Source organism: Candidatus Methanoperedens sp., assembly GCA_027460525.1.
GTDB lineage: Archaea > Halobacteriota > Methanosarcinia > Methanosarcinales > Methanoperedenaceae > Methanoperedens.
Genome location: JAPZAS010000034.1, coordinates 1 through 53755 on the forward strand (window position 1 = coordinate 1; position 53755 = coordinate 53755).

The 53755-nt window shown below is 42.9% G+C and carries 76 protein-coding genes, 2 tRNA genes and 1 pseudogene (1 of these 79 cut by a window edge); 34 read left to right on the forward strand and 45 right to left on the reverse strand.

Translation table 11 applies throughout. The features are described 5' to 3' along the window. The 4 genes from O8C68_11985 to sucC form a co-directional block, all read right to left on the reverse strand. Positions 1 to 980 (reverse strand): S-layer protein domain-containing protein (locus tag O8C68_11985; GenBank protein ID MCZ7396511.1); only part of this gene is annotated, 980 nt, incomplete at its 3' end. A 29-nt stretch (positions 981 to 1009) separates the two neighbouring features. After that, on the reverse strand, positions 1010 to 1183 hold the full coding sequence (locus tag O8C68_11990; protein ID MCZ7396512.1) for a hypothetical protein: 174 nt from the start codon (positions 1181 to 1183) through the stop codon (positions 1010 to 1012). Positions 1184 to 1354: 171 nt separating this feature from the next. Further along, the gene (gene sucD / locus O8C68_11995) at positions 1355 to 2215 is read right to left on the reverse strand and encodes a succinate--CoA ligase subunit alpha (protein ID MCZ7396513.1); all 861 of its coding nucleotides are present in this window, start codon (positions 2213 to 2215) and stop codon (positions 1355 to 1357) included. Beyond that, positions 2196 to 3302: an ADP-forming succinate--CoA ligase subunit beta gene (sucC, locus tag O8C68_12000; protein ID MCZ7396514.1), complete on the reverse strand. Its 1107-nt coding sequence runs from the start codon at positions 3300 to 3302 to the stop codon at positions 2196 to 2198. Before sucC ends, sucD begins: the two co-directional genes overlap by 20 nt. Positions 3303 to 3399: 97 nt before the next feature. On the opposite strand from sucC, the gene argF reads away from it, so the two are divergent. Beyond that, positions 3400 to 4308 carry an ornithine carbamoyltransferase gene (argF, locus tag O8C68_12005; GenBank protein ID MCZ7396515.1) on the forward strand — a complete coding sequence of 303 codons (909 nt, stop codon included), beginning with the start codon at positions 3400 to 3402 and terminating at the stop codon, positions 4306 to 4308. An 8-nt stretch (positions 4309 to 4316) separates the two neighbouring features. Then, positions 4317 to 4401, forward strand: a tRNA-Leu gene (locus tag O8C68_12010). Between the two features lie 684 nt (positions 4402 to 5085). Here O8C68_12010 and O8C68_12015 read toward each other — a convergent pair. The 5 genes from O8C68_12015 to O8C68_12035 form a co-directional block, all read right to left on the reverse strand. Then, positions 5086 to 5520, reverse strand: coding sequence for a type II toxin-antitoxin system VapC family toxin (locus O8C68_12015; protein MCZ7396516.1), 435 nt, complete (start codon positions 5518 to 5520; stop codon positions 5086 to 5088). After that, the gene (locus O8C68_12020; GenBank protein MCZ7396517.1) at positions 5513 to 5686 is read right to left on the reverse strand and encodes a hypothetical protein; all 174 of its coding nucleotides are present in this window, start codon (positions 5684 to 5686) and stop codon (positions 5513 to 5515) included. The genes O8C68_12015 and O8C68_12020 overlap by 8 nt, the downstream gene beginning before the upstream one ends. Positions 5687 to 5892: 206 nt before the next feature. Beyond that, the gene (locus tag O8C68_12025; protein MCZ7396518.1) at positions 5893 to 6156 is read right to left on the reverse strand and encodes a type II toxin-antitoxin system mRNA interferase toxin, RelE/StbE family; all 264 of its coding nucleotides are present in this window, start codon (positions 6154 to 6156) and stop codon (positions 5893 to 5895) included. Between the two features lies 1 nt (position 6157). Then, complete coding sequence (locus O8C68_12030) at positions 6158 to 6391, reverse strand: DUF2683 family protein (GenBank protein MCZ7396519.1); 234 nt, start codon at positions 6389 to 6391, stop codon at positions 6158 to 6160. A gap of 12 nt (positions 6392 to 6403) precedes the next feature. Then, positions 6404 to 6628, reverse strand: coding sequence for a hypothetical protein (locus O8C68_12035; GenBank protein ID MCZ7396520.1), 225 nt, complete (start codon positions 6626 to 6628; stop codon positions 6404 to 6406). A gap of 75 nt (positions 6629 to 6703) precedes the next feature. Between O8C68_12035 and O8C68_12040 the strand changes: the two genes are divergently transcribed. The 8 genes from O8C68_12040 to O8C68_12075 all read left to right on the forward strand — a co-directional run bounded on the left by O8C68_12040 (position 6704) and on the right by O8C68_12075 (position 12912). Continuing rightward, a complete protein-coding gene (locus tag O8C68_12040) occupies positions 6704 to 6829 on the forward strand; it encodes a hypothetical protein (GenBank protein MCZ7396521.1) in 126 nt (41 codons plus the stop codon). 116 nt (positions 6830 to 6945) lie between these two features. Further along, complete coding sequence (locus O8C68_12045) at positions 6946 to 7188, forward strand: hypothetical protein (protein MCZ7396522.1); 243 nt, start codon at positions 6946 to 6948, stop codon at positions 7186 to 7188. Positions 7189 to 7266: 78 nt separating this feature from the next. Then, complete coding sequence (locus O8C68_12050; GenBank protein ID MCZ7396523.1) at positions 7267 to 7740, forward strand: type I restriction enzyme HsdR N-terminal domain-containing protein; 474 nt, start codon at positions 7267 to 7269, stop codon at positions 7738 to 7740. A 17-nt stretch (positions 7741 to 7757) separates the two neighbouring features. Next, positions 7758 to 9392: a DEAD/DEAH box helicase family protein gene (locus O8C68_12055; GenBank protein ID MCZ7396524.1), complete on the forward strand. Its 1635-nt coding sequence runs from the start codon at positions 7758 to 7760 to the stop codon at positions 9390 to 9392. After that, complete coding sequence (locus tag O8C68_12060; GenBank protein ID MCZ7396525.1) at positions 9393 to 9716, forward strand: hypothetical protein; 324 nt, start codon at positions 9393 to 9395, stop codon at positions 9714 to 9716. Then, the gene (locus tag O8C68_12065) at positions 9638 to 10537 is read left to right on the forward strand and encodes a restriction endonuclease subunit S (protein MCZ7396526.1); all 900 of its coding nucleotides are present in this window, start codon (positions 9638 to 9640) and stop codon (positions 10535 to 10537) included. The genes O8C68_12060 and O8C68_12065 overlap by 79 nt, the downstream gene beginning before the upstream one ends. Next, positions 10534 to 11367, forward strand: coding sequence for a hypothetical protein (locus tag O8C68_12070; GenBank protein MCZ7396527.1), 834 nt, complete (start codon positions 10534 to 10536; stop codon positions 11365 to 11367). Before O8C68_12065 ends, O8C68_12070 begins: the two co-directional genes overlap by 4 nt. 54 nt (positions 11368 to 11421) lie before the next feature. Beyond that, entirely contained in the window at positions 11422 to 12912 is a 1491-nt protein-coding gene (locus O8C68_12075) for an N-6 DNA methylase (GenBank protein MCZ7396528.1), read from the forward strand. Positions 12913 to 12989: 77 nt separating this feature from the next. Here O8C68_12075 and O8C68_12080 read toward each other — a convergent pair whose 3' ends face one another. Continuing rightward, positions 12990 to 13139 (reverse strand): hypothetical protein, encoded by a 150-nt coding sequence (locus O8C68_12080; GenBank protein MCZ7396529.1) that lies wholly within the window; start codon positions 13137 to 13139, stop codon positions 12990 to 12992. Between the two features lie 101 nt (positions 13140 to 13240). On the opposite strand from O8C68_12080, the gene O8C68_12085 reads away from it, so the two are divergent. Next, positions 13241 to 13804, forward strand: coding sequence for a nucleotidyltransferase domain-containing protein (locus tag O8C68_12085; GenBank protein MCZ7396530.1), 564 nt, complete (start codon positions 13241 to 13243; stop codon positions 13802 to 13804). Beyond that, positions 13801 to 14223, forward strand: a complete 423-nt coding sequence (locus O8C68_12090) for a HEPN domain-containing protein (GenBank protein ID MCZ7396531.1) — start codon at positions 13801 to 13803, stop codon at positions 14221 to 14223. The genes O8C68_12085 and O8C68_12090 overlap by 4 nt, the downstream gene beginning before the upstream one ends. A gap of 136 nt (positions 14224 to 14359) precedes the next feature. On the opposite strand, the gene O8C68_12095 is transcribed toward O8C68_12090, so the two are convergent. From O8C68_12095 to O8C68_12110, 4 genes are all read right to left on the reverse strand, one after another. After that, complete coding sequence (locus O8C68_12095) at positions 14360 to 14989, reverse strand: methyltransferase domain-containing protein (GenBank protein ID MCZ7396532.1); 630 nt, start codon at positions 14987 to 14989, stop codon at positions 14360 to 14362. A gap of 191 nt (positions 14990 to 15180) precedes the next feature. Then, positions 15181 to 15588 (reverse strand): HAD-IC family P-type ATPase, encoded by a 408-nt coding sequence (locus tag O8C68_12100; protein ID MCZ7396533.1) that lies wholly within the window; start codon positions 15586 to 15588, stop codon positions 15181 to 15183. Continuing rightward, the gene (locus O8C68_12105; protein ID MCZ7396534.1) at positions 15500 to 16252 is read right to left on the reverse strand and encodes an HAD-IC family P-type ATPase; all 753 of its coding nucleotides are present in this window, start codon (positions 16250 to 16252) and stop codon (positions 15500 to 15502) included. Before O8C68_12105 ends, O8C68_12100 begins: the two co-directional genes overlap by 89 nt. 140 nt (positions 16253 to 16392) lie before the next feature. After that, positions 16393 to 16854 (reverse strand): hypothetical protein, encoded by a 462-nt coding sequence (locus O8C68_12110; GenBank protein MCZ7396535.1) that lies wholly within the window; start codon positions 16852 to 16854, stop codon positions 16393 to 16395. Positions 16855 to 17211: 357 nt separating this feature from the next. On the opposite strand from O8C68_12110, the pseudogene O8C68_12115 reads away from it, so the two are divergent. The 4 genes and pseudogenes from O8C68_12115 (at position 17212) to O8C68_12130 (ending at position 19585) form a co-directional block, all read left to right on the forward strand. Then, positions 17212 to 17906 (forward strand): annotated as a pseudogene (locus O8C68_12115) (cytochrome c biogenesis protein). A gap of 54 nt (positions 17907 to 17960) precedes the next feature. Then, complete coding sequence (locus O8C68_12120) at positions 17961 to 18560, forward strand: AsnC family transcriptional regulator (GenBank protein ID MCZ7396536.1); 600 nt, start codon at positions 17961 to 17963, stop codon at positions 18558 to 18560. A gap of 134 nt (positions 18561 to 18694) precedes the next feature. Further along, positions 18695 to 18931 (forward strand): sulfurtransferase TusA family protein, encoded by a 237-nt coding sequence (locus O8C68_12125; GenBank protein ID MCZ7396537.1) that lies wholly within the window; start codon positions 18695 to 18697, stop codon positions 18929 to 18931. A gap of 3 nt (positions 18932 to 18934) precedes the next feature. Then, entirely contained in the window at positions 18935 to 19585 is a 651-nt protein-coding gene (locus O8C68_12130; GenBank protein ID MCZ7396538.1) for a methyltransferase domain-containing protein, read from the forward strand. Positions 19586 to 19700: 115 nt separating this feature from the next. On the opposite strand, the gene O8C68_12135 is transcribed toward O8C68_12130, so the two are convergent. The 17 genes from O8C68_12135 to O8C68_12215 all read right to left on the reverse strand — a co-directional run bounded on the left by O8C68_12135 (position 19701) and on the right by O8C68_12215 (position 29537). Beyond that, positions 19701 to 20540 (reverse strand): DUF63 family protein, encoded by an 840-nt coding sequence (locus tag O8C68_12135; protein MCZ7396539.1) that lies wholly within the window; start codon positions 20538 to 20540, stop codon positions 19701 to 19703. Positions 20541 to 20542: 2 nt separating this feature from the next. Next, the gene (locus O8C68_12140; protein MCZ7396540.1) at positions 20543 to 20836 is read right to left on the reverse strand and encodes a MoaD/ThiS family protein; all 294 of its coding nucleotides are present in this window, start codon (positions 20834 to 20836) and stop codon (positions 20543 to 20545) included. Positions 20837 to 20838: 2 nt separating this feature from the next. After that, positions 20839 to 21642 carry an archaeosortase A gene (gene artA, locus O8C68_12145; GenBank protein MCZ7396541.1) on the reverse strand — a complete coding sequence of 268 codons (804 nt, stop codon included), beginning with the start codon at positions 21640 to 21642 and terminating at the stop codon, positions 20839 to 20841. Continuing rightward, positions 21639 to 22418 carry an isoprenylcysteine carboxylmethyltransferase family protein gene (locus O8C68_12150; protein ID MCZ7396542.1) on the reverse strand — a complete coding sequence of 260 codons (780 nt, stop codon included), beginning with the start codon at positions 22416 to 22418 and terminating at the stop codon, positions 21639 to 21641. The genes artA and O8C68_12150 overlap by 4 nt, the downstream gene beginning before the upstream one ends. A gap of 10 nt (positions 22419 to 22428) precedes the next feature. Then, positions 22429 to 22956: a hypothetical protein gene (locus tag O8C68_12155; protein MCZ7396543.1), complete on the reverse strand. Its 528-nt coding sequence runs from the start codon at positions 22954 to 22956 to the stop codon at positions 22429 to 22431. Between the two features lie 8 nt (positions 22957 to 22964). Beyond that, the gene (locus O8C68_12160) at positions 22965 to 23450 is read right to left on the reverse strand and encodes a hypothetical protein (protein MCZ7396544.1); all 486 of its coding nucleotides are present in this window, start codon (positions 23448 to 23450) and stop codon (positions 22965 to 22967) included. Between the two features lie 113 nt (positions 23451 to 23563). Continuing rightward, positions 23564 to 24058 carry a hypothetical protein gene (locus O8C68_12165; GenBank protein MCZ7396545.1) on the reverse strand — a complete coding sequence of 165 codons (495 nt, stop codon included), beginning with the start codon at positions 24056 to 24058 and terminating at the stop codon, positions 23564 to 23566. Positions 24059 to 24062: 4 nt separating this feature from the next. Beyond that, positions 24063 to 24455 carry a hypothetical protein gene (locus O8C68_12170; protein ID MCZ7396546.1) on the reverse strand — a complete coding sequence of 131 codons (393 nt, stop codon included), beginning with the start codon at positions 24453 to 24455 and terminating at the stop codon, positions 24063 to 24065. Next, positions 24452 to 24709 carry a DUF2933 domain-containing protein gene (locus tag O8C68_12175; GenBank protein ID MCZ7396547.1) on the reverse strand — a complete coding sequence of 86 codons (258 nt, stop codon included), beginning with the start codon at positions 24707 to 24709 and terminating at the stop codon, positions 24452 to 24454. The genes O8C68_12170 and O8C68_12175 overlap by 4 nt, the downstream gene beginning before the upstream one ends. A 72-nt stretch (positions 24710 to 24781) precedes the next feature. Further along, on the reverse strand, positions 24782 to 24973 hold the full coding sequence (locus O8C68_12180) for a YHS domain-containing protein (GenBank protein MCZ7396548.1): 192 nt from the start codon (positions 24971 to 24973) through the stop codon (positions 24782 to 24784). A gap of 353 nt (positions 24974 to 25326) precedes the next feature. Continuing rightward, positions 25327 to 26007 (reverse strand): M48 family metalloprotease, encoded by a 681-nt coding sequence (locus tag O8C68_12185; GenBank protein ID MCZ7396549.1) that lies wholly within the window; start codon positions 26005 to 26007, stop codon positions 25327 to 25329. Then, entirely contained in the window at positions 26004 to 26363 is a 360-nt protein-coding gene (locus O8C68_12190) for a BlaI/MecI/CopY family transcriptional regulator (protein ID MCZ7396550.1), read from the reverse strand. Before O8C68_12190 ends, O8C68_12185 begins: the two co-directional genes overlap by 4 nt. A 49-nt stretch (positions 26364 to 26412) precedes the next feature. Next, complete coding sequence (locus O8C68_12195) at positions 26413 to 26910, reverse strand: PCYCGC motif-containing lipoprotein (protein MCZ7396551.1); 498 nt, start codon at positions 26908 to 26910, stop codon at positions 26413 to 26415. Further along, positions 26910 to 27605 carry a hypothetical protein gene (locus O8C68_12200; protein MCZ7396552.1) on the reverse strand — a complete coding sequence of 232 codons (696 nt, stop codon included), beginning with the start codon at positions 27603 to 27605 and terminating at the stop codon, positions 26910 to 26912. Before O8C68_12200 ends, O8C68_12195 begins: the two co-directional genes overlap by 1 nt. Before the next feature lie 10 nt (positions 27606 to 27615). Beyond that, positions 27616 to 28080 (reverse strand): cupredoxin domain-containing protein, encoded by a 465-nt coding sequence (locus O8C68_12205; protein ID MCZ7396553.1) that lies wholly within the window; start codon positions 28078 to 28080, stop codon positions 27616 to 27618. A 21-nt stretch (positions 28081 to 28101) separates the two neighbouring features. Beyond that, on the reverse strand, positions 28102 to 29106 hold the full coding sequence (locus tag O8C68_12210; GenBank protein ID MCZ7396554.1) for a hypothetical protein: 1005 nt from the start codon (positions 29104 to 29106) through the stop codon (positions 28102 to 28104). Further along, entirely contained in the window at positions 29103 to 29537 is a 435-nt protein-coding gene (locus tag O8C68_12215) for a cytochrome c-type biogenesis protein CcmH (GenBank protein ID MCZ7396555.1), read from the reverse strand. Before O8C68_12215 ends, O8C68_12210 begins: the two co-directional genes overlap by 4 nt. 512 nt (positions 29538 to 30049) lie before the next feature. Between O8C68_12215 and O8C68_12220 the strand changes: the two genes are divergently transcribed. The 6 genes from O8C68_12220 to ccsA all read left to right on the forward strand — a co-directional run bounded on the left by O8C68_12220 (position 30050) and on the right by ccsA (position 36589). Further along, entirely contained in the window at positions 30050 to 30193 is a 144-nt protein-coding gene (locus O8C68_12220) for a hypothetical protein (GenBank protein MCZ7396556.1), read from the forward strand. 139 nt (positions 30194 to 30332) lie between these two features. Next, positions 30333 to 30779, forward strand: a complete 447-nt coding sequence (locus O8C68_12225) for a thioredoxin fold domain-containing protein (GenBank protein MCZ7396557.1) — start codon at positions 30333 to 30335, stop codon at positions 30777 to 30779. A gap of 21 nt (positions 30780 to 30800) precedes the next feature. Next, on the forward strand, positions 30801 to 32105 hold the full coding sequence (locus O8C68_12230; GenBank protein MCZ7396558.1) for a PCYCGC motif-containing lipoprotein: 1305 nt from the start codon (positions 30801 to 30803) through the stop codon (positions 32103 to 32105). A 117-nt stretch (positions 32106 to 32222) separates the two neighbouring features. Further along, a complete protein-coding gene (locus O8C68_12235; GenBank protein MCZ7396559.1) occupies positions 32223 to 33593 on the forward strand; it encodes a 4Fe-4S binding protein in 1371 nt (456 codons plus the stop codon). 112 nt (positions 33594 to 33705) lie between these two features. Then, positions 33706 to 34188 carry a thioredoxin family protein gene (locus O8C68_12240; GenBank protein ID MCZ7396560.1) on the forward strand — a complete coding sequence of 161 codons (483 nt, stop codon included), beginning with the start codon at positions 33706 to 33708 and terminating at the stop codon, positions 34186 to 34188. 1 nt (position 34189) lies between these two features. Then, complete coding sequence (gene ccsA / locus O8C68_12245) at positions 34190 to 36589, forward strand: cytochrome c biogenesis protein CcsA (protein MCZ7396561.1); 2400 nt, start codon at positions 34190 to 34192, stop codon at positions 36587 to 36589. Between the two features lie 50 nt (positions 36590 to 36639). On the opposite strand, the gene O8C68_12250 is transcribed toward ccsA, so the two are convergent. Continuing rightward, a complete protein-coding gene (locus O8C68_12250; protein MCZ7396562.1) occupies positions 36640 to 36891 on the reverse strand; it encodes a hypothetical protein in 252 nt (83 codons plus the stop codon). 146 nt (positions 36892 to 37037) lie between these two features. Here O8C68_12250 and O8C68_12255 point away from each other — a divergent pair, with 146 nt between their 5' ends. The 4 genes from O8C68_12255 (at position 37038) to O8C68_12270 (ending at position 39441) form a co-directional block, all read left to right on the forward strand. Continuing rightward, the gene (locus O8C68_12255; GenBank protein ID MCZ7396563.1) at positions 37038 to 38294 is read left to right on the forward strand and encodes an ABC transporter permease; all 1257 of its coding nucleotides are present in this window, start codon (positions 37038 to 37040) and stop codon (positions 38292 to 38294) included. 179 nt (positions 38295 to 38473) lie between these two features. Next, complete coding sequence (locus tag O8C68_12260; GenBank protein MCZ7396564.1) at positions 38474 to 38668, forward strand: SHOCT domain-containing protein; 195 nt, start codon at positions 38474 to 38476, stop codon at positions 38666 to 38668. Positions 38669 to 38691: 23 nt separating this feature from the next. Further along, the gene (locus O8C68_12265; GenBank protein MCZ7396565.1) at positions 38692 to 39081 is read left to right on the forward strand and encodes a DUF302 domain-containing protein; all 390 of its coding nucleotides are present in this window, start codon (positions 38692 to 38694) and stop codon (positions 39079 to 39081) included. A gap of 120 nt (positions 39082 to 39201) precedes the next feature. Next, positions 39202 to 39441 (forward strand): hypothetical protein, encoded by a 240-nt coding sequence (locus O8C68_12270; protein ID MCZ7396566.1) that lies wholly within the window; start codon positions 39202 to 39204, stop codon positions 39439 to 39441. Between the two features lie 135 nt (positions 39442 to 39576). Here the strand turns inward: O8C68_12270 and O8C68_12275 are convergent, their stop codons facing one another. From O8C68_12275 to O8C68_12285, 3 genes are all read right to left on the reverse strand, one after another. After that, positions 39577 to 40038, reverse strand: coding sequence for a YbhB/YbcL family Raf kinase inhibitor-like protein (locus O8C68_12275; protein MCZ7396567.1), 462 nt, complete (start codon positions 40036 to 40038; stop codon positions 39577 to 39579). Between the two features lie 109 nt (positions 40039 to 40147). Beyond that, positions 40148 to 40516, reverse strand: a complete 369-nt coding sequence (locus O8C68_12280) for a roadblock/LC7 domain-containing protein (protein MCZ7396568.1) — start codon at positions 40514 to 40516, stop codon at positions 40148 to 40150. A 79-nt stretch (positions 40517 to 40595) separates the two neighbouring features. Continuing rightward, positions 40596 to 41834 carry a proteasome-activating nucleotidase gene (locus O8C68_12285; GenBank protein MCZ7396569.1) on the reverse strand — a complete coding sequence of 413 codons (1239 nt, stop codon included), beginning with the start codon at positions 41832 to 41834 and terminating at the stop codon, positions 40596 to 40598. Positions 41835 to 41884: 50 nt separating this feature from the next. On the opposite strand from O8C68_12285, the gene O8C68_12290 reads away from it, so the two are divergent. Next, a complete protein-coding gene (locus tag O8C68_12290) occupies positions 41885 to 42370 on the forward strand; it encodes a multiprotein bridging factor aMBF1 (protein MCZ7396570.1) in 486 nt (161 codons plus the stop codon). Positions 42371 to 42395: 25 nt separating this feature from the next. On the opposite strand, the gene O8C68_12295 is transcribed toward O8C68_12290, so the two are convergent. The 4 genes from O8C68_12295 to O8C68_12310 all read right to left on the reverse strand — a co-directional run bounded on the left by O8C68_12295 (position 42396) and on the right by O8C68_12310 (position 44392). Beyond that, the gene (locus tag O8C68_12295) at positions 42396 to 42782 is read right to left on the reverse strand and encodes a PIN domain-containing protein (GenBank protein MCZ7396571.1); all 387 of its coding nucleotides are present in this window, start codon (positions 42780 to 42782) and stop codon (positions 42396 to 42398) included. Next, entirely contained in the window at positions 42779 to 43006 is a 228-nt protein-coding gene (locus tag O8C68_12300; protein ID MCZ7396572.1) for a hypothetical protein, read from the reverse strand. The genes O8C68_12295 and O8C68_12300 overlap by 4 nt, the downstream gene beginning before the upstream one ends. A gap of 72 nt (positions 43007 to 43078) precedes the next feature. Continuing rightward, positions 43079 to 44236 (reverse strand): homocitrate synthase family protein, encoded by a 1158-nt coding sequence (locus O8C68_12305; GenBank protein ID MCZ7396573.1) that lies wholly within the window; start codon positions 44234 to 44236, stop codon positions 43079 to 43081. Positions 44237 to 44318: 82 nt separating this feature from the next. Next, positions 44319 to 44392, reverse strand: a tRNA-Thr gene (locus tag O8C68_12310). A gap of 301 nt (positions 44393 to 44693) precedes the next feature. Between O8C68_12310 and O8C68_12315 the strand changes: the two genes are divergently transcribed. Beyond that, on the forward strand, positions 44694 to 44999 hold the full coding sequence (locus O8C68_12315; GenBank protein MCZ7396574.1) for a DUF2551 domain-containing protein: 306 nt from the start codon (positions 44694 to 44696) through the stop codon (positions 44997 to 44999). Here the strand turns inward: O8C68_12315 and O8C68_12320 are convergent. Genes O8C68_12320 through O8C68_12335 form a run of 4 tightly spaced genes read right to left on the reverse strand, consistent with a single transcriptional unit; the run spans position 44996 to position 47710 of the window. Then, on the reverse strand, positions 44996 to 45523 hold the full coding sequence (locus O8C68_12320) for a TIGR00295 family protein (GenBank protein ID MCZ7396575.1): 528 nt from the start codon (positions 45521 to 45523) through the stop codon (positions 44996 to 44998). The two genes, O8C68_12315 and O8C68_12320, sit on opposite strands and share 4 nt — an antisense overlap. Beyond that, a complete protein-coding gene (locus tag O8C68_12325) occupies positions 45523 to 46035 on the reverse strand; it encodes a transcription factor (GenBank protein ID MCZ7396576.1) in 513 nt (170 codons plus the stop codon). Before O8C68_12325 ends, O8C68_12320 begins: the two co-directional genes overlap by 1 nt. A gap of 35 nt (positions 46036 to 46070) precedes the next feature. Further along, positions 46071 to 47186, reverse strand: a complete 1116-nt coding sequence (locus O8C68_12330; GenBank protein MCZ7396577.1) for an ATP-grasp domain-containing protein — start codon at positions 47184 to 47186, stop codon at positions 46071 to 46073. Next, a complete protein-coding gene (locus O8C68_12335; protein ID MCZ7396578.1) occupies positions 47183 to 47710 on the reverse strand; it encodes a tRNA (cytidine(56)-2'-O)-methyltransferase in 528 nt (175 codons plus the stop codon). The genes O8C68_12330 and O8C68_12335 overlap by 4 nt, the downstream gene beginning before the upstream one ends. 82 nt (positions 47711 to 47792) lie before the next feature. Here O8C68_12335 and cfbA point away from each other — a divergent pair, with 82 nt between their 5' ends. From cfbA to O8C68_12355, 4 genes are read left to right on the forward strand one after another with little or no spacing between them, the layout of a single operon-like run. Continuing rightward, entirely contained in the window at positions 47793 to 48194 is a 402-nt protein-coding gene (gene cfbA, locus O8C68_12340; protein MCZ7396579.1) for a sirohydrochlorin nickelochelatase, read from the forward strand. 23 nt (positions 48195 to 48217) lie between these two features. Further along, on the forward strand, positions 48218 to 49552 hold the full coding sequence (cfbE, locus tag O8C68_12345) for a coenzyme F430 synthase (GenBank protein MCZ7396580.1): 1335 nt from the start codon (positions 48218 to 48220) through the stop codon (positions 49550 to 49552). 1 nt (position 49553) lies between these two features. After that, positions 49554 to 50480, forward strand: a complete 927-nt coding sequence (locus tag O8C68_12350) for a deoxyhypusine synthase (protein ID MCZ7396581.1) — start codon at positions 49554 to 49556, stop codon at positions 50478 to 50480. 22 nt (positions 50481 to 50502) lie between these two features. Further along, positions 50503 to 50937 carry a DUF61 family protein gene (locus O8C68_12355; protein ID MCZ7396582.1) on the forward strand — a complete coding sequence of 145 codons (435 nt, stop codon included), beginning with the start codon at positions 50503 to 50505 and terminating at the stop codon, positions 50935 to 50937. A 209-nt stretch (positions 50938 to 51146) separates the two neighbouring features. Here the strand turns inward: O8C68_12355 and ribC are convergent, their stop codons facing one another. Further along, entirely contained in the window at positions 51147 to 51611 is a 465-nt protein-coding gene (gene ribC, locus O8C68_12360) for a riboflavin synthase (protein MCZ7396583.1), read from the reverse strand. 102 nt (positions 51612 to 51713) lie between these two features. Between ribC and O8C68_12365 the strand changes: the two genes are divergently transcribed. Then, the gene (locus tag O8C68_12365) at positions 51714 to 52859 is read left to right on the forward strand and encodes an alanine--glyoxylate aminotransferase family protein (GenBank protein ID MCZ7396584.1); all 1146 of its coding nucleotides are present in this window, start codon (positions 51714 to 51716) and stop codon (positions 52857 to 52859) included. A gap of 3 nt (positions 52860 to 52862) precedes the next feature. Here the strand turns inward: O8C68_12365 and O8C68_12370 are convergent, their stop codons facing one another. Further along, complete coding sequence (locus tag O8C68_12370) at positions 52863 to 53216, reverse strand: hypothetical protein (GenBank protein ID MCZ7396585.1); 354 nt, start codon at positions 53214 to 53216, stop codon at positions 52863 to 52865. Between the two features lie 139 nt (positions 53217 to 53355). Here O8C68_12370 and O8C68_12375 point away from each other — a divergent pair, with 139 nt between their 5' ends. Beyond that, positions 53356 to 53755, forward strand: partial view of a peroxiredoxin gene (locus O8C68_12375; protein ID MCZ7396586.1) — the 5' portion only. The gene runs 62 nt beyond the window's last position; 400 of the gene's 462 nt are visible here — the first part of the coding sequence; the start codon lies at positions 53356 to 53358; its stop codon lies off the right edge, out of view.

Below are 53755 nucleotides of genomic sequence, written 5' to 3' on the forward strand. Positions count from 1 at the left end.
GTATCGCTGTCTGCTGTAACGAAATTCATGTTGCCCATCAGGTTAACCCTGGTATCCCTGCTCAGGGTCACTGTGTTATCGGTGTTCTGCAAGATAATCGGCTCGGTAGCCTGTACCTTGAATACGCCGTAGACGTCTCCACCCTTAAGCTCTGTGATTGAGGTATCGATTGCCCATGTGTATCTTAGCTGCACCATGTCGCTGGTCGCACCTGCGAATACGCTGTCAACGAATGTTAAGAACAGCGGTACGTCAGATTCTCCGCCGATATTCTTCTCGACGTAGGTGTATATCTGACCCTGCTGGACTACATTATCGTCTTTCTTGACGCCGTCCTTGCTCAAGGTGAGCCAGACCTGTCTCGGTGATGCCTTGGCATCTATGGAGTTGGCTGTCAATGTCCAGCCTCCGCCGATATCCCATGTATCGCCTACTGTCATGGTCTTCTTGTCAGAAGAGGAGTTTTGCTGCTCGATTATGAGCTTTGAAAGCTTGTAGCTGTGGTTCTTTACGCCCACATACGCCATTGCCTGCCAGCCCACGACATTATACGAACCCGCAAGTGCCGACATCTGACCTGCGGCGAACTTCTGAAGTCCATTAGAAAGAGGACCGCCATCAGATCCATCGGATTTGCCATTTTGTACTGCATACAGTCCCTTTGGCTGACCGGCTGTCTGATAAGTGAGGTCTTTCAGTTGAATTGTTCTGCTGTTGCCTGCTAGATCGCCAGGAGCTATTCTAAGGGTCTCTGTTCCTAAATCGTTTTTCAGGTCGTAGTAGAACCCTGCAAAGTTATACGGTGTCCATGTGGCATTTATATCCGAAGCCAGAACGCCTGGCCTGAAGGGCACAGTGGTTGACGGTTCCGCAATTGCACCACGGACCTCCAAGCTTGTAGCCTGTATTGCTGCATTTGCAGGTAATGCTAATGCTAACATCAACACTGCCAATGCAACTGCTGTTATTCTTTTACTCATTATTCTTTTCCTCCATATTTTTATATGGTTTAATTTTTCTCCTTCGAGATGCCGATTTTACGGCTTTTTGACGAACCCAGGATAATATCCTTTTCGTCGGGTTCATCAAAGAGTGATATAGTAATTAAAGACAGAACATTCCGTTCCATCGCCATCGCTAAACCGCCTTTGTCCTGCGCAAGGCAGTTAAAGACGATTTTCATCACCCTCTTATTAATCCCGTTATGGATTACATTGCGTTTATAGTAAGTACCCTTTTAAATCTTTTGTGGTCAAAATATGCATGCACGGGCACAATTGACGAATCTGGGTTCACTTATAGTCGAATTGGGAGAACACTCTATTGTTTTCCAACATGATTGAACCTATCTGACTCACACTAAATTTTTTACTAACCGTACTATATCTCCAGGGCTTTTAGCCACTGTGATGCCCGCGCCCTCAAAGGCAGCTATTTTTTCAATCGCACTACCGCCGCCGTTTATAATCGCACCCGCATGACCCATGGTTTTCCCGGGCGGCGCAGAAACACCCACGACGTAGCCTATGACTGGTTTACTCATTTTCTTAATAAAGGCGATTGAATCCTCTTCCGCAGTTCCGCCGATCTCCCCAACAAGCACAACAGCATGAGTTCTGGGGTCTTTTTCAAAGAGTTCCAGTACTTCCACAAACGATGTTCCATTAACCGGATCCCCGCCGATACCCAAGGAAGTTGACTGCCCCAGCCCGTTCTTTGATAAAAGGGCAACTATCTCATAGGTGAGCGTCCCGCTTCTTGATACCACTCCGATATTCCCTGGTAGATGTATGGGATTCGGCATTATTCCCACTTTTGATTCGCCCGGCACGGTAATGCCAGGACAATTAGGACCCAGAAGCCTTGACGATGAGTTTTTAAGATACGCACAAACCCGCATCATATCATGCACAGGAATCCCTTCTGTTATGCATACAATGAGTTCTATCCTGCTATCTATTGCTTCAAAAATAGCATCCGCTGCGAATGCCGGCGGTACAAAAATAAGGGATGCGCTGGCTTTTGCCTCTCCAACTGCTTCCTTTACAGAATCAAAAACAGGAATGCCGTGCACCTCGTTGCCTCCTTTTCCCGGGGTGACACCAGCCACGATATTGGTTCCGAAATCTATCATCTGTTTTGTCTGGAACGACCCCTCATGCCCCGTAATCCCCTGCACCAAAAGCCGCGTGCCTTTATCTATCAGAATGCCCAAGTTCAACCACCGCCTTTGTTGCTTCTTCAGTCGATGATGCCAGAATTATTCCATGTGTTTCAAGCATCCTCCTTCCCTCTTCCTCATTCGTTCCTGCAAGCCTGATTACAAGCGGAACCTTTATTTCAGGGATCACATCGATAATTCCTCGTGCTACCTCGTCGCACCTTGTAAGACCTCCGAAAATGTTGATGATCAGTGCTTTCAAGTTCCTGTTGGAAGATACTATCCTGAGCGCTGTTTTTACCTGCTCTGCACTTGCTCCCGCCCTTACATCCATGAAATTGGCTGGCTTACCTTCATTAACCTTTATCATGTCAAGCGTCGCCATGGCAAGACCCGCGCCGTTCACTATGCATCCAATATCCCCGTCAAGACCAACATAACTCATCCCGCTTTTCTTTGCAATCTCCTGAAGTGAGCCGGTTTCTTCCACCTTAAAATTCTGCCTGAAAAGGGCGCTGTCATCTATAACCATCTTGGCATCCAGGGCAAATATCCCCTGTGCAGCAAAAGCAAGCGGGTTAATCTCGGCAAGTGTGCAATCATACTCGATAAAAACACTGTAGAGTTTTTTTATCACATCCGCGATTGCCGTTGCATTCTTCCTGTCCAGCGAATATGCAAGTGTTCTTGCTTGATAATCATGAACCCCGGTGAGCAGATTGATATGCTTCCTGACAATCTTCTGAGGGGATTTTTTGGCTGTCTCCTCGATATCGACACCGCCTTCTGAGCTCGCTATTATTACCGGGCATCGTGCTCTTCTGTCGAGCGTAATTCCAAGATACATCTCGATTTGTGGTTTTTTATATTCCTCTACAAGGAGCTTTTTTACAGGCAATCCTTTTATTGACATTCCAAGAATGCGCTGTGCATTCCGGTTTGCCTCCTGCGGGTCTTTTGCTCTGGCTATGCCTCCTGCTTTTCCCCGCCCTCCCACCAGAACCTGGGCTTTGATGACCACATCCCCTAATTTTCTGGTAATTTCCTCTGCCTCATCTGCGCTCACAGCAAGGTTTCCTCGTGGAACCGGGATACCGTATCCAGAAAATATTTCCTTGGCTGCGTATTCATAGAGTTTCATAACCAACTCCCTTCGTGTAAGTACATAGTGAGACTTTATCAAAAGTAATTTAAATAGGTATCTACAATTGTAGCATAACCAATGGAGTGTCCTGATTTTGCCATCTCATCTATTATCTCTTGCAGATTTATCGTACACTGATATTATTAATTTACTCGATACAGCTTCCGATTTGAAGGAAAAAAGGGCGAGAGGGAAAACATCCGGTGCCCTGAAAAATAAGACGCTTGCCATGCTTTTTGAAAAATCTTCCACACGCACCCGCATCTCATTCGAAGTAGCGATGGCAGAGCTCGGAGGGCATGCAATTTTCCTGAATTACAAGGATATTCAGCTCGGGCGCGGGGAATCAATCGCAGATACAGCCAGGGTCATGTCGTGTTATGTTAATGCAATCATGGCAAGGGTGTATAAACATGAAACCCTGGTTGAATTTTCAGAGAACGCAACCGTGCCAGTTATAAACGGTCTGTCCGACCTTGAACATCCATGCCAGCTCCTTGCAGACCTTCTTACGATAAGAGAATACAAAGGCAAATTCAAGGGGCTTAATTTTTCATGGATAGGAGACGGCAATAATGTCTGCAATTCTGCGCTCCTTGCATGTGCCCTGACCGGCATGAAAATGACAGTCGCATGTCCTGAAGGTTATGAGCCAGAGAGTGAGATTGTAGATAGGGCAAAGCAAATTGGGGGAGTGATTAGTATCATTCATGACCCCGCAACAGCTGCAAAACAAGCTGACGTCCTTTATACGGATGTCTGGGTTTCCATGGGCGATGAGGACGAATACGACCAGAGGCTGCGTGACTTCAAGCCCTACCAGATCAACAGCAAGCTTTTAGAACAAGCCAAGCATGATGTGATGGTACTGCACTGTCTTCCTGCCCATCGCGGCGAGGAAATCACTGCGGACGTTGTCGATGGGCCAAACTCAGCGGTTTTTGACCAGGCTGAGAACAGGCTGCATGTCCAGAAGGCATTGCTGCTGAAATTATTGTCGTAACCCTCAATGCGGGGGTCGCCCAGTCCGGTCAAAGGCGTTAGCTTCAGGGGCTAATCTCGAAGGAGTTCGTGGGTTCAAATCCCATCCCCCGCATCTAATTACAGGTTCAATTCGTTCTTTTTTCAGGATTACTTTCACACTTTATTAACTATCGATATAAATCAAAGCGCTTCATCCACTCCAGCAGGTGACGGCGCCGCTCATTCGCCGCGGTGGCTGCTGCTGCCATGTTTTCCTGTCTTGGAGGCTGTATTTTTTCTATCGGGTATTGGTTATGATGTCCTTGAAGGCATATACGGGCAAGAGTATGAATGATACATTGCTGCTCGTGTTCACGGAGCTTGAGCCTTTCTATTAGAAGGCGCGCTACAGGTTCAGGATGGCGACCGTTGGCGAGAGGAACAGGGTGATGAAACTTTTGGACATGAAGGGGTACGACCCTACCTTGATCGAAGACCCTGCGCCTTTCACTGTGAGATAAGCAGGTACCAGAAGTATGGCGAGCTGCTCAAGAACTCGGTAGAGAGCTATACTCTCTGGGATAAGATAGTACTGGTTATGAAGGATCTGGTGTGGGTGGAGCAGGCGGTGGCGATGGGGGGGCGTGCGCCGATACGTTCCCGAAGCAACTACCCCGCCAGCATCCTCCCCACGACCGCCTCCATCAGCTTCTCGCTGTCCGCCTGCGAGCGCAGGAGTCCGGCTTCAAGCTCCTCGCAGAGGGACATGAGCTGGGCTGGCGACGGTGCGGCGCTGAAACAATGATTTATCTGAGGTTTAATTCAAAATTTCTTCTGGCTTTGCGCCGCGCATTTTTGGTCTTATGTTCTTTATGATTTTATCATCCCTTGTAACGAAAATCTCACATCCGGCGGTTTGGGCAATTGCAAAAGCTATTGAATCATAAGGATCTAATTCATATTCCATCTGGTATTCCAGCGCTTTGATCATAACCCAGGAGTCCGGTGCATTAATACTGACATTCAGTCTCTTGACATCTTCTATAGCTTCGTTATAATCCTTGCCCCTTACCCTGAAAACATGGACTATTTCCATTATTGTAGTAATTGAGGTTATTGCCTCAAATTCGTTTCTTTCGATTTTTTCGAGTAGATCCCTGGAACTTCTCCAGAGTTCTTTTCCGCTCTTTGGGTCTATCTCCTCATTCCAGACATTAAAAAAAATATTCGTATCAATGTAAATTTTAGTCATATTGACTTTCACGAACTTTCTTTAAAAAATCTACGCTGCTTGTTCCTTCTGGAATGATTCCTTTGAATTTTCCAACCATTTGCCGAGCTACATGCACGCCGGTTTCTGGTTTTAGCTTCTTCAGAAACTCCATGAGATTATATGCTTCCTTTATGTCAACAACCATTTAATTCACTTAACTGTATTATTTCATTTATTATAGATAAATCAGTCTGTTGCAAAAGTGCTACCCCGCCAGCATCCTCCCCACGACCGCATCCATCAACCTCTCGCTGTTTGCCTGCGAGCGCATGAGTCCGGCTTAAAGCTCGGCGCAGAGGGACATGACCTGGTCAACTCTGGCGACGATGCGGCGCTGTAAAACAAAAATTACTATAAATAAATCTTATCGTGGTGATCATAATCTTCTATTATCACGACTTTATTTTGCTCATTGACTGAATAGGTTAAGACAAAGCTTTTATCAACATGGACTCTTCGCAAATGCTGCATCGGCGCTCTTAAGGGTTTGAAATGCAGAGGTTTTTCACAAATCTGTTTTATCTTTTTCTCGATTATCCGCATCTTTTTCGGATTTTTCTTTGCGAGTTTTGAGAATATCCGGTCAACGCTTTCCCTCACTTCAAGAGAATACATATTAATCTAAGCCGTAATGGCTGCTAAAATTGGATATCTTAACGGTTTTCTCTTTTTGCCTTGCTTTGATTTTTTCGATAAATTCAGGCCGAAGTTCAGGTTCAAGAAGTGATTTTCCATACTCACTTACCACTTTATTAATAGCTTCAGATTTGGTTTTCAAACCATGTTTTGCTTTTACTATATTTAATACCCTGTTGGCTCTTTCGTTTATATTCACTATCGCTTTTACCATATTAATGCAATATTAACAGATTACTAATATCGTATATATGTTTTCTTTATTTTCATTTGATATTCTCATTATGCGATTTTTCCTCAAGCACCCACTCACCACCGCCTCCATCAACCTCTCGCTGTCCGCCTGCGAGCGCATGAGTCCGGCTTCAAGCTTATCGCAGAGGGACATGAGCTGGTCAACTCTATCGACGATGCGGCGCGCTTTCGGTTCAAAATGCCAACTGCGAGTCATATATCACTTCAAAATATATTAATCTCGCGGCGCCGATATGTTACCAGAACAACCTCAGGTCTGTGAGAACGGCGCGTGTACTCAAAATCAACAGCGAACTCGTATGAACTCCGGTTGAGAGCTATCGGATGTGGGATAGTAATGGCGATGAAAGACACTGGAGCAGGCGGCTGGGGGGCAGGGAGAGCGGGGAAACGGTGATCGTTTCTTTTTTATGGTGAGACGAGGTTCGAAGAATAGAACGCGGATGACATGGATTTAACGGATACGCACGGATATTTTGTCATCCGTGTCAATCAGTGTTATCCGTGCGCTCCGTGTTCTACCACATCATATATCACTTCAAAAATATTAAATTCCCGGCGCCGATATGTCCCCGAAACAAGCTCATGGTATGGAAAAACGGTGCATGTACTCGAAATCAACAGCGAACTAATACGAACTCGTACGAACTCCGGTTGAGAACTACACGATGCGGGATAGTACAGCCGATGAAGGACACGGCGCGGGTCGGGCAGGCGGTGGCGATGGGGGCGGTGGTAAAGGGAGAGAAACGATGATCGTTTTATGTGTTGCTATAGCTCATTTAAACGAGTGGTTTTTATACTTAAGACCACATTATACTTCCGAGGCTTGGATTGGTCGAAAAAGATATTTATCCCTGGATATATGAAGAACTCGAAAAGAAAGGGTGGAAAACACACGATAAATCTCAGGTTCGAGAAGAGGTTAGAGTTGGTAAGAAGAGAGCAGACATCCTTCTAAATGACAACAAGGGAGAACCTCTTGGAGTAATAGAGGTTAAAGATGAAGGGACAAAACCTTACTCTGCAAAGATGCAGGCTAAGGAGTATGCCAAAGGTTTGGGAGCTCCGTTCGTTTTCCTTACCGATGGAGATGAACTTTATTTCTGGGAGCTCGATACTGGATTTGACGCTCACCCTGTAAAGACATTTCTGACTCAGGATGACCTCATAAGAAAAAGAGTTCTTCTTGAAAACCGTAAAGACTTAGAAATCATTCCAATAGATTCGTCCTTAGTTGGAGGAATAACCGATGGTAAAGATTGGAGTTTCCAAGTAGATGCATCCATGCCCTATCCGATGGCTTGAAAAAACACAAACGACGAATGCTTGTAGAGATGGCCACAGGGACGGGTAAGACCCGCACTATTGCAGCTTTTATAAAACGCATTCTTCAAGCAGGATGGATTAGCCATGTCCTTTTTGTAGTTGATAGGGAATCGTTAGCTACACAGGCAGAGGGTGTTTTCAAAAACTTCCTTCGAGAATATTCTACCTACATCTTCGCTAAAGGCGAAAAACGACCCGGAGCAGTAATAACCATATCAATAATCAATACTATGGCAAATCACTACCAAGACTTCAGTCCTGGGGAATTCGATCTTATAATCACCGATGAATGCCACCGATCCATCTATAATAAGTGGAGGGAAACCCTCTTATATTTCGATGGTATCCATATTGGCCTAACAGCCACTCCCGCCAATTATATCGATAGAAATACCTACCGCTTCTTTCATTGTGAGGATGAAAAACCTACTTTCTCTTTTCCCTTAAAGTTTGGTATCGAAAAAGGAGTTCTCGTGCCCTATGAAATCTTTAAAGCAACTACGATGATTACCCGAGACGGCCTCCATTGGGATGGTGAGGATTACCTGCCATCAGACTTGGAGAAAAAGGTAACTGTCCCTGAAAGAAATGATAAAATCGTCAAAGAATTTAAAGACAAAGCTAAGCTTGCCAAAACCTTAGTTTTTGCATGTACTAAAAATCATGCTTCACTCCTGGCAGAAATCTTCAACCGCGCCTATTCTGAGATAGGAGATAATGTTGCCATTGATATCACAACCGACACGAGACGACCTGACATGGCAATAAAGGAATTCAAGGAGAATTCTATGCCCTTAATCGCTGTATCCGTTGGGATGCTTGATACTGGTTTCGATTTCGATGAGATTGAAAACCTGGTGTTTGTAAGACCCATACGTTCCCCTATACTCTATCAGCAAATGAGGGGGCGAGGTACCCGTACCTGCGACCGTATAGGTAAAGTTCATTTTACAATCTATGATTTTGGAGGGAACGCAGATTATTTTAATGACCCAGGTTATGACCCTACAGCATACCGTTCAAGCGGTGGTGTAATTAGAGAAAAAAAGGCAAAATATGGTAAGATAAAACCCAAGGTTGCAGATATACCTGATATTATCATTGAACGAGGATGGATATATTTCACTCCCGGTCAAGAAAAGGTCGATATAAAATCTTACCAAATCGATTTCGAGTCACGCATGAAACGCCTCGTTGAATATCATCCTTCCCTCATTAATCTAAAAAAAGGAATTGAACCTAACGAAGAAGAGATAAGGGAACTCATGATAGAACTAAATATGGAGGGTTATACCATCACCGAACAGGCTCTTCAGGATGTCTATAACCAGCCTACTGCACATCTTCTGGATTTTATAAAACACGTTCTTGATATCGAAAAATTACCCGATAGAGAAAAGCGTATAAACAGTTCCTTCCAGAATTATATTATAAGTCATGACTTCACTCCTGAGCAGGTGCGTTTCCTCACTTTAATTAAAAACACCTTACTTACAAAAGGAAAATGCGCCTATGAGGATCTGGCTAAACCACCACTTGCCACAGAAGGTGGCCTGGATCTGGGAGAAAAGCTCTTTCCCAATATTTTCGACCATGTATTCACGGAGTTGACAACGGAGGTTTTGGCGTAGATGGAATTACCAGAAGGTTGGGAATACATACCCTTAACAAAAGCAATAAAAAAACCCAAACAAGATATTAAGAAACTTAAAAAATCTGTGTATAAAAATTCTGGCAAATATCCAGTTGTTGACCAGGGTCAAAAAAAATTGCGGGTTATACAGATGAAAAAAATTATTTATATCAGGGCGAGTTACCAGTTGTCATTTTTGGAGATCATACACGGATTTTCAAATTTATTGATTTTCCTTTTGTTATTGGAGCAGATGGCGTCAAGGTCTTATCGCCTGATACAGATTTGTTCGAACCCAAATTTTTATATTATTTTCTTTTGAATCGACCTATAGAAGCTAAAGGGTACAGTCGGCATTACAGATATTTGAAAGAAGAAAAAATCCTACATCCACCACTCAAAACTCAGAACAAGATCGTCGAAATACTGGACAAGGTTGATATCCTACAAAAGAAGCGATTAGAGGCTGATGAAAAAACTGGGCGGATATTAGAGGCGACCTTTGTCAAGATGTTTGGAGACCCAGTTGCCAACCCCATGGGGTGGGATACAAATATAATTGATAATTATACTTCAAAAAAAGCCACAAAAGGTTCAACTCCAACAACCTATGGATACAAATGGGAAGATGAGGGAATACTTTTTCTTAGAAGTGAATGCATAGAGCAAAATGGAATTTTTCTAAATGGTTCTATGCATATTAGTCAAGAAGCACATAATTCGATGGAGAGGTCTAAGGTAATTCCAGGTGATATTTTAATTAGGATTACTGGAGATGTTGGTATCTCAACAATTTTCCCAGAATATTTGAAAGAGGCAAATATCAACCAACATATTGCAATTGTAAGATTAAAAGAAAATTGTGATATTAACCCACTATTTTTGATAACACAACTGAATACTAAATATTTTAGAAATTATTTTGTTTCGATTACTCGAGGAGTAACACACCCTCATCTGAGCTTACAGCAGATTCGTGAAACAAATATAATTGTCCCGCCCTTCTCTCTTCAAAATAAGTTCGCTGAGATGGTTGAAAAACTCGAAATCATAAGGAAAAAACAAGATAAGTCAAATGAGCACATAGAAGAGATGTTTCAAGGATTGGTACAGAAGGCATTTAGAGGAGAAATTGTGGCATGACTGAAAAATATTCCAGTACAGTTTTATCTCACTGGGAACAGATAAATAGTGAAATATGGACTCCTCTTCAAAAACGAAAAGATGCCCGCGATGATATATATATCGAACTTCTCAGATATTTTTGGAACAAAACCCAAAGGGAATTGGATGATGAAGTTTTATCAGACCCTTTGAAAGCAAAAGAAATATTTAAAGCCATATCTAAAGATGAAATATCCTCTGAATCAAGTTGTATTGGCATTCTTGAAGGTTTCTATGATGTTTTGAAAGAATTTGAAACTGGAATTTCTGATATTTATGTGGATAGACTACGTGATTTTTGTTCTACATACAATCTACGCTATATTATCACTGATGATTGTAAATTCAGACTCACAATCAATGGTATTTTAGCAGGTCAAATCAATCATCTTAAAAAAGCTCTTTCTGGAAATCCGCATAATAATGATATGTTAGTAGAACTCGAGAATACACTTTCAAGATTAAGAGAAACTAACGAGCCACAAAGTTGTATCAGAGTAGCTTGTAATCTTTTGGAACAAATTGTCAAAGATAGGACAAATATTAATGAGACTCTTGGTAGAGCTTTGAACAACAGTAGGGAGTTAAATTTATTTCCACATGATGCTGTTTGTGTATCTCTACAAAAATTGTATAAATTTGCTAGCGATTATCCAAATATTCGCCATGCAGGAAATCCAACAAGTAAAAAAAGAGATCTGGAAAATGAAGATGCGATTTTATTTATTACGTTAACCATCGGGTATGCAACTTTTCTCTGTGAAACTATAAACTGCGAATTACTCATCACGGGAGATGATGAAAATTAGAGAAAGTATTGTGAATAACTCCAGAATGAATTCTATAATTGGGAGATCAATGAAATGCTAAACGGCGAACCAAAATCAACAATCAAAAGGCTTACAAATTATTTTTGGGCTGCAGGGATTACGAACCCAGTGGATTACATAGAGCAGATCAGTTACCTGTTTTTTTTAAAAATGCTGGAAGAGAACGATGATGTCAGGGCTAAGGTGAGTCGACGCTCCGGGACACCCTACAACACTGTTTTTGATGGTGAGAATGCAAAATATAGGTGGTCTGAATGGCATCATAAGACTGGGCCTGAGCTTCTAAAATTTGTAAGGGACGAAGTATTTGATTTTATGAGAAAACTTGGACCAATAAATCCTTTGGGTGGGAGCCTTTTCAAGGATGCAGCCCTGATGATCCAGGACCCCGTAGTTTTGCAGAACGCCATCGGAATAATCAATGATGAAATCAAATTTCGTGAAATGGATACGGATGTAAAAGGTGACTTGTATGAATATTTGCTTTCTGAGGTCAAAACGGCAGGAAAAAACGGACAGTTCCTTACACCGAGACATATCATACGGTTCATCGTAAATATGGTGGATCCGAGAATTGGCGAGACTATATACGACCCAGCTTGCGGAACTGGTGGATTTTTAGTTATGGCCTATGAGCATATAAAAACGAAGAGCAGTTCTCCAGAACTCTTAAGAAGAGAAAATGGTTCCATAAGGGGACCAGGAGACAAACTCAAAGACTCTCAATGGGAGTTTTTACAAACAAGGGCTCTTAACGGCAACGACAACGATGTAAGAATGATTCGGTTTGCCATTATGAACCTGCTATTACACTCTCTAGAGAAATCCAAGGTATGGTATAAGGATAGTCTCGTTAAAGGATTTGAGTCCAGCGATACCAAATATGATGTAATTCTTTCCAATCCTCCTTTTGCTGGTTCCATTGATATACCTAGGATAAAGGACAGCCTTCCTGTTATTTCGACAAAAACAGAGATTCTATTTTTGGGATATATGATCAAATCCCTGAATGATGGCGGCCGGTGTGGAGTAGTGGTTCCAGAAGGTTTGTTGTTTGGAACGACTTCGTCTCACATGGCAATACGAAAGATGCTTCTGGAGAAATGCAGCCTTGAAGCTGTAGTATCTCTGCCATCTGGATGCTTCAAACCATATGCAGGGGTAAAAACATCGGTTTTGGTATTCAGAAAAGGAGATCAGACGGAGAAAGTATGGTTCTATGAGGTGAAAGCTGACGGTTACAGTTTGGATGACAAGAGAAATCCGACAGAACAGAATGATATTCCTGACCTTATAGAGCAGTGGAAAAAATTCAAAAATGGGAATTGGGAGACGACAGAAAAATCATGGAGTGCCTCTATCGAAGATATTAAAAAGAATGATTATAACATTTCAGCGTCGAGATACAAGTCTTCGAAAATCGAAAAGATTGAGTATGAAGACCCGAAAAAGCTCATTGAGGAGGTTCTGGGGCTGGAAGAAGAGATTGTCGAAGATTTAAGTGGATTAAGAGGTTTATTGTAATTTAGGGTTTGTTGGTTGAATCGCGCCCCCAACCAGAAACTACACGTCCTCTCTCCTCACAAAAAAAGCCCATCACATCAATGTGCGCGCGAGGAGTTCGGGTCTAATGGAATGTTGCTGCTACGGGAACATATCGGCGCGCCGATGTGCTTGCAGAACCGCTTCTCCCGCACAGTTCTTCTCCAGTCGCCGCAGTCGTGCAGTATGGTCTCTTTCACAAGCAACATGCTCGGACTTTGTCCGAGACATCCCTATCTCAAAAAACGCAGACAAGCGGAGATAGGTTTTTATACTGAACTTGCGTCTAATATATTGAACGGTGGTTCACTTGATTGAACTCTTCAGAAAATATGTGCAATGGAAAATCCTGGCTCATTTCCTGGCCAATCCAAATACCTCTTTCCACATAAAACAGCTTGCGAGGGTACTTGACGTAAGTCCTGCCAGTGTAAGCAATGCTGTAAAGTCCTTCGAGGAAGACGGAATGCTTTCGAAGGAAGAAAAAGGGCTTGCCCATATTTACAGGCTGGATTCTGACAATAGCGTGGTTGCGCCTCTGAAAAAAGCATACGGCATCACTTTAGTGCTGTCATCGAAGCCGAAAGAAACATTCCTTGAAATTGATCAGAATATAATCTCTCTTGCCCTTTTTGGAAGCTATGCAGACGGGAGCTATGACGAAAAAAGCGACATGGATTTTCTGATAGTGACACCCACCAGGAAAGAAATCCTCATAAAAGCTGCCAAAAGATTGGAGGAAGAACTGCAAAGAGAGGTAAGTATATCGGTATTCAAATTATCAGAATGGAGAGCTATGGCAAAAAAAGGAGATGCATTCTATAAAAGAATTGTCGCGAATCATATCCTGCTTTACGGGAGCGGGTTAAAATGAAGCTTGCAGAATGTTTCCAGAAAGGTCTGCTGAAAAGGACATCGCCAGATACGGAGAATGCCCTCCGTTCCCTTAAGCTTTCCACGAACAATATCGAAGATGCTGTTGCGAATCTTTCCATACATCGTTATAGAGTTGTGGCTATTTCGAGTTATTCAGCCATGTTTCATGCAGCAAGGGCGATCCTTTTCAGGGACGGTATAAAAGAGCGCAGCCACGAATGTATCCCTGTTTATCTCAAGGAAGAGTATCCGGAATTGGAGACTTTAGCTAATATTCTTGACTCATACAGAAGATTCAGGCACGATGCGATTTACGGGCTGGATTTTGCTATGGATGAGGAAGAAGCACGAACTGCGCTGGATTCTTCAAAGGAATTTCTGGAAAAAATAAAAATTTTCATCCAGGCACGCCGGTGAGCCTGACCCGAGTAAATAAGATTCATGCGTCCTTGCCAATCTGCATGGTAACTATAATAAACCCGCACTTAGGTATACCCTAATCCATAACTTCGTTTATTTACGTGATCTGTGATTCTGTTCTCCCTTCTTTAATTTAATGTCGTATTCCTTTTAAGATTCTTCCACCCCCGAGCAATATAGGAAGTTTCTCCGTTATATCGATTCCAGATTTTCTGAGCAATGCTTCAAACTCAGATTTTATAAATTCTATATAGTATTTACCCTCATAAAGTTTAACAAAGTGATAAATCAAGAATCTACCGATCTTGTTCTCAGGCAGGGCATAATCAACGATCACTATCATTCCCCCTGGTTTGGTGACTCTGACCATTTCTTTCAATGCTTTTTCTCTTATAGGAAGAAGCATATCATGCAGGGCAAAGGACACACCGGAAACATCAAGGCTGTTATCCTTAAAAGGCAGATTTGAAGCATCTGCTACTGCAAATTTCACATTTTCATAATTATTTTTCTTATCGGCGACTTTGAGCATGGCTTCTGACAAATCGATACCAGTAACATCATACCCCTTCTTCGCAAATGCAAATGCCTGCTTTCCTGTTCCTGTACCGACATCCAGTATTCTTGAGCCATTTCTTGCATTAGTAAAATCTACTACCGTATCCCTTATTCTTGAGATGGGCATAGTTACAGTATCATAAAAAGGAGCTAATATTTTAAACACATTTTTTACCAGTGAGTAGTACTCTTGTTTCTCGTCCATAATCTTGTGATTTCGATTTTTAATAACTTATAATTTATAAATTTGAACGTAATTAGGTTCTATGATCTCATCAGAAATTACTCTGTCAACTCTCGCCCTTGTAAGCGAACCTCTGATTTTTTTCAAGGTTGAATTCCTCTTTTTTACCGTTTGCTTTTATGACATACATGAACACCTAATCGTGTCAATAATCAGACAGCCCTTTCGAACTTGAATCTTTTAAGGAGCGCGGAGTTCGCTACAACCGAGAGAGAACTTATTGCCATGGCAGCCGCCGCAATTATCGGATTCAATAGCCCGACGGCTGCTATAGGTATGGCGGCTGTATTATATCCAAGCGCCCAGAACATGTTCTGCTTTATTTTCTTCATCGTGGCCTTACTTAACTTGATCCCTGCTACTACGTCCCTGAGGTCGTCTTTAATCAGGACTATCCCGCCTGTCTCCTTTGCTATATCAGAGCCGCTGCCTACTGCTATGCCTATGTCCGATTGCGCAAGAGCCGGAGCATCATTTATGCCATCGCCTACCATTGCAACAACCTTTCCCTCTGCCTGCAATTTCTTTATTACCCCTGCCTTTTCTCCGGGAAGCAACATTTGCAATAACCCGCTCTATTCCGACCTGCAGTGCAATCGCTTTTGCAGTTCTCTCGTTATCGCCTGTGAGCATTATCGTTTCAACCCCGATCTTTTTTAGCTCAGCCACAGCTTCTGCTGAGTTCTCCTTCAGGGTATCTGCAACTGCTATTATGCCCATAACCGTTTTATTTGCAGCAACCAGCATTGCGGTCTTGCCCTGGATCTCAAGGATCTGGATATTCTGCTCAAGATGCGCCGTGTCGAGACCGTTGATCTGCATCAGCCTGCGGTTACCTACAAGCACGTCCTTCCCATCTATAACCACTCTGATGCCATGTCCGGGCACAGCCTCAAAGGATGCGGCATCCTTTATATCCATACCTTTTTCCCTGGCAGCTCTCACTATCTCCTCAGCCGGGTTCCCCTCAACTATCCATCTTTCAGTATGGATACCTTCTCTATTTGCCAATTTCTCGATATATTTTATGGCTGTATCCCCCTGGCATCCCAAAATACTCTTCAACCTTTCAGGGGATGTATCGGCAAGAATGCAGGATTCAGTACCACAACCATATCTTGTGTCCACGACATAAATCGCATGAAGATCTGCTCCGCAAAGCTTTGCGATTTCTATCGCATGTGCTGTCGCCTTTTTGGTATAATCAGACCCATCTGTTGCTATTAAAATTTTTTTATACAGCTTGCTCGTAATCTTCTCTCCGAAGTATGTCTATATAAACCAATTATCTTCTTTTTCATTTAAGCGGTTTTCCCTTTAAGTTTTCATATTCGGCAGGGTATTGTTTTTTAAGAAAATGAAATCTAAACACGCTTTTTTATTATATCTTCACTTTTTATAAACCCGATGTACATTACAGCAACGCCAAACAGTTCAAGTAAGTATAGCGCCCATTCCATGCCGAATCTGGATAGACCGCCTCCAGATGCCACCAGAAGGGCACCTAATGCGATGAATAAGTTATATTTTCTTCGTGAAATGTACCAGGAATATAACGCACCGCCGATTAATGCGATGGAACCGGGAATTGTAAGAAATGGGGATATTGTTCTGACACTGGCGGGCATGGCACTGCCTCCTACCGTTCTTTCTTTCAGTTTTCCGGTATCCACCTGGGCATTCAGGGTTAAGACTATTAAAACGGCTATAACTACAGCAAAATAAAGAGTTAAATATCTTCCAGCGCGCCTGTTGAAAAGATAAACTGTCCCAAGTCCCAGAATAGCAACAAGGGAGGCTATTAGTACATAGTAAGCCCGATACATAGGTATAGTCCATCCATAGATTTCAGAAACGAACTCAAATAGAGTCGTAAATGAAAAAATAAGAAGCCCATTTCCCCAGATATACTGATATATTTTCCTCCTTTGTGAATACTGGCGAAAAACAGAGATGGTAAAAAATAGGCTTATCAGTGTGGTTATTAAAGGGGCAGAAGATTGTATTGCAGACTCTAAATTAAAGATCATCTTAACTATTCTTTATAAAATCTACACATATTAGGCTGCTTAAATGGTTTGTGCTTAAAAAATACAAAAAATTTAAAATATTTATTCATTATTGTAAATGGAAACCAATATAGCAACGAAATTAATTATGCTATAAATCAGAGACGTTTAAACATGTTCAGAAAAACGCTTTTTTCACTAACAGTAGTAGCGCTGGTTGTTTCAATATACCTGATATTCTTCATCGCCCCTATTCCCATCAATCCCATGGATGCTAGTGGTGATCCCATAAATTTCAAGATATTTTATTTTCATGTTCCCATAGCTGTCACAGCATATCTGGCTTTCGCCATTGTATTTGTTTCTAGTATCCTGTATCTCCGAACAAAGCAGCAAAAATGGGACATTAGAGCAATTTCAGCATCAGAGATTGGAGTGATATTTGCACTCCTTACCCTGATTACTGGCTCGCTCTGGGCAAGATCGGCATGGGGCGCGTTCTGGGTAACATGGGATGTAAGGCTTAATACCTCACTTTTCTTTTTTTAAGTTATTTATCTTATCTAATGGTGAGAAAATCCATAGATGAACCTGAGAAACGGGCAAGGCTTTCAGCAGTATTTGGTATTGTCGGTTTTATAGGTGTGCCTTTAAGCTTCCTTTCTATCAGGCTGTGGAATAGAGCCACTGTTCATCCTGTGGTTGTAGGACCCGGGGGAGGAGGGATCAGCGGAGATACTGTGATTGGTACTGTCCTTGTGAACGTTATTACATTTATTCTTCTTCTGACATCTCTGGTCATTTTACGCATGGAAAATGAGAAACTGACCGAGGAGATTGCTTTTATCAAACGCACTAAGAATTTGTGAAATTAACCTTAAACCGTAAAGTACTTATGTTTACACTGCCTGTAAAGTAATATAATGGTAGAACTGGACAATCTCGATGTCAAGATATTGACCCATCTGCAGAGCAACAGCAGGGAGTCATTCCAGGAGATTGCAAAGCGCTGTCTTACAAGTGTGCCTACAGTCAAGAGCCGTGTGGACAGGCTTCTTGAACTCGGAATTATCAGTAAATTCACCATAGACATTGATAACAGCAAACTTGGGATAACCGAAGCCATATTACTTGTAGATGCAAAGCCAGGCGCCATAAGCAGGATAACTGAAGAGCTCCGGGGGCTTGAAGAAGTTAAGGAACTGTATGTAACCTCCGATTCTGAAACAGCCATAGTATCAAGGGTAGCAGGGAATTTGCAGCGAATTCTTGCGATACAGGAGAAGATAAACCTCACAGATGTGAATAACATCCGCATATTATCAGTAAAAAACGCATTCACAAAGGATTCAACTATCCCGCTCGCCTCTTCCAGCATAACCCTGACATGTTCTTATTGCAATAAGAAAATGGCAGGAGATGCGGTAAGAAAGAAATTTGAAGACACAGATTATTTCTTTTGCTGCAGTACGTGCCAGGGCGAGTTTGAAAAGAAATACACTAAACTGCTCGCCAAGGTCTAATGAGAGAATAATAAGATATAAGGATTCACTGGAATTAGCATACATTTTCAAAAAAGCAAATTTAATGCATTTATATCTTAATTTTATAAAGCACAAATCAAATAAAAAATTATCACCTTCAATCTAGTGCAGCGATGGCGGAGAAAATACAAAATACTGTACTGGATGTAAGAGGGGAGACATGCCCTTATCCTTTCATCAGGACAAAATGGCAGATGGAAAAGATGGAAAGTGGCGAGATACTTAAAGTGATAACCGATGATTCTGAGGCGCCTCATAACATCGATGCATGGACGAAAAAATCGGGTGATGAGATTAAGAAACTTGAAAGGGAAGGGAGCTCATTCATTATTTATCTAAAAAGGAATTAATGTATGGACAGGAATTTAAATAAATATATCCCGGCGCTCAGCCATGAGTGGTTAACACCTTTGTATGATCCGATAATGCAGTTGTTCATGCGCGAGTCCATATTCAAGCGTTGCCTTATCGTGCAGGCAAAGATAGAAAAAGCTTATCGTGTCCTTGACATAGGCTGCGGTACTGCTACACTCACTATTCTCATCAAGAAAGTCAATTCCGAAGCTGAAGTGAGGGGGCTTGACGGAGATCCTAAAATCCTCGAGATGGCAAAGACAAAAATAATTCGTGAAGGTCTTGACATTAAACTTGACCTCGGGATGTCATTTGAATTGCCGTATCCTGACAGCTCTTTTGACCGTGTAGTTTCAAGCCTGGTATTTCATCATCTGACTCGGGAAAACAAAGCCCGCACATTTAAAGAAATATTGCGGGTTCTGCGGTCCGGGGGAGAATTGCATGTCGCTGACTTTGGAAAACCTCATAATGCACTGACGTATTTGATATCCCTGATATTCCGGCATCTTGAAGAAACAAGAGATAACATAAGAGGTTTGCTGCCGGAGATGATGCAGAAAGCTGGTTTTGACCATGTCGAAGAGACAGCCAGATATACGACGCTTTTTGGTACGCTATCCCTATTCAGGGCAAGAAAAGCTCTTTAATTTTGTAAACCGAAAACCCTTGAGTCCAGAACAGCAATATCCCTGTACTGATATTTGTTTTAATCTTTTTCCTGTTTAATCTCCGGGTACTCGGGCAGCCGATAATGCACAAACACTAAACTCCAAGTACCATTCCGAGCAAATTCCTGGCACCCATAGAGAAACCAAGAACAATCAATGTCAGCACCCACATATATTTCTCATCCTCAATGTGATCCTTCTTTGAGTCTTTTTCAAGCAACAGGATTATCAATATGACTAAAATCAAGGATAAAGGAATCAATATAATTCCTGTTCCAAAAATCGAGGGAAGGAAGGAACTGAAAGGGTGTTTGTTGGTATAGCCCAGCAGATCCACGCCTATATATGTTGTAAATGAATCGAGTAAAAATGAAAATATCGCAAATGAATAGATTCTGCTGCGAAGATATGCCATTTTAATCACAGGGGATATTCTTTTAACGGACTCGGTCAATGCCACTGTCGGCATCAGACTATATAGTAAAATATCAATTTTCAGATTGATTTTAGAGTAAAGAGCAAGAACGATAATGCCTGCAACAGAAATTATTATTCCAGCAGTTGCATACATGCCAGCGTAACTCTTTATTTTCCGGGTTTTCTCAAGATATTTGGTTAAAAGGAGAATACCAAAACATATCGCAAAGATTACAAAGTAAATAAGCGGCGTAATAAAAAAATATTTGATAGGAGGATTCAGTAGATTTGCATCCTCAATTACTCGAAATACTGAACCCATGAAAATATAAGGAATCGTGGCAATCACAAACTCTTCATCAACCTTGATTTTCAATTTATTCAATAGTTTAAGAACAGCATATATACCTGCAAATAAAATGATGACATATGTGATCATGTCAAAATGATTATAGCTTGTATCGTTGATGATGCCTTCAATATAATTTTGATTTATGAAATCAATCAATCCGCTCATTATTATCCCCCGCAGAATCCATAGACGAATTCAATCTTATCACCGTCATGCAGCAATTGTTCCAGCATGTTTTCCCGCGCAGAACCATTAATAAAAACCACACATCCATTCAATCCTTCATTTACCAGCGTGGTTTTATAAGTGGTCTCTATACCCTTATTTTTTCCAGCTTCCATAATCCTGGTGTCGATTATCCGCAACAAATCTCCAAGTTTAGCTCCTTCTGCAATTTCAAAAACATCCGTTTCGCCAACCAGTTCTTGCTGGGTAAAATCATAATTCACTTTTATTTTCACAGTCATCTCACCGTTAACCTGTGGAATTCTATTCTCATCATCTTCACCGTACCATCGATCATATCCGAGACCTCAGGAAGGGTTTTAAGAACCATATATGAAATAAGAAAGAGCGCCAGCAGAGAGCCTGCCTTGGTAATAATATGCTCCGAAATATGGAAACTCTCATCCGGTGTCCCAAACCAGCTAAATCCATAAGCAGAAGCGGTGAAAGCCAATCTTTGCAGATTGAGGATATAGATTACGGGCACTGATATCATAAACGCCCTGAGTTTCCGTGCAGCAGGCGCACCTGTAGCAGAGGAGATTATACCTGAAAATAGGGCAATGCTTTCGATAGCTGTGCAGGCAAGTATTATTTCAACAACCATCCCGTTGACCGCAAGCTTGTTCCATGCTACCTGCACAACGGAAACACCAAATTTTCCGGTGACCCAGATTGCCTGGTCAGTGACCGTTGAAATTATCTTTGTATTTAAGAAGCCTATTTCTGCAAACAAGAAATACAGGAAACCACCTACGGATGCGGCCCTTGATAATGAAATAAATACATCGTAATCGCTTTCTTTCGTATCCCTTGCCCGGAACATAATATATGCTATGAAAAGGGATACTCCTCCTGCGGCGACTACCAGAAAGGCATTAACATAATCCTGAATATCAATATAAGTTCCCGGCTGCAAAAACCAGTATATGGAAAGGAATACCCAGCCAAGCCCTCCAAAAATGAACCTTGAATTATAGGCTTTTGGGAGGATTGATGATACTCCCAGAAGTATGAGTGAGGTCCAGAGTATTGCAGTCATGATACGGCCTGAGATGGCAAATTTCTTCTTATAGATGGCAAAAACATCGGCGTATTTAGTTTATACTCTTCATATCTCTCGCCAAAAGCCTCACCAGCTTCTTTTTCTTCTTTTTTCGCAAGCCTGTAATACATTAAAACAAGAACAGGCCACATGGCAAGCGTGATTACGGTGGGCCACTGGACGAGCAGTCCGACGGTTATTACAATAAGACCCAGATACTGTGGATGCCTGACATACCTGTAGATGCCATCGGTCACAAGTTCTCCATGAGAAGCATGTATCATGCTCCAGCCCTTTGACATCAGGAATAGACCAAGGAATATGATGGCGCTGCTTGCCACCATCACCAGTGCCCATGCAGTTTCCATGCTCATTACACCTGCTTTTGAAAGGAGCACTCCCAGCAGATGCCCTTCAGCATGTCCAAAAGACAATGTCAGTCCGAAAAGCGAAGAGAGAACATATATCGTAAGCGGGAAGCCATACATCTCCGAGAACAGCGCTATTATGAACGCCTCGTATATCCCCAGGGTCCGCCAGTTCTGCTTCTTCAGTGGGGTAAGGAAGCTGAGCACGAAAACAGAAAAAATCCCGATGCTAAGAAGTGTTGCTGCCCATTTGCCATACGCATATCCTGTCAGGTCATGGTGTCCTCCGCCTTCGATATTTTCAGGTTTTTCGTAACCGAGGAGCACTGAAAGACCTGAGATGAGAACTAAAATCATGAGCGCTATAAATCCAAGCGCAATAAGGTTGCCGAAAAACTTTTTCATCACAAACCACCTAAATCCTTTTTATGGCTTCACTCACGAAGCTCTTCCTGTAAGCTTCATCCGGGTTATCGATCTGTATCCAGAATACCCTTTTATCCTTGGCATAGAAGTAATGGTACAGACCTAATTCTGGATTTAGCCCGTTCACAAAATAAACCGTAATACCTTCTATGTCCAGAGATGTGGACTCGCTGAACATTCCTGTTTTTCCCACCCTGCTGTTCATAGCCGCAAGAAGCGATGTTGCTTCTTCGCTACTTTTAGACTCCGATACCCAGAATTTAGCTTTATTACCTGTTGTGCTCCTGTAATTTGCTATGTATGCATTCTCCGGTACCACAGCTCCACCATGCAGGTTTTTGACTTCCCCTATGGCTGCATCTCCCTCCATATAGAGGGTGAGGTTCATATCACCAAGTTTTTCAGGAAAGATGCCAGAGCTATTTTTTTCCTGTGTCTGGAGATATAGAAACGCCGTTGCTGCTATTACAGCGACTATGAATATTGCAAGGTATATTTCTGATTTATTTTTCCTCATAGCTCCCCCTATATATTCATTACAGCCTGCTTCACAATCGACAATTGATAACCTGTATCCGGAGAATCAAAAATTATCCAGTAAACTCTCCCCAACCTGTAATCCATTTTAAAATAATAGTAATTGATTGCATTGTTCGCTTTCATCATATAAACATCTGGCTTCACAAACTCAATAATGTCCACTTTCACGGGTATGGTTCCATTCATCATGCCAGCATTGCCGTGCCCTTTATGCGAATCTGTCTGTCCCACGTCGCCCGAGTATTCATGCCCTTCATGTCCTGTTGAACCTCCAAGCATGGAGTTCATGGCATTGAAGGCATCGTTTGCAGTATTATGGTCTGGAGCTTCGGCGACCCAGATACGCATGGTGCCATTACTACTCCTGTACACTGCGGAGTAAGCTTTCGCCAGTGGTATTTCCTTCAGCCCGTACATGTTCGATATCTGCTGCGCAGCAGCCTCTCCAGTCTCGTATCTTGTCAACGTCATGTCGCCCAGTCTCTCTGTGAAGATGCTTTTTCTGGAATCTGATATGTATAGAAAGGATACTGCCAGCCAGCAGCCATAACTATTATAATGTAAATTTTTTTCATATCATGCCGTTAGACCATAGATTTTTTTGCATCAGCAATAATCGATTTATCTTTTAAAATTGCTCTTGCAATGTAGGAGCTTCCAGCTATGTTGGCAAGGAGCCCGATGATTATTATGGCATCTTTATACTGAATAAGGAACGACGATGTTGCGAGAATAAAACCTACTGAAGGTAAGAAATCGCTCACATGGTGAAGGCAGCATGCTACCATCGTTAGCGACGAAGTTGCTGAGCCCGCTACGCCGACTTTCTCCGAGCCGCATAATTTTTTCTCGGCTGTGATGTTCCTGTGATATTTGAAAAGCCCCATCTGAACGCCTACTGCCAAGGGAATGAGGTAAACGAATATCCCGTTGGTAAGAAATACCTGAAATCCTTTATGAAGCGAGCCTTCTCCTATGGAAGCGATCGAGATATTGAAGAGTATTACAAGTATCCCGATGCCTGCTCCGAAAATAATGGGATTTTTTAAAAGGCTTTTGATACCCCAGGCTTCTGACATATTCTTACCACTTAAAGATTCTCTCATTTACCCCTGCAACGTCCTTGATCACAAGTTCAAAACTCTTGCTTTCGATCTTTGGAAATCGCAGTGTTCCGCTTGCATGATGCCCGCCTTCACCCTCATAAGATAGAGGTTGATATGTTTTGCCACTGGAATCCCGCAGATAAGAGTTGTTCTTAAAATCATCGTCATAGTCCTTATGGGCAGTCACTTTAATGTCAAACGCGGTGGCATCGGTAATATCCGGAAGATAAGTAACAGTAATTTGTACTCCTGCATCTGAATTCTCTCTCGGTGCAGATAGATCAACAGGTGCCTCGCTGTTTGATAAACACCCGCTAACTGCAATTGCAATCAAGATCAAAAGTGCTATTGTAATACCTGTTATTCTCATGTAAATTCCTCTTTTTTTTCGTTATTATTTATCTTACTTTCAATATTCCCGTGGTTCATATTTTTCATCATCACAAGATGCATTACCGGGCAGAGCAACAGTATCCCGAAAAAAATTATGTTCTGCGAGACTCCTGCAAGCCACAGAATCCCGAGGATTACAAGCGGCACCAGGCAGCCGAGTATCATCAGTAATGTATGCTTGCTCTTGTTATTCCCCGTATTTAAATACGGGGTCTTTGATTCTTCTCCCATTCATATACCTCCACTGTTTATGATTTTATCTCGTGTTTCAGAAAAGTATGATTTGTATTTTGCGAAAACAACCTACCAGAACTTCCACCAGGGCTTCTTCTCACCCATACCTACGGGTCCACTTTTAAGATATTTCTCTGGCTCTGACTCAAACGCTTTCTTACATCCAGGCGCACAGAAATAATAGGTCTTTCCTTTATACTCTGTCTTATATTGTGCTGTATTTTCATCCACTTGCATTCCACAGATAGGGTCTATTTGCATGTTCACTTCTCCTTTTGCTTTGATTTTCTTTATGTATGTATCGATATATGTATTTTACGGTAAATGTAAAGTAATCTATGGTGTGAGCAGCGTATTTTTTTCGCTCCTCAGCGCTTGAATGCTTGTAATTGGAGCTTTTTGTTTTAAGCAGTTTTCGCTTTATAAAAATAAGTAAAAAATGGATAAAACTTTAAAATTTAGAGTACAAATAACCGTAAAAATTAATACGCTGATAGCCCTTTAAACGAGGATAGCCGATGAATGCCCTTCAGCATGTTGGGATGAGTGCTGAGCATTTCGAGTAATAAATCAGCAGTACTTACTTTAACACATGTTTTCGTCACTGTTTTTCTTTAAGTAAATACTTTATCTAACTTGTTGCGCGCCGAAAAAAGCGCTTCACTGCCTGCTATTTCTGCAGCAAAACAATCTGCCATATATTCAAGCTCAGATTCAGAATGAGATGAAAAGGTCATCAGAGCAAGCTGCTTTAGAAACGGCGTCCTTGAATTATTGCGGATATGCCATGCCTCGTGCGCTAATACCGCCTTCAACTCATCGTCATTCAATATCTCAAGAAGCCCTATTGATACAAATATAGACTTGCCAGCAGCAAAAGCTCTTGGCACTGCCGAATCGAAATAATAAAGCTTCGCTAACGCGAGGCTGTCCACAAATTCCTGAGGCCAGTTTATTATATCGCTTGCAGGCTTAGCATCAAGGCGCTTAATCATTATACGGTCATAATATCGGACAACCCCGAATATCAGCACTGTGGAAATTATCACATAAGCAAGGTAGAGATAAAATGTTAGCATATAGCTGCAGTTCATAAGGTAAAACGTCGCAAATATGCCCAGAAGAATAGCAACCTGTGCAGAAACAAATGTAACAAGCCTTTGCTTCGGTCTTTTGAGCATTACGCTAGCTGCTACTAAGGCTATTGAAATAACTACGAATAGCGCTACAAAAGGAGCAAAATAGGATAACTTCAAGCACGTGCCGAAGCAGTTTATTTCACCAAATATATTCATTTCCTACCACTGTACTTTGAGAAATTCTCACGCGCAAGAGGTCCAAAAGCATCCACAAGGCTGTCCAGGATTTTAGTGGTGATTTCAGTTGCAACTTCTTCCTCGGAAAAAACCGGCGCATACACATATTTCACCCTGCCGTTTATGTTTTCCGTGCGCCTTGCTGTATATCCTGCTTTAACAAGCCGATCAAGAGTGCCAGCTACGCTTGTCAATGGAATCTTTGTCTTTCCTGTCAGCTGTGATGTAGTCATTTCACCCCCCTTCCATAAGGTCTTCAGTATTGAAGCCTCGATAGGACTGAAGAATTTGGTGAGACCACCGTTTGAAATATTTATCTGATCTATCTTAACCATGAGTTTACAATACACGTAAAGGATATTAAAGATTTCGATAAGTAATTTCCTACGGCGGCAGCGACGTATTTGTTCCTACGCCTCTGCCTGAATACTCATTATCGATGATTTTTCTTACTTCTTTCAGTGAATATCCTTTCATCAACATGTCCCTTGCTTCAAGTGTTATGTCATTGCACAGCTTGCACTCAGATGCATGCGGCTCATATTCTCCGTTCGGCTTGATGTAACACTCCTTCAGGCTCTTATGCGAAAGGAGTTTGTCAGAGTGCTGCATACCGGCGCAGCCGCAGTAGCAGGCAAGGTACATGAGCTTGTCCTGATTCTGCACTGCAAAGATGTAGGCTTCTGCTACACGCCCGGTCTTATGGACGAATTCCGGAAGCTCAAGTTTCGCCGGTTTATTTGTATCCCAGTTTGCCTGTTTTTCACCACTTGCTTTGCTTAATATAGGCGAGCCACTGGACAGGATGTAAGCGATTATTAAGACCGCCGGAATGGCAACTGCACCAAGAATTAATTTTGACCTTATATCCATCCTTCTCATTATATCATCAACAGTATCACGAAGCCCATGGCCACCATGAACGAGCCCATTAACAGTCGCACCTTTGTTTTGTTTCCGGACTGCCACGCCATAATTTTGTCAATTACAATCCTGTTTGAGGATGCGAGCAATACGGCCGCAAGCGGTACTATGAGCATCAGGATGTAGAGCAACAGGTACAACACTCCCTGGTCAAGTGTGGATTGCAGTGATAAAAGTCCAAGGACAGCAAGATATATGCCTCCGCTGCATGGAACAGTGCACAGCCCGACAAGGACGCCCGCACCAAAGACACCAGGTGCTGTGGTTTTTTTTATCCAACTGTTAATAGATGTATGCATGCTTCTGGGTATTACAAGCCCAAAACCGCCAGGTATGAAGTAATCCTTCATAACAACTACACCGAGCAGCATGGAAATAAGAGCGGCAGCCTTGCCCACTGTATGCGTCATGGAAAAGAACGATATGGAACTGAGGATACCCACCCCAATCAACACGTAGGTTACGAATATTCCGCTAATGTATATCGAGCCAACCTTCATCAGCCCAAACCTGTAGTCTGCATTCATCTGGAGCATGCCCATAGTAAAGGTTATGAACAACAATAGCACAGCAAACGCACATGGATTAAATCCGTCAATTAAGCCTGCAACCATTACAATGGGAAGAGTTAACGTCTGCGGGTCGATTGCCATTTCATTTCCTTCAAGCCACTATAAGTGTTCCATGCATGCTTGGATTCTCCTTACCCCCGCAGCATGAGTCGCAGTACCAGTCATATTGTCCTGGCTGTGTGGGGATAAAGGTAAATACTTTCTGGCTTTCAGGCTGCACGGTGATATTCACGTTCGCTGCTTTAAGCATGAAGTTGTGAATGCCGCCGCCGTCTGTATGCATTGAGTTATCTGGATTTATCAAGTTTATTTTCACAGTCTGCCCTACTTTTGCCCTGATTACATTGGGCTCAAAGCCTGCCATGGTGATGGTCATCTTAATAGCGTCTTTGTCCGCAGGTTCCAAAGACGCTGTTGTGCTCATAATTAAATATAAAGCAGCGCCGAAAATGGCAATAACGATAACCACGAACAAAATGCTCATAAAAGGCAGTTTTTTCGTTTGTTTTTCTTTCAATATTTTTCCTTTATCTTTATGTTTTTTTGATATTGACATTCCAAATCCTTCTAATTAGTCTTAGTTAACTTTTGTTTGCGTTTCATCCATTCTTTTTAATAATTCAGGTTGACCTTTATTGTTTATTTTATCTATTTTAATAAAAATCTGAATTGCTTTCTGTTTATATTCCTCCATTAGTCTCACGTACTCCTCGGATTTTTCAGCCCCTGCATGTTTTTCAAATCCGTGAATCGCATGGAAAATCCTTCTTTTCTCAAGTTCAAGTTCCTCCAATGTGTACTCTTTTCCTCGCTTTCTGAAGATTTTTTCCTTAAAACGATAAACCATACCCATTGAAAATAAGGAGAGCAGACCAATCCCTGCATAAAGATAGTCCTGCTCTTGCGCCAATTTAATTGGAATGCTGATTATTTCTCCGGCGTTAAGATCCTTAAAAGAAATAACATTATATTCATTTCCGTTAAGCTTTAAAGTCTCATACAAGCCATCAAAACCCACTCCACTTTTCTTATCAATGAATATCAAAAGAGAAGTGGTATTGTACATGGCACTTTTATTATATACGTACTCTGAACCTTTGGGAAGAAGTGTATATGATACCTGCATCTCAAAATTATCTCCATGCTTTATGGGCTGCATCGGATCCATATACACCACCCCATCGTCCTGCACAAGGCAGCACTCCATTGCCAGGGTCTTCAGATTTTTCACATCTGAAGGCGTTGATATTGCAAAGAAAGTATGGTTATCCTTGCTGTAGTAAATCTCAGGGCCTTCATTCCTGAACACAACAATTTCGGAAATTTCGAGAGAATTGTTTTTCTTTGAAATGAAAATATGGTCAAGGACTACCTGTATACTGTAGTTCTGATTGCTCAGATTACGTCCATTAATCGAATTATTTCCCACGATTCTGATTATGTTTTCCTGGATGTTTGATGTAATATTTTCAGTACTATTTTTTCCACCTGGAATGGTCTCACTAGTTTGAGCTGAGACAGTACTTATGAAATAAAATAGTATTATGAATACCGGAATTGATTCCTTTAGAGCAATTTTCACATTTCCTCTATCTCGGAGACAAATTTCCGATATTCCTCTTCAAACCGTTTTTCGTACTTCTTATTAGAAACAGGTATAATATCCGGATTCGGTTTTTTGATTAGAATGAATCCAAGAAACACAAATATAAGGGCTAGTGGTACACCTGCTACCCACAGTGGTATTGAATGGACTTTCTCAGGATGTGCCAGAATCTCCATTCCGTATTCTGTTTGAAGCGCTGAAAACATCTGATTTTCTGAAAAACCAGCTTCCTTCATCTGGAGTATCTCTTTTTTAACCTGTATTGCTGTGGAGCAACCGCATGTTGAAATAACCATGGCGCATTCACAGGGGCATATCAGGTGAGAGGTCATATCCTGATCTGCCATTACAGGATTAACCAGAAAAATTCCTGATATTAAAATCAAAAGTATGATTATTTTGAACACTTGATGCCCTCAGGTTTGCTCATAATTTCACGAGACTTTTAAACAGAGGGTGGAGCGGTTTCGCCCCACAATCTCCTGCATGATTACTCATTTTGTTCGATATCCTCGCATGTAAACTCTCACCTTTACAACGCATGTAAAGTACATTTATAGTTTACGATAAGTGTAAAATAGAAAATACCTTTTTAAGCGGTTTTTGGTTTATAAAATGTAAATTAAAACAATGTATAGTTAAAAATTGTGAACCTACATTTAATGCTTGTTTGGAAATCCTTCGTACAACAATACCACCTACGCATTTCACAAGCATATTTTCTTGTGCATTAAAGAGGATTGAATATAGTGGAGGTGGTTGTGACCGGCAATAGGAAAAATGAATTAGGAGTCCGGTCACTGATTGATTATTAGAAACTTCTTTTTTTATGTAGGTTGCGGTTTATAAAAATTAAGTTAAAACCTAATTTGCTTTAAAATTTCTAAATATTCTTGATGTTTTCAGTAGATAAAACACAATGCCAATTAAAACAAGTTACAACAAATGCACGTCCAAACCTGTCAATGTTGTTTTGCACCTGATATTATCAATAAAAGCCAGCCCGACAGCGACGGCAACTACTTCTGGAATGTACGGAGGCGGAGGGTACGGGTACTACTGACGTCACTTAAAAGCCTTTAAATTGTGCAGAGGAGCCATCAGGTTCCTCAATCTTTTTTATTATTCCGAAATGAACTACAGGCATCGGTTCAAACCACAATCCTTATATTACTTTACATGTATTGTAAACTGAGATAGATGTGAAGAAATGGATTTACGTATTGCTTGCCCTGCTTGTGCTATTCGCAGGCTACCTGGCGCAATCAACTGGCTCTGATGCCGGCAAACTGACGTTAAAAGGAGTGAAATTCGATACCAACCTCACTGCGGCGCTCGAAGCTGCAAAAGTACAGGGCAAGCCGGTATTCGTGTATGCATGGTCGCAATACTGCGGCTGGTGCAAGAAATTCGAAGAGGAAAGCTTCACAAACCAGAGCGTAATCAAGACATTAAACGAAAACTTCATATCGGTTTCCATAGATGTGGACAAACAAAAAAATGAGACCAGAAATTTCAGAGTATTTGGAACACCAACCGAGATATTTCTTGACTCAAACGGCACTGAGATAAAAAGAATACCGGGATATACGGATACAGAAACATTTCTGAACATTGTAAAAGACCCCGTATTTAAATACGGGGATTAGCAAAATAAAAGAGGCGGAAAAATGAAGCCCGAAAAGAAAGCGAAAAACGTAAAAGCAAAAAGTGAAAAAATTCCGAAAAAGAAAGGAAGCAGTACATTAATCATCGGCATAGTAGCGCTATTAGTAATTGCTGGAATAGCGTATGCTGTTTTATCAGGTGGACAAACCACGACGAAACCATCAGAAAGCGGAGTAAAACTTCCAAGTTTTGCTTATACCAACCCGATAACATTGAAAGCTTATCAATACGCAACCGAACATCCAGAAATACTTGAGCAAATACCATGCTACTGCGGCTGCGGGTCTCACGGCAGCGAAGCCTCGGATTACAAGCCGCATCGCTTTCTGAGGGACTGCTATATTAATGATAAATGGCAATACGACGAACATGCCTCATTCTGTGATGTCTGCGTAGGAGAAGCCACTAAAGTCCAGGAATATCTAGCCGAAGGCAAGACGCTCATGGAGGCAAGGGCGCTGATAGACCAGGAGTACAGCAAAATAGGGGCAATGATGACAAATACACCCGCTGTAAGAGATGATTATATACCAATCCTGCAACCGAAACTTGCAGGAACGCTGGCAACACCAGCACTGACACCGACAATCGACTTATCCGCACTCTCCCTGCCTGATAATTTCAAATCATTAAGTGACGGTTTGAAACTTATTCCACCCGGGATTACATGGGCATATTTTGCGAATCTGAAACAGGGAATAGGATTTGAGCAGAAATTTATGCATGATACGAATTTTTACGGAACGCAAATTATAGCGATGCTGAATTCAGAATATCCCGACGGCTCATGGGTAGAACTGCATGATGTTGGCAAAGCAAACGCAAATGTTATATCAAATGCCGGAGCAGATGCTGACAATATCGTTTCTACACGGCCATTTATATTTGATTCTAAAGATAAAACCAATAGTGTTCAGGCTCTCTTTATAAATTCTACAACTAATGCGAATGCATATGACCAATTTAAATCCATCCTGGAAAAAGTGGACGATGAAAATGCGGGATTTGCAAAGATAAATACCACAGCACCTTCATTTGCGGATGCGAGTTATATTGGAATAGTAAAATCCGAAACAGGCATACTTGGAGAAGTAAAGGGAGAAATCGCATTTAGAATCAAGGATAACAGCATAGCACCGCTGGCGAAATTCAACGAATTGAAAAAATCAAGCCTATCTCGCGGGTTTAAGTCTTATGAAGTGAGCCAGGAAAATAATATACTGGTTATAAAAACGACCTCTAACCTGAATAATTTTATTGCTGAAGCCACTCAGCAGTACGGATTTGAGATATCGGTCTTCGGTTAATGCCAGCACCTTCCATATTCCTGGTTTTCATAGCAGGCATGGCAACAGTGATAACGCCGTGGCCACCCGTTTCAGTGCTTGATTCTTTTATGTCTTCCACAGCTATATTTGAGGTACATGGATAAAAACGACGAAAAATCCGATCTGCTGGATGTTTACTATTTCAGGAACCTGGTCAAAAACAGGTTTTTCAGACCAGCCATTAATTTAATTTTTCTTATTGCGCTTTTAATCATAATCTATTTCGGTCTTTCGAGCGAGCCTGACCTTCGCTTCCGCGGGGGGATACCCTTTGCAACAACCATGATATGGGATATCTGGCATCCCCTCCTTGTTTTCACTATAATCATTTTCGCCAGGTTCTGGTGCTTCGCATGCCCGATAGGTGCATCGGTTGATTGGACGCAGTCCGTGTTCAGCCTTAAGCGGAAATATCCTGAAAAGTACCGCAATCTCTGGGTTGCAGTCATCTTCTTCCTTTTCATCTTCGCAGGCGAGCGCCATCTTTTTATGTTCACAAGGAATCCACCCAACACTGCCTATCTGCTTTTGTTCTTCACGGGCCTGGCAGTGGTGATGGCGGTAGTATATGAAAAACGAAGTTTCTGCCGCTATATCTGTCCTATCGGATTAGTGCTCGGGGTTTTCTCCATGCTCTCGGCAATAGAGCTTCGCTGCAAGTCAAGGAAAACTTGCGCAGACCATGATATAAAAGAATGCGTTATTGGAAACGAGGCAGGGAAAGCCTGTCCTGTCGGGGAATTCCCGCAGACGATAGAGCGCAACAATTACTGCATCATGTGCATGGAATGTGTGAAATCATGTTCACAGGACAACATACGAATAAGTCCGAGGCTTCCCGGAGCAGATATAATAAAATCGAATAAAAAGCATCTTGATGAAGCCTATTTGGTCCACGGCATTATTGTAATATTTCTCTTTGTAATGGGAATGGAGCGCTTCCAGTTCAGAAATATGATCATCAATTTTGTCAAATCCACACTTCCCTACAATTCTATCACTTTCCTTGACCTCTACTGGAGGAATATGTGGGCTATTATCATATTCGCACTGATAACACTGGGCGCAGCAGGCTTGATGTACCTCTCTACGAGGGCATCCTTCTCAGGTAAGAGTACGAAGCAGAAGTTTATAGAGCTGTCCTATGCCTTCATTCCCCTCAGCCTTACCGTTTATCTCGCAGAAAACATGTTCAGATTGCTCAAAGGGCTGTTTTTCATCGCAGGAAAGATAGGGGGATTTTTCGGGCAAGTATGGGAATTCTCCGTAGACTTTGACACCATAAATCAGGTGCAGATTCTATTACTGGTAGCAGGGTTTCTTTTTACTGTATGGGCAGGCTATCTTATCAGCAAAAAGTTATCAAACAATAAAAAAGAGTTACAGCAGAGCATGATTGCAATAGGTATTGTTTCTGCTGTTTATTTCCTCATAGGATTAAAGATTCTGACAATACCCATAATATGAGTTTACACATATCGTAAAGTATATGATTACAAAGAATATATTGAAAAAAAACGACGAGAAAAACAAAAAGCAGATACACTTATATTAAATTCGACTAATTAGAGGTCAACATATGAAAACCAAGAAACTGCAGACAATACTTGTATTGATATTAATCATATCCATGGCATACGGCTCCTACAATATCGCCCTCAAGGATTTCAGGCTGACCGATAAAAACTATAGTTACCTCGGGGGTCTTACATGGTATCATTCAGCAGCTGGCCTTGACAAAGGATTCCAGAAAGCCCAGCAGGAAAACAAGCCGATTCTGATGTATTTCTGGGCAGTATGGTGCCAGTACTGCGCGAAATTCCAGACAGATACTCTGGGGAATCCGCAGGTAAAAAAAATACTGGAAAATGATTATGTTCTCGTGGCAATGGATCTCGATGTGGATAGGGATATGGCGAACACATACGGCGTGAGCTATCCACCTTATTTAATTTTCATGGACGCAAAAGGTAACGTGCTTCAACGAGTGCCCGGCGCTGTGGATGCAGGATATTTACTCCCCATAGTGACGCAGGTGAGAGATACGATAAGGAGCAAATAACATGATAACCCTCGGTAATGCAATACTCTATATCAGCCTTGTGGTGAGCGCAGTCGCACTTTTAGGGCTGTTATTGAAAGAACGGCTAAATAGCGACATCCTGGCAAGGTTTGCCTCGCCTCTGATATTTTTAACAACTGGGCTTCTCACCTTTGCCTATCTGCTCCTGACGTATTATTTCGTGGCGAGCGATTTTACCTACGATTATGTGTGGACGTATTCCAGCCGTGACCTTCCTTTAATCTATAAAATATCAGGCACATGGGCAGGGCAACAAGGCACGTATCTTTTATGGGTATGGGTGGTATTCCTTTCCGCAGCATGGCTCGCACAAACCACAAAGCATGCAAATGCTCTGGCAAGGAGAACGCAAATAATTACTGTATTGATAGGAATATACTTGATAATACTCACACTGATCCAGACCCCATTTAAGCCCATACTCGAGAGGCCAGAGCTTGTTGATTTAATCGCAAAGGGCACCCTGCCACCTAATTTTGTGCCTCCAGACGGCAACGGTTTGAACACCCTGCTCGTAAACTTCTGGATGATAGTTCATCCGCCGTTGATGTTCATCGGCTATGCAGCCATAACCATACCATTTGCAGCAGCCATCGTATATCTGCTTACAAAAGATGACGGCTGGGAGGAATTAAGCAGGCAGTGGGCAAGGTTCACCTGGCTGTTCCTTGGAATGGGCATAGCGGTGGGCGGCGTCTGGGCGTATTTAGTATTAGGCTGGGGGGGGTTCTGGGCATGGGACCCTGTTGAGACCGCGTCGTTTATCCCATGGCTTACGCTCACGGGCTTTCTTCATGCAGCCGCCGTTCACAGGAAGAATAAAACAACCTTCTCAATAGCTGCACCGATACTGGCTGCGGTTTCATTCATTCTGGTCTTGTATGCAGCCATCGTTGTCAGAAGCGGGCTTTTCAATTCAGTTCACGCCTTCGGTGAGACTTCCACAGGCACACTGCTTCTCGGTTCAATCGTCATCACCTCGGTTGTATCCATTGCCCTTGGCATGAAAAGGTATCTTGGCGAGCCTGAAAAGGTAGAAGAGGACTGGGGATTGTGGAGCAAGAGGAACATCTTCTACATAAGTTTACTCTTATTCGTGATACTTGCTTTCATATCCTTCTGGGGAATCACCTTCCCTGCGTTCATCCAGATAACACAGAACCTGAAGGTAAACGTGGCTTCCGATACCAAGAATTTCTTCAACGTATGGAGCTATCCTTTCACAATAATACTGCTTCTTGCGATGGGATTCTGTTTAAACTACAAGGAATCGCAGAAAGAAAAACAGAAGCAAACGCTGTTTGCAGTGACCGCCATAACACTACTAACCATGTTTGCCAGGACACAGACTTTCTACGTGCTTGACCATACCAGCCCATTCTTTGTAAGGGAGCCTGCTATCTATAAATTGATAGGCTCAATCTCTCTCCTCTCCCTTTTCCCACCCTTAATATACGCAGCCGCATCCACGTACCAGCGATTGGCAGATTACCTGCGTCTGAAAAGCATGCGCCCCAGGATAAAAAGCATAGGCCTGGCAATGGTGCACTTTGGCGTGGTATTCATAATTTTTGGCGCGGTTGTAAGCTCTACATTAGACACAAAAATACAGGGAATCAATATACCGCTTGCAGCGAAAGGACAACTGGTGGACGTTGGCGGTGGTTACGGCATCAGGGTTGTTGATTATTCAACCGGCAGCTTGACTCAAGCGACAACCAATCCCGGTGTAAGGATATCGGATATACTCACTAATCCAGAGAATTATGCTAATAACGTTCAGGTCAGCGGTAAAGTCACCGCAGTCGTGAATACACAGTCCAAGACTCCACCTGTTGCATACACAACATATTTTCAACTCGATGATGGAACGGGAACCCTCTGGGCAGTAACACAGAGCTCAGAGCCCATGACCATTTCTGAGGGTAGCCAGTTAACAATAACAGGCTCTCTGATTCCTGGTTTTACGAGCCCATCTACCAACTATACCTACGACCTCATTATATTCTCCAGTCCTGATGAGATCAGCGAGACACCGGCATCGGGCAGATATAATGTCCAGAGCGTCAAACTTGAGGTTTACCAGAACGACAGGAAAATCGGAAGCGGAACTGCCGAATATCTTGCAGGGAAAGGCGGAAGCGGCACCTTCCCGATGGTGGACAGCAGCATAACAGGCACGGAAGTTTACGTCATTTTCCAGGGACTGGGCGGGAGTATAATCTCTCAGGGCGCCATTGCAAAAACCAATGATATTTATGTTCCCCTGACACTGCAAATAAAACCTGCTATCGACTTTGCGTGGATTGGTATCGTACTCTTTGCAATCGGGATAATCCTGATAATGGCAATGAAAACCAGAAAGATGCAGGACGATTAATAATGTTGGGACTGGAATCACTTCACCATTAGAATTAAGACTTTCTTAATTCATATCCCGTAAACCGTGGTCGGGAAATATGGTGAGAGCGCCTTTATTATCAGCTTATCTATATTGAACAGCAGCATAATTCCAATTACTATGAGCACGAGCCCCGAGAGTTTTTTAAGCATAGGTCCGCGCTTCACGAACCACTGGTATCTGGCTGTAACCTTCTTGCCATAATAGGCTATGGAGAGCATGGGGAGGCTCATGCCCACGGAATAAACAAACAGCATCCAGTGCTTCGATGGATCATGCACAGCGGCGGCACATCAAATACCTCCAAACAGGCAGCCAGCTTTGCTCCCTACCTTGGAATTGCGTTACTCAGTATCATTGGCTTCTCGCAACGTAAGAGCATTTCTGAAATGTACCAGAGGCTGAAATTCCAGAGACAGAGACGAAAATGAGGCTTCTGGATATTTTCCTGCTGTCTCTTTCCCATGTTAGGAAAAGCAGGATGAGAAGCTGGCTTACCATCGTGGGTGTAATTATAGGCGTCGCTTCGGTTGTAGCCATTATATCCATAGGGCAGGGAATGCAGGAGAATGTGCAGCAGAGGCTCGGAGGTTTCGGCGCTGATATAATAACTGTCATCCCTGGATACTTCAGAGCTGCTGGCGTACACAGCGAAATGCATACCGACAGGTCTGTCAGTACGAGTTCTTCGATCAACCTCACAGATAAAGATTACAGGGTAATTAAACAGGTCCCGGGTGTTATGTACGTGAACGGGCTCGTTTCCGGCAAGGCAGACCTCAAATACGATAATGAGAAAACAGTAGTGTCTGTAACTGGAGTTGATACTTCAGTCTGGAGACTGATAGATAATACAGGAATAGATGATGGAAGGTATCTTCAGGCAGGGGATTCAAATTCAATTGTAGTGGGGTACAGTCTTGCCCATGGTACTTTCCTTCAACCCATAACGCTTAACCGCCCGATTACCATAGAAGGTAAAAACTTCAGGGTTGTAGGTATTCTCAAGCAGTCCGGAGGATTCGGGGGCAGCAGCGATACAGGGATTTATATGCCTGCCGAGATGGCAAGAGAAGTTATCACGGAAAAAGTAGCAAATAATCAGTTTACATCTATAGTCATTAAAGCCTCGGACGCATCCCTCGTTGAATACCTTAATGCGGATATCGAACAGAAACTCATGAGCTCAAGACAGGTAAATCCGCGAACAAAGGATTTTACAGTCATTGCATCGGCCCTTATCCGTGAACAGATGAGCAGCGTGACACAGACCCTGTCCCTCTTCCTGAGCGCAATCGCTGCGGTCTCATTACTTGTCGGAGCAATAGGAATAGCCAATACCATGTTCATGTCGGTTATGGAACGCACAAAACAAATAGGACTCCTGAAAGCGATGGGCGCCAGCCAAAGAGAAATCATGAAACTTTTCCTTATCGAGTCAGGAATATTCGGACTTGTAGGAGGAATCATAGGCGTAATATTTGGTTCTGCTATTTCCCTGCTAATCCCTTATCTTGGCATACAGGCGCTTGGCTTTGGAGGGGATTTGAAAGCCACAATCACCACAGGAACTATCTTTTTTGCCCTCGGGTTCTCGGTTGTGATAGGAATAGTATCCGGGATAATCCCTGCCAGGCATGCAGCTAAGATGAGGCCTGTAGATGCTATAAGGTATGATCAGTGAGAAGAATAAATTATGATTTGTGTCCTCATCACCAAACCCACTTTTACCGGCGCTCCCAAAGTGGTCCACAATCTCGTTTATTGCTCGACAATGTTTTTTTATAGTATAAAATCAATTGCTATTTGTGGAGGTCAATATGCAATTTGGAATGATGGACGGTTACGGTTATGGTATGGGCTATGGAATGTTGGATTTTAGGGCTGATATTCTGGATACTGGTAATCATAGGACTTGTGCTGCTTATAAAATATTTATGGGAGGGCGGCAGAGCTAAAAGAGGAGAAGAATCTGCGCTTGAAATCCTGAAGAAAAAGTACGCTATGGGAGAGATAAGTAAAGAAGAATTTGAAGAGAAAAAGAAAGACCTGCTATAAAAAGAGATGGAGATAAATTTAAAATGTACACCTACAAAAAATCCGCTCCGTTGGGTTATGCTGATGCTGTTGCAAAAGTAAAGGATGAATTGAAAAAAGAAGGTTTTGGAGTCCTTACAGAAATAGATGTCAAGCAAACTCTTAAGACTAAACTAAATGTAGACTTCGATGATTACATAATCCTGGGAGCATGTAATCCACCGCTGGCTTACCAGGCACTAACTGCCGAGCGAGATATCGGAGTTCTGCTCCCCTGCAATGTCATTGTTTATGTTCAAGGTGGAAAAACATTTATCAGTGCGGTCTTACCTACTGTGCAGCTTGGAAAAGTTGGCAATCCAAAGCTTTTACCGATTGCAGAACAGGTTGAGAACAAGCTCAAAAAGGTAGTGGATGCTACAGCCAAGAAATAACAGATTTGAGAATTGAAATAGTTCTATTGCAGTGGGTCGGATTTGTCTTTTTGTGAGGAACTTGATGAAGAAACAAAACTATTTTATTCTGGAAGATAGAATCGAACTGGGAGGTAAGTTATGCATAAGAAAACGCTTGGTATATTGGCTGTTATATTGATTATTATCGGCATTGCAGGATTGGTTCTCAGCTCCGGATACTCAGGTCTCACTTATAGGGGATATCCTGCTGGATATTCACCACAATTGGGCGGCTATGGAGGGATTGGTCCTGGAGGTATGATGGGCGGTGGAATGATGGGGTCTGTGATGCAAATGATGGGCGGATACGAGCAGGGCGACATGATAATGTTCGCATAGGCGCATAGCGATAAGTTTATCTCTCATTACTCAGAAATACCTCTTTATGCCCTCAGGGGCAAAAGTGATAGTGGGCGCACTGCCCCTAAAAAAGCGAATTGAACCTGTTATTCAAATCCCATCCCCCGCACATCCCTATCTTTCGTATTTCCCCATCAACTCGCCCTGTGCAAGCACGTGCCCTTTCATAGCGTTTTCCAGCTGTTTCTTGGTTGCTCCAGGCGGCAGGTCAAGCATTGTATCAAGGGCGTATACCTTGAAATAATACCTGTGCGTCCCTCTCGGAGGGCATGGACCGCCGTAACCCGCCCTGCCGAAATCCGTCATTCCCTGGCGGCTCCCGTCGCCGAGGGTTTGGCTTCTCGGCATTCCCTTGGGCAGTTTCTGCGTGCCTGCAGGAATGTTGAACAGCACCCAGTGAACGAATGTTCCCACTGGAGCATCAGGGTCATCCATTATCAGGGCGATGCTCTTTGTATTTTCAGGTATTCCTTTCCATGACAGTGAAGGTGAAACATCTCTACCATCGCAGGTATATTCCGCAGGGATATCCCCACCCTCTTTAAATGCCTCGGTTGAAACAGTAATCTTCTCCATAGTTTTTACCTCCTTTTCCCCCGGCTATGCATCCTGAGACCACCGCAAGTGGCTCATTCAGCTCCAAATAACTTCTGTCGTGTGTTATATTATAGTTTTCGAGCCTGCTTCAAATGAGTTTCTTGACTTTCTCAGCAGCTTTTTTTAACTCATTCAGAATCAAGCCGATATAGCCTTCGTTTCCAACCAGAACCACAATTAATGCATCCGGGCCTGCTGCATATGTTATGAGATGCTTATCCTCTGTTTCTACTATAATAGATTTCGGTTTCTGGTTACTGAGCCGCGTGGTCGTGGATTCTGCAGATATATATAAAGTAGCGGTCAATGCAGCAAGCGCTTCACTGTTAAGCCCTGTGGCTGTTTCTTTATAAACCATCAGTAATCCCTGTTTCGAAACTATGGCAGATAGTTCGATACCCCCGACTGCCTGCAGGTCGTCAAGGATTTTTTCAAGCATAGTTGCTATTGTTTCCATCGATGCCTCGGTACATTTAATGCTTTATACACAACCACCAGGTGATAATTCTTGAAATAGATCGCCTTACACACGCAAATCAGGCAAACATTCCTTCGGAATGAAGATTGGGCTTTGTAGTGGGAATTATTAATTTTTTAATTGCATTCCGGAAATCATTCATTCCGACGCTGTGGCGTTCTTCTCTTACAGCAAACATCCCGGCTTCCATCGCAATTGCTTTAAGATCAGAACCGTTCGCTCCTTCAGTAAAAGAGGCGAGTTCGTCAAAATCAACATCCTCTGAAAGCTTCATCCTTCTTGAATGGATTTTTAGAATTATTGCCCGCACTTCCTTGCTGGGCATTGGGATTGATATGAATCTGTCAAACCTCCCGGGACGAAGTAAGGCTGGGTCAAGGATGTCAGGCCTGTTTGTTGCCGCGATAATCCTGATATTCCCACGTGCATTAAAACCATCCATTTCTGAGAGCAGTTGCATCAAGGTGCGCTGGACTTCCCTGTCTCCAGACGTAGCTGTATCAAGACGTTTTGCTCCGATGGAATCAAGCTCGTCAATAAATATGATGCTCGGGGACTTTTCTTTTGCCATTTTGAACAGGTCACGGACAAGCCTTGCGCCCTCACCAATATACTTCTGCACAAGTTCAGAGCCCACAATCCTGATAAATGTGGCTTTTGTCTGGCTTGCCACCGCCTTGGCAAGGAGGGTTTTTCCTGTCCCGGGGGCGCCGTACAATAATACGCCTTTTGGAGGCTCTATCCCTATTCGTTCGAACACTTCAGGTTTGGTGAGCGGCATTTCCACAGTTTCGCGAAGCTCACGGATCTGTTCATCCAGCCCGCCGATATCCGAATACGACACATTCGGGGACTCTATAACCTCCATGCCGTGCACGAAAGGATCCCGCGAAGAAGGCAGAATTCCTACCACGGCAAGGGTCTGGTAATTCAAAGATACTGCTGCCCCTGGTATAAGCTCGCTACCGTTTATAAACTGGGATGAACCTACCACAAACTGAGGACCTGTGCTGCTCCTTATAATTACTTTACCGCTATCGAGGGCATCAACTACAGTTCCTACCACCAGCGGTGGCGTTTTTAATCTATCAAGTTCGCTTTTTAATTGCCTTAACTCCCTTTCGTACTTGAGGTTCTGGCTCTCGGTAAAACGTTTCTCAAGCTCTATCTTATTAGTCTGTTCCCTGAGAAGATTGTTCCTCTCCTCAAGCGTTTTTATCCTGTCCATGAGATAGCGGGAGAAATCATTATTTCCCATTGCTATCGGGCTTTCCTGGTTTTCCTGGGTTTCAGACATTGTATAGAATGATATTTAAGCGTGGACGGTATATAGAGTTTTCGTCGAAAATGCAATGCGAAATATGCGGCAGTGATATAAAGGGAAACCCGATTCGTGTTATGGTTGAGGGAAGTGTTCTGGACGTATGCGGAAAATGTGCACGCTACGGGAAACCCACAGATAAGTGGTCTCCTGTGTCCAGGAAAATATTGCCGACTGAAAGGGTTATTGTGACTCACAAGCCAAGAAAAGATGCTTTTGATAAACTTCAGGATGAAATCGTCCCGGATTATGCTTCGATGATCAAGAAAGCCAGGGAATCCCAGGGATTGACCATCGAAGCACTTGCCGCGAAGATGATGGAGAAGGCTGCACTTATCAGGAAGATCGAACGCGAGGAGCTTATTCCCGAGGATACTGTCAGGAAAAAACTTGAGACCGCGTTGAATATCAAATTGACCGAGAGGGTATCTTCACAGAATCAGCGGGGGGGCGGGTTCATAAGAGGAACCACGCTCGGGGATGTGGCTGTTATCAGGAAGAAAGTGAAGTAGAGCTTTGAAACCTTATCTCGTATCGCTAATGGAGCCTTTCGATTTCTCTTACTTTATCAAAGTCGCCGTCAAAGGATATTATCCTTTTAATCCTGTTTTCTTTCATTATTTCCACAGAAACCGCATCTGCAAGAGATATCGAACCGTCATACTTTAAGAACGTCTCCATTCCTTTTGCCAGCATCTCACTATCTATGAACTCTATTTTACAGTTGTCTATGAAGTATTCATAAAGAAGCTTTCCAGCTTTTCCACCTTCCAGCGAACCTACGAGCGTAACACTTTCACTGATAATAAGGTCAGAAACAAGAAGTGGATCGTTGATTTTTTCAGCGAGCTTCAGGGCATCCTTATGCCACCTGTCCTTCTCTCTTGCCAGTGCGATAAAATATGAGGAGTCGGCAAAAATCATTTAAGCCCTTTCTGGATTTTTTTCTTCGACTCAACCGCATCTCCTTCTGTCTTTACAATACCGATTATGTCCTTTATAGTTCTTTTTTTCCTCACCTGCACCAGTATCCCTTTTTCATTTTCTGTCCATTCGAGAACATCCCCGGGCAGTATTTTATGGGTTTTTCTTATCCTTGCAGGTACAACAGTTTGATAACCCTTTGAGATTACAGTTTCACTAAGCATTTTGTGTTCACAAAGGATATTGTGGTTTTTAAAGTATTTAATTTTTTGCAAGAAACAGAAAAATCCCGCCCTTCACTCCAGCTCCCTTATGAACCCCTCAAGCCTCTCGCAAGAAACCTGCTTCTTCGCCTCGCTGCACTTCTTTACCTTATCCAGAAGCTCGCACATCTGCTCATGCGTGAGATTATAACCCATCTTCTGGACAACGCCCTTCAATGCCTTTGTTCCCGTATGCTTTCCTATGATTATTTCCCGTTTTGCCCCTACCATCTCAGGAGCAAATAATTCATAGGTCATGGGTTCCTCAAGCACCGCTGCCACATGTATCCCTGATTCATGCGAAAACGCATTGGCGCCTACAATGGGTTTAGTCCTGGGAATCGCAAGTCCTGAATATTGTTCAACGAGCCTTGATAATTCCATCAGCTGGCTCACATCATACCTTTCTATGCCATACTGCACCCGCAGGCTCACAAGCAGCTCCTCAAGTGCGGCATTTCCGCACCTCTCCCCGATGCCGTTGACCGTTGTATGAAGCTGAAAAGCTCCTGCCTCGGCCCCGCTTAGCGTATTTGCCACTGCCATGCCCAGATCGTTGTGGCAGTGGAGGCATACCTTTGTTTTCACGGTCTTCTTAATCTCCTTTACAAGAAAGAACGCTGTGCTTGGATTCAATACCCCCACGGTATCAGCAATGCTGACGTAATCCGCGCCGTGTTCTTCTGCAGACCTGAATATGGATTTGAGCGCATTGAGGTCGGTACGTGTGGCATCCTCGGCAGCAAACCGCACTGTAAGACCATGGTCTTTTGCATAATCAAGCACGTCGAGGGCACACGATTCAGTCTCTGCAAACGTCTTATGATACTTATATTTAAGGTGCAAATCCGATGTTGCAATAAATATGCTCACGAAATCCACATCGCAGCGAAGAGCAACATCCACATCTTTCGCAACAGAACGTGCAAGACAGCATACTCTGGCATCGAGCCCAAGATGTGCAATCTCCCGTACTGTTTCTTCTTCAGCTTTTGACACCACGGGGAATCCTGCCTCAATTATCTCAATACCGATACTGTCGAGTTTTTCTGCGATTGCGATTTTCTCTTCTTTGGTAAAAGCCACTCCCGGCGTCTGCTCCCCATCCCTCAATGTAACATCGCATATCTCTATATCCCCTGGTTTTGGATTGATGAACTGCATCAGGAAGTTTTTGGAGTAAGCTGTCATAATGATCGGATTTCTTTAACCATGTTTAATCATTACTTATATCTTTTCATTTTCTGCTGTGTTGATTGTTTAACCAAAAGAGAGCCCCGGGAGGGATTTGAACCCTCGACCTAGAGATTACAAATCTCTCGCTCTGCCAGGCTGAGCCACCGAGGCTTGGGGAAGCTCTCGCTTTTAAGGTTTGGTTTCCATTTAAAAGCTTCGGTAATTAATTATACTTTTCGCGGTATTGAAATATTTTTTTTGTGGTATAAAGAATTTGAATAATTAATCGCTCATAAAACATCCAGAAAATTTAGAGTGAACATACCTCATCAGAAATTCGCAAACCATGGCTTAATTTTCTTTAACTATAACAAGCATATAAATTATTTATAAATTTATCCATTTAAAAATTAATTGTAGAAAAGTATATATATTATAAAAAAGGATTTTTACATAAATCAGGGGTGATACGATGGAGTCGCTCAGGCTTAGAATAAAAAGGCGCCTTGAGATGTATATTGAGCTTGACATAGATGGCATCAGGAAATCCATAATCGATATATTGCTAAAATTGAAAAAGGTAACCGTAGACATGTTGTACCATGAACTCAACCGCAAATTCAAGGTTTCCTACAGTGCAGTTGCCTCAACCTTGGGATACATCCACTCAAAACTCGGGATTCTACACGCCTACAAGGAATCCTATAAAACGCCCATAGTATACTCATTAAAGGAAGAATACGTGGATATTATAAAAAGCGTTTTAAGTAAAAACTAACACATCATAGCACAAATCTCGTTGTTTAATTCGATAATCCGCCTGATTATCTTTTCATCAAGCTGTTTTTTTCTTAAACTCAAAACCAGTTCATCCAGTGTGCCGACTTTCGAACCGGAAACAAGATTGTCTGCGTGTGCAACTATTTTCTCTTCAAGCGTGATTGGCAGGTAATCCTTTATCGGAAGCCCGAGAAGCTCCGCATCTTCCTTGGTAATCCCTGCCCCAATATGCCTTTCTATAATATTTACAAGTTTATCGCTCAAGCCGTTTTCAATTGCTATCTTTCTACCAACAACCGCATGGTCTATTCCATGAGTCCTTGACCTGCCTATATCATGGAGCAAGCCCCCCAGAAAAACAGCCTCAATATCGATATTTATCGATTGTCTTTTCTTTTCAGCACATTTTTTGATATTGCTTGCTATTTTCCTGGCATATTCCGCCACGGTTTTACAGTGCTCAATTATATCAGGGGAGCATCCGCATTTAACGAGCAGAGCTACTGCATCTTTTTCATTCATCAAACTAAAGCGCTTGATGTCATTTCTTCAAGTTCCAAAATTCTTTGTTTCAGGGCGTTTATCGTTGAGGCATTTTCCTCGTATCTTAATTCCCCGCCGCAAATTGGACATATAAATTCCAATTCAGCCGCCTGTTCAAAAAGAAAACGTCCATCCTGCTTTTCGCATATATAGAATACCTTGTCTTGCTCAAATTCAAGCTTGGTCTTGAGATTTCTCAAAAGTTTTTTCGCTTCAAGCTCAAGCTGGCTGTTTAAATTGTCAATGTCGAGTTTCCATAAATATGTCAGCCAGCCGCTATCTGTATCTCTTTCCCTGCGGTATACTGCAAGCCTGTTCTCATATAATATAAACAGCGTTCTTCGAACAATATTCAGCAAAACTCCCGTTGCCTCTGCGATCTTTTCATCCGTAACCTCGTCTTTGGGCATATTCTTTACAACTTTAAAACCTTCTTCCCCTACAAGGTTTATTAGATAGCCTTTAATAACAGGGTCATTTAAATCAACCAGAAATATCACCGTACCTTTCTTGTTTTTATAAGACATTAAGCTTCCGTAATATTTTTGATATAACGCGAATTCTTCCCTACCTTTTCTAAAACCAATGAGCGGGTTTTAGCAGTTGCGAGCACTGTCGTTATGGGTTCGTCGGGATGTATTACCGACCCTTGTTGTGGAATGTCGGCTGCTCTCCCCATATTCATGCATCCTGTGAGAGCATCCGAGATTTTTTTGTCTATCACGACTTTCTTATTTGTATATACAATGGTCTTTGCAGCAAAACATGATGGTTCTTTCAATATTGGAAGTTCCCCGGCAAAGGATTTTATGTGCGCATCGAAAATGTTTATTCCTGTTGAGAGCTCCACAGTATCCATACTTCCCTGGAAACGCGGATTGACCTCGATAACCGTGATGCCTTTATCAGTCAAAATGAAATCCACCCCGTTTGAACCCAGAAGCCCAAATTCAAGAGTAATTTGCCTTGCATGGCGTATCATTTCATCATGGTACTTTGTATCAAAGGGCGTGATATTGCCGCAGTAAGCAAACGGTAATCTGGTAAGCCATGGAACCCCTATCAGCTGCTCGTTTATTGCAACCACAACTGCATCATCTCCATTGCTTATTATAGATGCGCTGCAGGGAATACCTTCCAGAAATTCCTGGGCTATGAACTCACCAGCATCGCTTCTTTCTTTAAACAGAGTTAGTTCCTCCCCGTTTCTTATGATCATGTTACGCATACCCCCAGAGCCAAACTTCGGTTTTATCAAAAGCGGGAACCCTAAGCCTTCTGCCCTGCCTATTGATTCTGTTTCAGGGTGAGGGATGCCCATTGATTTTAATTTTTTCGGGAGCTTTGACTTATCGCTCACCTTTTCCACAACCTCTGCCGGGTTATTAAAAACATTTTCAAATTTTAAATTCTCAAAGCCCGGTCCGAGAATTACGATATCAACCTCGCCAAATGATTCCGCCTGTTCATGCAGTTTACCCTCTTGACTGCTTTCAATAAGAAAAGCCTTGTCGGCGCATCTTCGCATGTCCACATCCCCAAAACGGTCAAGGGCATAAACCGAGTACCCTGCTTTTTTCGCAGAGCTTACAACACTTCGCACGTTGTTGGCTATAACCAGGACTTTCCTTGGGTTTTTCATCTCCCCTTCACCTCTTTTCCTGCCCTTTTGGGAACGATCTTGAGCTCACCGCCTGTGAATTGCGTTTTCAAAGCATCCTTGCCGCATGCCGCCGCAAGCCTGTCAAGCGCAATTGCAAGTGCACCAACCTCGGAGTGCGGCTGGTTGCCTATTGCTACGTTCCAGTCCGCAAGCCCGTAGAGCTCAGGCGGAACCTTTTCAGCCCCCACGACAATCATAAGCTTGTCGGCTGCTATTTCATGTACCACATCCGGAAGATTGATGCCGTACATGGTGAGATGCAGCACTTTTCCTCCAGCTTCCTTCCATTTCTTAATCTCGCTTTTCCAGCCTGCGATATTTTTGACATAGAATGAACCGCCCCATGCCGATGATGCCTCTTCCAGACTTTTCGCGATGCCCCTGTCTTCAGAATCAAGGAGCATACCCTCGGCACCAAGAGCACGCGCCGTGAGGGCAACATGGGTGGTTATTCTCTGGTCTCTCTGGATGCGGTGACCGAGACGGAGTATTATTATTCGCATATGTTAACGTCTAATCAAAAGTGTTATAAGAGGTAACCTCTATAAAAACTCATTCAATTATCACTATTATACGAGGATTTTCATGAATGAAAAAATTGGAATTCTGGCGCTCGGGCATGGAAGCAAACATCCGCATAATAAAGAAGTGGTTACTGGAGTTGCTGAGCTGATTGCTAAAAAATACAAGAACGTGGTGGTTAGAACAGGTTTTATGAACATGAATAATCCCACGATGAAGGAAGGTCTTGATGACTTCAAGGGCACCGGCGTGACCACAATCGTAGCTGTCCCTATTTTCCTGGCGCACGGCGTTCATACAATGGAAGATATACCCCAGATCCTGGGTGTAAGCAGGCAATCCAGGAAAACCACAATAAAACTCGACGGCAAGGATGTAGCACTTGTTTATTCGGAGCCTCTCGGAGTCGATGAACTAATTGCCGAACTGGCATTCAAGAGGGCTAAAGAAGCTCTCTCAAAATAATGTATTTTAATATATCATCCCGGGTGGCAGTACTTGATTTAACACACGGCGGCAGGGTAATAGCACAAAAACTTAAGAAAATCGTAAGCGAAGTAGTTGGGATAGATGTATATAAGACCCAGAGTGCTGAAGATTTAGATGGTCTGGAAAGCGAAGGCATCAGGACTTCCCAGGATGCCCTGAAAGCAGTGGATTTTGATGTTATTATCGCGCCTGTACATCTTGATAGCAACTATCCCATGCTTGTGGACGCTGTTAAAAGCAACATCCCTGTTTTATCGCACCATGCAGCCGTAGGGGAAATTTTATCTGAGTACAACCTCAAAGATAAAACCCTGATTGAGATAACAGGCACGAAGGCAAAAACAAGCACTTCTATTCTACTGGCAGAGATTTTATCAAAGGAAAAAAAAGTCATCACGCACACAAGCAGAGGTGTTGAAAACTGGAGTACTGGAACAGTAATCAAAAAAGGATTGAGCATAACCCCTGCCAGCATCCTTTCTGCACTGGATTCCATTACTGAGGCGGGAATTGAATTTGACGTATTAATATCTGAAATCTCACTCGGTGGAACAGGGGCTGCCGACATCGGTGTGATAACCACAATAGCCAATGACTATAAAATTGCGAACAACACAAAGCTTGCAAGCGATGCCAAGCGCCAGATGATACTCAATGCAAAACCCAAAAGTACACTTGTGATAAACAATGATGCCTTGAGGTTTTTCGGTGCCTGCAGAAGGGATTTGGAAATTATTTCATTCACAGAGTCTGTCGATGCCTCTTGCAATGTCTATTATGAGGATACTAACACGATAGCATTTTTCCTTGGCAAAAAGCAGGGCAGGATACATATCCCTGAATCACACGGTTATGACATAAGCGCGTATAAAACTGCGTTTGTGTGCGCAACAGCGGCGGCTCTCGCAATGGATGTGGATGCTGATACTATCGAAAGCGCGCTCCTGGGATTTAGCGGCGCTGTGGGGCGCATGATAAAAACATTCCTTTCAGGAAGAACGCTGATAGATAACTCAAACTCGGGACTGGATATCCAGAATGCCAAGAAGGCACTGCTGTTTGCACAGGCACAGGCAGGACGAATCGTCATGGTGCTCGGGGAAGAGGCAAGAGAGGTATGCGAAGGGCTTGACCCCTCAGGTGTTGTCCAGTTTATTCACAAGCATCTGAACGAACTCGGTGCTCTCGTACTTGTAGGTGAGAGGATGAAGCCCCTTGTTAATACTGAAAATAATATTTACTATGCAGACGATCTATCCAGCGGGATTGAACTTGCAAAAAAACTGACGCAAGAAAAGGATACTATTTTATCCTGTGTAAAATGTTTTAGATAATATGGAATTGCAAAGACCTATCAGGCATGCGAAGATAACACAGGACATGACCGTAAGACAGCTTGCGGATTCTTTTTCAGGTTGTGCTTTCGGGGCAGGACGGCTTTCCGAAGCCATCGAGATATACAGGGAAATGGTGAACGATAAGGAGTGTACCAAGTTCTTTGGCTTAGCCGGAGCTATGGTGCCTGCAGGCATGAGGCAGATCGTAAGCGACCTGATACGGGAAAGGGAGATTGATATTCTTGTTACCACAGGCGCCAACCTTGTTCATGACATAATCGAGTCCATGGGGCTTCGCCATTACAAAGGAACTCATGCCGTGGATGACATCCAGTTAAAACATGAAGCTGTTAACCGAATCTATGATGTGTTCCTGCCTGAGCAGCATTTCTCCGAGTTTGAGGATAAGATGCAGTCCATTTTCAGGGAACTTCCTGATAGGCTGTCGATAACGGAGCTTCTCTCACACATAGGCGCGAAGCTTGATGACGACAACTCGATATTGAAAAGCGCGTATGATATGCATATACCTGTGTACTGCCCTGCGCTCCAGGACTCCATAATCGGTCTGCAGGCATGGTTATACAAACAGACTAAGCCGCTCAATGTAGATGTGTTTGATGATATGCGTGGATTGATTGACCGCTGCTACGAGGCAAAACATGCTGGCGCGATGATAGTGGGCGGCGGGGTGCCCAAGAACTTTATCCTCCAGTCCATGCTTGTTACTCCAAGGTCGTTTGATTATGCCATACAGCTTACCATGGACAGACCCGAAACAGGAGGGCTTTCCGGCGCCACGCTCGATGAGGCGCGCTCGTGGGGTAAGGTCGGGGAGAATGCGAGGGCTGTGACCGTGTATTCCGATGCGACAATCACGCTGCCGATAATTGTGGCTGCGGGGAAGAGAACCGCAGATATTTAACAATTGAAAGACTCAAAAATCCATGCTAAGAGAAGACGATTTCGAGAAAAAGATCTCGTTAAGATTTTTGCAGACGCTGAACAGGCACCTCCCTAAAAAAAGGAGAACACTTAAAGAGCTTCTTCTGGAAGACATACCTGACATAAAAAACCTGGATGGCTCAACTCATTCGTTCGATAAAAAGGAGCTTGAAAAACTGGCATCCATAGTACCGGAATGGGAGCACGATAAGCTTCGGCTTCCAATCTATCTTGAAATGAGTTCCTCGATGGAAAGGGGCACGATTAAGATTTCAGGAAGGCTTGAATGCAGGATAATAAATAGAGTTTTACACGAAGATGAAAAGCCAGAAAAAAGAAGCCTGGAAGAACAGGACTCTATGACTATATACTATCCCCATCTTCCAAAGATTAGAAAAGAGCTTTCCACGACAACGCAGTATATGTTTACGATGTAAAAAACGGGCTGCCGACTCGGCATTATTGAAGACCCTGTTCATTGTGGAAATCACAGTGGAAATTATCCGTAAATTTTAAATACAATGATGTATCTATTGGCGCTTACGATGGGCAGGAAAATCTATTTTTAAATACACTAACCCCCACTCCCCAACCTGTCCATCGTAACTATTACAATGTTACTAAATACAATTTTAGTTTGGTTCGATTATTGCCTTATAGCCCCGACATCAGCAAAACCTTGCCTCTGTCCTGTGCCAGCCTCGCGCTGCAATTGTTCCTGACGAAATAAGAGCTTGAGCACGTTCTGCGCATGCTCACGGGTGCGTTTTTCCGCAAGCAAGGCTAGCTCGCTCTCATTTTTTGCCTCGTCCTCGTACACAAAGACCTCGATGATATGCGTGTTGGTCATGAGCTGCGCCTGGATTATGCCCTGCGAGGCTTCGTGAGCGCACATCTTATCTATGGGCTGCGAACCCGGCATGCCGAGAGCAATCACGATATCGCATCCCTTTTCCTCGATTAATATTTTACATGCCACAGGGAGGTCTTTCACTCCCGGAACCGTGTATCGTTCTATTTGCAGCGAAGCGCCTTTCTTTAGCTCGTGGATTGCAATTTTCCCCATGTTAATGCGTGAGAATGTGGTATCTGCGATTCCGACTTTATGCATGTTTTACATAAAAAGCTTTTAACGTATATTATGATTTCTTAACTTGGCAAAAAATATACATGCAAGTTAGTTGTATTAGGCAAAAATATCTGGAGAACAATTATGAACCTTGAAAATACTTTGCTTATGATACCAGGACCTGTACCCGTTGCACCTCGAATACTCCGTGCCATGTCAAAACCCATAATCGGACACCGCGGTAAGGAATTCGGTGACATGTATAACGAATGCAGATCAATCCTGCAGGAGCTTTTTGCAACAAAGAACGAGATGTACATCATAAGCGGTTCAGGCAGCTGCGCCATGGAGGCTGCTGTTGGGAACGTGATAGGGGAAAAAGATACACTTGTGACAATAGAGAACGGCAAGTTCGGGGAGCGGTTTCGAGAAATAGGCGAGCGCTACGGCAATGTAAAACCTGTAAAATTCGACTGGACTGAAGGCGAATCCATCGAACTGGATAAAGTGGAGAGTGCACTGGCAGAAGGGGCAAAAGCTGTAACATTGGTGCATAACGACACATCGGTGGGCATCAAGAACCCTGCAAAAGAGGTAGGAGAACTTGCGAAAAAATACGGCACACTGTTTATAATGGACGGCGTAACCACCATCGGGGGCGACGAGGTGCTGGTGGATAAGTGGGGCGTGGATATCGCTGTTGTGGGCTCGCAGAAGTGCATCGGCGCTCCCCCTGGATTATCCGCGATCTCGGTGAGCAGGAAAGCATGGGAATCCATGGTTGAGAAGCCGCCTTATTATATGGATTTGAAAGCATACAGGAAATCAGCGGGCAAAGAGACAGCACAGACACCCTACACGCCCGCCATTCCCTTGTTTTTTGCGCTGCACGAGGCGTTGAAGATTGTAAAAGAAGAAGGACTTCCGGCGCGCATCAAAAGACATGCCAGTTATGCAGAAGCCCTGCGCGCTGCTGCGGATGCCATGGCGGTTGAGATGTTCCCGAAGTTGAATAAATACAGCAGGTATTCAAACACGGTCACAGCCATGAAAATACCCACGGGTATAGATGATAAGAAACTGCGCGGCGGGATAAAGGAACTTGGAATTCAGATTTCAGGCGGGCAGGGACCCCTTGAAGGCAAGATATTCAGGATAGGGAGCATGGGCAACATAAGTAAACTGGATATTTTGAGCACGGTCCAGGCTGTGGAGATAGTGCTTCACAGGAACGACGTGGTCAGGAAAATGGGACCTGGTGTCGAGGCTGCCAGCAATATATTAAAATAAAAATTACTGTTGGGGTTTGCGCTCAACAGCTTTGATATCTTCCAGCACTTTGGTAATCAGTTTTTTAGCGCTCTCAAGATGCGCCGTTCCGCTTCCTGCAAGCTGGGTAAAGTTATCCTGGATAACAACTTCGTTCTCCTGGATCAGATGAATATAGTAAACAAGTACGCTCCAGTAAACAGCACCCCCTATGAAAACTGCCGCTCCTATAACAGCAAGCTGGTTATAAATCAAATAAGTTGACATACCACGAGGGAGCAGTGTTTGAATAGCAGTCCAGAAGTTGTAAATTATTATTAAACCAAAGATTATCGGCACAATCCATATTATCAAAAGATTATTTTTACTTAGTCTCATCTGTCCACCGACATATACTATGCAAATTCAGTATATAAATCTGTCTCTTGCGCTCACAAAAACTTTAATATAGGGAAAATGCAAATATTATTACATCGGAGGACGGGGGTTTAAACAAAAATCACGAGGTGTATAAATTATGAGCGTTAAAACAGGAGATAAGGCAAAGGATTTTACTTTAAGCGACCAGGACGGAAAAGATATCACCTTATCCGGCTTCAGAGGCAAACGTGTGCTGCTGTCCTTTCATCCTCTCGCATGGACAGGTGTGTGTGCAGAGCAGATGAAGTCGCTGGAGAAGAATCGAAACAGGTTTGAGAAACTGAACACCATTGCTCTTGGTATTAGCGTGGACACAGTACCATCAAAAAAAGCATGGGCAAAGGAGCTGGGCATCAAGAATACTAGGCTGCTTTCCGATTTCTGGCCGCATGGCGAGGTCGCAGCTCTGTACGGCATATTCAGGGAAAAAGAAGGTTTTTCTGAAAGGGCGAATATAATTATAGATGAAAAACAGCAGGTGGTATTTGCGAAGGTTT

What these genes read in the sequence shown, in the direction of transcription:
- O8C68_11990 (MCZ7396512.1), bottom strand. Translation starts at nt 1,183, where the DNA reads ATGAAAATCGTCTTTAACTGCCTTGCGCAGGACAAAGGCGGTTTAGCG.
- sucC (MCZ7396514.1), bottom strand. Translation starts at nt 3,302, where the DNA reads ATGAAACTCTATGAATACGCAGCCAAGGAAATATTTTCTGGATACGGT.
- O8C68_12015 (MCZ7396516.1), bottom strand. Translation starts at nt 5,520, where the DNA reads ATGACTAAAATTTACATTGATACGAATATTTTTTTTAATGTCTGGAAT.
- O8C68_12020 (MCZ7396517.1), bottom strand. Translation starts at nt 5,686, where the DNA reads ATGGTTGTTGACATAAAGGAAGCATATAATCTCATGGAGTTTCTGAAG.
- O8C68_12025 (MCZ7396518.1), bottom strand. Translation starts at nt 6,156, where the DNA reads ATGTATTCTCTTGAAGTGAGGGAAAGCGTTGACCGGATATTCTCAAAA.
- O8C68_12030 (MCZ7396519.1), bottom strand. Translation starts at nt 6,391, where the DNA reads ATGGTAAAAGCGATAGTGAATATAAACGAAAGAGCCAACAGGGTATTA.
- O8C68_12035 (MCZ7396520.1), bottom strand. Translation starts at nt 6,628, where the DNA reads ATGACTCGCAGTTGGCATTTTGAACCGAAAGCGCGCCGCATCGTCGAT.
- O8C68_12055 (MCZ7396524.1), top strand. Translation starts at nt 7,758, where the DNA reads ATGCTTGTAGAGATGGCCACAGGGACGGGTAAGACCCGCACTATTGCA.
- O8C68_12060 (MCZ7396525.1), top strand. Translation starts at nt 9,393, where the DNA reads ATGGAATTACCAGAAGGTTGGGAATACATACCCTTAACAAAAGCAATA.
- O8C68_12070 (MCZ7396527.1), top strand. Translation starts at nt 10,534, where the DNA reads ATGACTGAAAAATATTCCAGTACAGTTTTATCTCACTGGGAACAGATA.
- O8C68_12075 (MCZ7396528.1), top strand. Translation starts at nt 11,422, where the DNA reads ATGCTAAACGGCGAACCAAAATCAACAATCAAAAGGCTTACAAATTAT.
- O8C68_12080 (MCZ7396529.1), bottom strand. Translation starts at nt 13,139, where the DNA reads ATGTTGCTTGTGAAAGAGACCATACTGCACGACTGCGGCGACTGGAGA.
- O8C68_12090 (MCZ7396531.1), top strand. Translation starts at nt 13,801, where the DNA reads ATGAAGCTTGCAGAATGTTTCCAGAAAGGTCTGCTGAAAAGGACATCG.
- O8C68_12095 (MCZ7396532.1), bottom strand. Translation starts at nt 14,989, where the DNA reads ATGGACGAGAAACAAGAGTACTACTCACTGGTAAAAAATGTGTTTAAA.
- O8C68_12100 (MCZ7396533.1), bottom strand. Translation starts at nt 15,588, where the DNA reads ATGTTGCTTCCCGGAGAAAAGGCAGGGGTAATAAAGAAATTGCAGGCA.
- O8C68_12110 (MCZ7396535.1), bottom strand. Translation starts at nt 16,854, where the DNA reads ATGTATCGGGCTTACTATGTACTAATAGCCTCCCTTGTTGCTATTCTG.
- O8C68_12120 (MCZ7396536.1), top strand. Translation starts at nt 17,961, where the DNA reads ATGGTAGAACTGGACAATCTCGATGTCAAGATATTGACCCATCTGCAG.
- O8C68_12125 (MCZ7396537.1), top strand. Translation starts at nt 18,695, where the DNA reads ATGGCGGAGAAAATACAAAATACTGTACTGGATGTAAGAGGGGAGACA.
- O8C68_12130 (MCZ7396538.1), top strand. Translation starts at nt 18,935, where the DNA reads ATGGACAGGAATTTAAATAAATATATCCCGGCGCTCAGCCATGAGTGG.
- O8C68_12135 (MCZ7396539.1), bottom strand. Translation starts at nt 20,540, where the DNA reads ATGAGCGGATTGATTGATTTCATAAATCAAAATTATATTGAAGGCATC.
- artA (MCZ7396541.1), bottom strand. Translation starts at nt 21,642, where the DNA reads ATGACTGCAATACTCTGGACCTCACTCATACTTCTGGGAGTATCATCA.
- O8C68_12150 (MCZ7396542.1), bottom strand. Translation starts at nt 22,418, where the DNA reads ATGAAAAAGTTTTTCGGCAACCTTATTGCGCTTGGATTTATAGCGCTC.
- O8C68_12155 (MCZ7396543.1), bottom strand. Translation starts at nt 22,956, where the DNA reads ATGAGGAAAAATAAATCAGAAATATACCTTGCAATATTCATAGTCGCT.
- O8C68_12160 (MCZ7396544.1), bottom strand. Translation starts at nt 23,450, where the DNA reads ATGACGTTGACAAGATACGAGACTGGAGAGGCTGCTGCGCAGCAGATA.
- O8C68_12165 (MCZ7396545.1), bottom strand. Translation starts at nt 24,058, where the DNA reads ATGTCAGAAGCCTGGGGTATCAAAAGCCTTTTAAAAAATCCCATTATT.
- O8C68_12170 (MCZ7396546.1), bottom strand. Translation starts at nt 24,455, where the DNA reads ATGAGAATAACAGGTATTACAATAGCACTTTTGATCTTGATTGCAATT.
- O8C68_12175 (MCZ7396547.1), bottom strand. Translation starts at nt 24,709, where the DNA reads ATGGGAGAAGAATCAAAGACCCCGTATTTAAATACGGGGAATAACAAG.
- O8C68_12180 (MCZ7396548.1), bottom strand. Translation starts at nt 24,973, where the DNA reads ATGCAAATAGACCCTATCTGTGGAATGCAAGTGGATGAAAATACAGCA.
- O8C68_12185 (MCZ7396549.1), bottom strand. Translation starts at nt 26,007, where the DNA reads ATGAATATATTTGGTGAAATAAACTGCTTCGGCACGTGCTTGAAGTTA.
- O8C68_12190 (MCZ7396550.1), bottom strand. Translation starts at nt 26,363, where the DNA reads ATGGTTAAGATAGATCAGATAAATATTTCAAACGGTGGTCTCACCAAA.
- O8C68_12195 (MCZ7396551.1), bottom strand. Translation starts at nt 26,910, where the DNA reads ATGAGAAGGATGGATATAAGGTCAAAATTAATTCTTGGTGCAGTTGCC.
- O8C68_12200 (MCZ7396552.1), bottom strand. Translation starts at nt 27,605, where the DNA reads ATGGCAATCGACCCGCAGACGTTAACTCTTCCCATTGTAATGGTTGCA.
- O8C68_12205 (MCZ7396553.1), bottom strand. Translation starts at nt 28,080, where the DNA reads ATGTCAATATCAAAAAAACATAAAGATAAAGGAAAAATATTGAAAGAA.
- O8C68_12220 (MCZ7396556.1), top strand. Translation starts at nt 30,050, where the DNA reads ATGCCAATTAAAACAAGTTACAACAAATGCACGTCCAAACCTGTCAAT.
- O8C68_12230 (MCZ7396558.1), top strand. Translation starts at nt 30,801, where the DNA reads ATGAAGCCCGAAAAGAAAGCGAAAAACGTAAAAGCAAAAAGTGAAAAA.
- O8C68_12235 (MCZ7396559.1), top strand. Translation starts at nt 32,223, where the DNA reads ATGGATAAAAACGACGAAAAATCCGATCTGCTGGATGTTTACTATTTC.
- O8C68_12240 (MCZ7396560.1), top strand. Translation starts at nt 33,706, where the DNA reads ATGAAAACCAAGAAACTGCAGACAATACTTGTATTGATATTAATCATA.
- ccsA (MCZ7396561.1), top strand. Translation starts at nt 34,190, where the DNA reads ATGATAACCCTCGGTAATGCAATACTCTATATCAGCCTTGTGGTGAGC.
- O8C68_12255 (MCZ7396563.1), top strand. Translation starts at nt 37,038, where the DNA reads ATGAGGCTTCTGGATATTTTCCTGCTGTCTCTTTCCCATGTTAGGAAA.
- O8C68_12260 (MCZ7396564.1), top strand. Translation starts at nt 38,474, where the DNA reads ATGGAATGTTGGATTTTAGGGCTGATATTCTGGATACTGGTAATCATA.
- O8C68_12265 (MCZ7396565.1), top strand. Translation starts at nt 38,692, where the DNA reads ATGTACACCTACAAAAAATCCGCTCCGTTGGGTTATGCTGATGCTGTT.
- O8C68_12270 (MCZ7396566.1), top strand. Translation starts at nt 39,202, where the DNA reads ATGCATAAGAAAACGCTTGGTATATTGGCTGTTATATTGATTATTATC.
- O8C68_12275 (MCZ7396567.1), bottom strand. Translation starts at nt 40,038, where the DNA reads ATGGAGAAGATTACTGTTTCAACCGAGGCATTTAAAGAGGGTGGGGAT.
- O8C68_12280 (MCZ7396568.1), bottom strand. Translation starts at nt 40,516, where the DNA reads ATGGAAACAATAGCAACTATGCTTGAAAAAATCCTTGACGACCTGCAG.
- O8C68_12285 (MCZ7396569.1), bottom strand. Translation starts at nt 41,834, where the DNA reads ATGTCTGAAACCCAGGAAAACCAGGAAAGCCCGATAGCAATGGGAAAT.
- O8C68_12290 (MCZ7396570.1), top strand. Translation starts at nt 41,885, where the DNA reads ATGCAATGCGAAATATGCGGCAGTGATATAAAGGGAAACCCGATTCGT.
- O8C68_12295 (MCZ7396571.1), bottom strand. Translation starts at nt 42,782, where the DNA reads ATGATTTTTGCCGACTCCTCATATTTTATCGCACTGGCAAGAGAGAAG.
- O8C68_12300 (MCZ7396572.1), bottom strand. Translation starts at nt 43,006, where the DNA reads ATGCTTAGTGAAACTGTAATCTCAAAGGGTTATCAAACTGTTGTACCT.
- O8C68_12305 (MCZ7396573.1), bottom strand. Translation starts at nt 44,236, where the DNA reads ATGACAGCTTACTCCAAAAACTTCCTGATGCAGTTCATCAATCCAAAA.
- O8C68_12315 (MCZ7396574.1), top strand. Translation starts at nt 44,694, where the DNA reads ATGGAGTCGCTCAGGCTTAGAATAAAAAGGCGCCTTGAGATGTATATT.
- O8C68_12320 (MCZ7396575.1), bottom strand. Translation starts at nt 45,523, where the DNA reads ATGAATGAAAAAGATGCAGTAGCTCTGCTCGTTAAATGCGGATGCTCC.
- O8C68_12330 (MCZ7396577.1), bottom strand. Translation starts at nt 47,186, where the DNA reads ATGAAAAACCCAAGGAAAGTCCTGGTTATAGCCAACAACGTGCGAAGT.
- O8C68_12335 (MCZ7396578.1), bottom strand. Translation starts at nt 47,710, where the DNA reads ATGCGAATAATAATACTCCGTCTCGGTCACCGCATCCAGAGAGACCAG.
- cfbA (MCZ7396579.1), top strand. Translation starts at nt 47,793, where the DNA reads ATGAATGAAAAAATTGGAATTCTGGCGCTCGGGCATGGAAGCAAACAT.
- O8C68_12350 (MCZ7396581.1), top strand. Translation starts at nt 49,554, where the DNA reads ATGGAATTGCAAAGACCTATCAGGCATGCGAAGATAACACAGGACATG.
- O8C68_12355 (MCZ7396582.1), top strand. Translation starts at nt 50,503, where the DNA reads ATGCTAAGAGAAGACGATTTCGAGAAAAAGATCTCGTTAAGATTTTTG.
- ribC (MCZ7396583.1), bottom strand. Translation starts at nt 51,611, where the DNA reads ATGCATAAAGTCGGAATCGCAGATACCACATTCTCACGCATTAACATG.
- O8C68_12365 (MCZ7396584.1), top strand. Translation starts at nt 51,714, where the DNA reads ATGAACCTTGAAAATACTTTGCTTATGATACCAGGACCTGTACCCGTT.
- O8C68_12370 (MCZ7396585.1), bottom strand. Translation starts at nt 53,216, where the DNA reads ATGAGACTAAGTAAAAATAATCTTTTGATAATATGGATTGTGCCGATA.